This is a genomic window from Curtobacterium flaccumfaciens, from assembly GCF_013359815.1.
GTDB lineage: Bacteria > Actinomycetota > Actinomycetes > Actinomycetales > Microbacteriaceae > Curtobacterium > Curtobacterium flaccumfaciens.
Genome location: NZ_JABMCF010000040.1, coordinates 169,935 through 227,605 on the forward strand (window position 1 = coordinate 169,935; position 57,671 = coordinate 227,605).

Genomic DNA, 57,671 nt, shown 5'->3' on the forward strand with positions numbered 1-57,671 from the left:
ATCGGTGACGACGCGTGGGTGTCCGCCCCGGAGTACCTCGCGCGCACTGCGGCGGCCTTCGTGACCCGCGACGAGCACAACGCCGAGCGGGTCATCGACGCGATGCTCGCGCTCGACGGGGCTCCACGCATCACGGAGCCCCAGCAGGCCGTGGAACGCGTGACCAGTAGCTGAGCCCCGTCAGCCCAGCGCGGGGACGCGGACCTTCGCCTCGATCATGTTGTGGTCGGAGGGAATCACCGACGTCCCGGGGTTCCAGTTGTTGACGAACTCGTCGCTGCCCTGGAGGCCCTGGGTCAGGATGTAGTCGATCCGTTGACCGTCCTTGTTCGGATCGTCGGCCTGGTTCGACGGCGCTTGGTAGTTGTTGTACGTCGTCTTCGCCATGCCGTAACGGCGCTGGGAGGCCGACGCGTCATAGAAGCCCCCTCGGATCAACGTGGGCTGCGCGCCGTCGATCGCGTCTTCCGGGTACCGGCTGTCGTTGAGGTCGCCGCCCAGCAGGACGGGAAGCCGCTTGCCCGCGGCGTTCGGTGTGTTGACCCGGTTGAGCGCCGTCAGGAGTTGCGCGGAGTTCTGACCGAGGAGCGTCTTCCGCGGTGTGCTGTACGCGCTCGACGGGATGCCGTAGTGGGCGGCGACGACGTAGAAGGAGGTCCCGCTGCCGTCATTGGCCTGCAACTTCGCCCACGGGGTGTTCGTGTCCGGCGCCGCCGACGCAGGGGAGACCTCGTAGTCCTTGACGCCAGCGAGGACACCGTGGTCGAGGACCGTGTACTTCGCCGGGTCGTAGTAGATCCGGTTGCCCTGGTGGGACTTGCTGACGGTCATCGGGGCCGTGTCGACGAGCTGCAGGTTCGGGAGGCGTCGATCGAGATCCCGGTAGGCCTGCTCGGATCCGGCACCGTTCGAGAGACCACTGGCCTCGAGGACGGTGAGCACATCCGGGGCCTTGTCGTTGATCACCTTGGCGATCGCCGGCGCTCGCTTCGCCCAGCCGGGCGTGCCGCTCGTCTCGCAGCCGGAGCACAGGACGTTGTAGCTGGCGAGGTGCACGGGCGTGCCGGAAGCATTCGGCTTCGTGGGCGTGGGCCAGGCGCTCACCTGCGCCGACTTCCGGACGAAGGTCGAGTTGAAGTAGGTGTTGCGCGCCATCGCGCGGACGTAGATGGGGTTCCCGTACGCGACCGAGGTCAGGTCGCTGTCGGACCCCGGCAGGGTCCACGTGCGGGTGGCCGGGTCGAACGCCGACGACCACGGCGTGAAGTGCGGCGTCCACCGGTCAGGGGTCCGGTTCTCGTTGGGACCCGCTGACCATCGGACTTGGTAGTCGCTCGCGTTGGCGACCTCGGGAATCGACACCGTGACGCCGTTCGTCGCGGGCTTCGCCGTGATCGTCCCGAAGGTCGCCACGGCGTTCGGCTGGAGCTTCGTCGTCACCGTCTTCGCCCAGGCACCGGCCGTCGTGGCGGTCTTCGCGGCGACCGTCACGTAATAGGTCTTGTCGGGCTGGAGCTTCGTCATCCATGCTCCGACGGCGGTCGAGTCCTTGTAGACGGGGCTGCCGAGATCCGACCGTGTCGACCACTTGAGGACGTAGCTGGTCGCCTTCGGCACGGCTTTCCAGGTCATCTTGACGCTCTTGCCGGCCCAGTCCTGTGTGGCCTTCGCGACTCCGGTGACCTGCGCGGGCTTCGTCGCGGCTTGTGCTGGTGCCACGACGAGCACCGACGACACCGCGATCGCGCCGACGACGGCGAAACGAGTGATCCAACGAGAAGACATCTCGACCCCCTGATCTGATCTCCGCTCGACGGTAGACTGTCTCGGCTGCGGACGGTATCCACCGAACGGGGGACCACAGACGAGGGGTGTCGAGAACGTGTCAGATCCACTCCTCTCGGTCGTCATACCGGTGCACGACGCCGCGCCGTGGATCGGTGAGCTGCTCGACAGCGTGCTGGACCAGGACGTCGAGGCGATGGAGGTCCTGGTGGTCGACGATCGCTCGTCCGACGAGACGGCGGGGATCATCGCTTCGTTCCGTGCTCGTGATCCGCGCGTCCAGCACCTCCGATCAGACGCCCCCGGCGGGGCTGCGGCACGGAACACCGGAGCCGCAGCCGCCCGGGGGGAGTACCTCGTCTTCGCCGATTCGGACGATCTCGTGCCGCCCGGCGCGTACCGAGCGATGGTCGGGTCGCTCGAGGCGTCCGGGTCAGATCTGGTGATCGGCGACCACCTCAAGTTCTCACCGACGCGCACCTGGAGTCCCACCGCGCGGTGGCGCACCTTTGACCACGCGCTGCAGGGGACCACCCTTGCCGAGACCCCGGCACTCCTGACCGGTAGAGCGTGCTGGAACCGACTCTTCCGGCGGTCGTTCTGGGAGCAGGCTGCGCTGGGGTTCCCGGACGTCGGCCACGCCGATGACATCGAGCCCATGACACGGTCGGTCGTGGAGGCGCGTGCGATCGACGTCATCACGACGTGCGTGTACCTCTACCGCGAGCGCGCCGGGGGAGCTGGCGGATCGATGTCGAACCAGGTGGACGAGGCTGCCCTGCTCGACTACCTGTGTGAGGAGACGGCGTGCGCGATACTCGTGCGTGCGGCATCCCCGGCGGTCGTCCACCAGCAGTCACTGCTGGTCCTCGACGCGGACGGCTGGGTGCACCTCGACCGGTACTTCGCATCGGTCCCGTCCGGCTCGCCGATGCCGGGCGGTGTCGAGCAGTCCCTCGACCGCCTGCTCGACGAGTTGGACGCAGCGGTCCTCGACGACGTCGCCGCCGAGCGCCGGTGCTTCTTCGCCCTGCTCTGGGCCGGGCAGCCTGATGCCGCGTCCGACTTCGCCGCTGCGATGCGTGCTCGGGAGTCAGAGCCCGAACGGTTCCTCCGGGAATGGGTGTCGGCCACCGCGGTCCTGCTCGATTCCGTGGGACCCGCTGGCCTCGACCGGTCGGCGCTGGTTGACGACGGTCTCCTGACCGCCCTGCTGCACGCGGCGGACCGGATCGATGCCCCGGGCCTCGCACCGCTCGTCGCCGCTGCTGAGCGTGTCGTTCGGCGCGCTCCGACGGGCCCCGGCGGGTCCGAACTCCTCGGGGCGACCCGTCGAGCTGTGCTGTCTGCTGATCCCGAGGCTGTCCGCCTCATCTCGCTGTTGCGGCACCACGCTCCGGTGGTCGTCGACCAGGTCACGCCCAGCGTCGACGCTCTCCGTGTCGAGGGGCCGGCGCCGTCACCGTCCCTGTCATCGTCCATGCGGCTGGTGCTGCGTTCGGGCGATCAGGTCCGCACGGTCGACCTCGATGGGGCAGGTCCCCGATGGCTGGGGCGGATCCCCGCCGACGGGGGTCCCGACGCAGCGGGGCGTTGGACGGTCACCGCCGGGTTCCGGCTGTCCACCATCGACGTCGAGGTCCCGGTCGTGACCGCGCGGATGCCGTTGCCTCCGCTCGACGCGCGCCACGTGCTGCAACCACTGAGCGATCGGCGCGACGGCTGGCGTTTCCTGGTCGATCACCGGGCGCCCCGATCGGTGCTCAGCCGGGTCCGGTCGGCCGCGGAGCGACTGCGCCGTTCACGGACCTGAGCGCGGCTCCGGTAGCATCGCCGGGTGCGTCGTGCGAAGGACGGGTCCGATGGGCCCCAGCGAGGATTCCGAGCCGACATCCAGGGGATCCGAGCGGTCGCCATCGCCCTGGTCATCCTGTACCACCTCTGGCCGAACCGGATCACCGGCGGGTACGTGGGCGTCGACGTCTTCTTCGTCATCTCCGGCTTCCTGATCACCGGTCACATCCTGAAGGCTGCCGAGCGCGAACAACCGGTCCCGATGCTCATCGGGTTCTACGCACGCCGGATCCGACGGCTGGCGCCCGCCGCGGTCGTCGTGCTGGTCGCGGTCCTGGTGTTCACGGTGCTCCTGCTGCCGGCATCGACCTGGTCGGCGACGGGCTCGAACGTGCTCGCCGCGTCGTTGTTCTCCGAGAACTGGTTCCTCGCCGCCCAGTCGGTCAGCTACCTCGACGCCGATGCCGTCCCCTCCGCGGTGCAGCACTTCTGGTCGCTCTCGGTCGAGGAGCAGTTCTACATCGTCTGGCCGCTCGTCCTGCTGGCCGCGATCGCCCTCCTCGCACGTCGTCGTGCAACCTGGATCGTCGTCGTGATCGGCGCGGTCGGCATCGTGAGCTTCTGCTGGGGGCTCCTCCACACCGCGACCAACCATGATGCGGCGTTCTTCGACACCACCGCTCGGGCCTGGCAGTTCGCGGTCGGGGCGCTCGTCGCGTTCGTGCCCCTGCCCGGTCCGCGCACACGGCTCTGGGTGCCGTGGGTGGGGCTGGCCGCCATCGCGGCCGCCGCACTGCTCTACTCCGAGGCCACGCCGTTCCCCGGCATCGCTGCGGTGCTGCCGACGGTCGGCGCTGCGGTCGTGATCGCCGGACGCGCACCCTCAGCGGAACCGTGGTCGTTCGGGTTCCTCGCGTCGTTCGGACCGGTGCGCTGGCTCGGCGACGTCTCGTACTCCGCGTACCTCTGGCACTGGCCCCTCATCATCCTCGTTCCGCAGTGGCTCGGAGTGGACCTCGGCCTGCGGTTGAAGCTCGCCATCCTGTGCGCCACGGTCGTCCTGGCGTGGGCTTCCCACCGGTACGTCGAGAACCCGGTCCGTCGGAGTGCGGTCCTCACGAAGCGACGTCGACGCAGCTTCGTCGCCGGCGGTGCGACCCTCCTCGTGTTGGTCGCCGGGTGCTTCGGCACGGTGGGGGTGGCGAACGCCCAGATGGACGCTGCGGACGACCGACTCCTCGCGCAGGTCACCGGAGGGCAGACGTGCCTCGGCGCAGGTGCGATCGGCGACCGGTCGTGCGCTGACCCGTGGGGCGACATCGACGTGGCCGACGTTCCAGCGCCACTGTCGGACAAGCCGCTCGTCTGGAAGGACGACTGCATCGACGACGTCACGGAGAACACCGAGAAGTACTGCACCTACGGTGACCCCGACGCATCCGAGACCCTCTTGCTCTGGGGAGATTCGCACGCTGGTGCCTGGTCGAGTGCCTTCGACATCGCGGGGAAACTCGACCACGTGAAGGTGATCGTCGCGGCGCGGAACCGGTGCCCGTCGAGCATGGAAGCCCCGACCGGCACGACCTACGGGGACGTGATCCCGGCCGACCAACGCGGGTGGTGCGCGGCGCGGAACGACTGGGTGATGAAGACCCTGGTCCCACGTGCCGATCGCGTCGTGCTCGCTGACCTCTGGGCGAACTACCGTTTCGCGGGGACGGACTCGGCCCAAGCGGACGGCTACTCCGAGCTCATCGACGGCGTTCGGGATGCTGGGCTGCCGGTGACGATGCTGCAGCACGTGCCGCTCACAGGACAGACCCTCGAGGACAAGGTGATCGGCCCGTCGTGCCTTGCATCGGGTGGGTCGTGCACGAACGACGTCGCACACGCTCTGCCGCCGTCGACCTCGCTGCCACAGCGTCTGCTCGTGGACGAAGGCTACGGGGACGTCGTGCGCTGGGTCCCGGTCGAGTCGCAGTTCTGTCACGACGGTCGCTGTTACTCGGCGATCGGCGGCGTCTCCGTCTACTTCGACGGGTCCCACCTGTCCAACACCTACAGCGCTTCGCTCGGTCCGTGGCTCGCGACCGCTCTGGACCGCACCCAGCCGCTCAGCGTCGTCGGCTGATCTGCGGGTACCCGCACGTGCCGTCGGGGACCCCTGGTGCGAGAGAATGTCGTTCGTGCGTCGCTCTCGATACCTGATGGCTGCCGTTGCGCTGGCAGTCGCCGTCGCGGTCCCCGTGGTGACCGTCGAACCGAACGCCCTCCGAGCAGCCGAGGTCGCGCCCGAGCACGACCTGCGTGTCGCCGTGGTCGGGGACTCCTTGAGCGCGGGACGATCGGGTTTCCTCGGGAACGGCCTGGACGACGAGAGCTGGATGACGTACGCACAGGGCGACGGCATCGAGTACGCCGGTGGATGGGCACGGGCCGGCGCGACCCCGGACGCCATGGCAGCAGCCGTAAGACCGGTCGGCGACGTCGACGTGCTGGTGATCCTGGCGGGCACGAACGCCGTGCGCCTCGGGAAATCGCTCGACGAGGAGCGCTCGGCGTACGAGCGGATCGTCGAGACGGTCGGCGCCCGCAAGGTCATCGTGGCGGACCTGCCACCGTACCGGTGGCGGCCGGGAGCCGCGGCCACCTACCGGACGGCGCTGCAGCAGTTCGTCGCCGACGAAGGGTGGACGTGGGCGGATCCGTGGACGTTCGCCCGGTCCGGGTCCTCGTGGGCGGCCGGAGTGAGCACCGACGGCACACACCCAGCGGGCGCCGCCGAGTACCAGCAGCTCGGCGGGGCGTTCCGGAGCATCATCCTGGCCGTGGGGACGTCCGCCGGACTGGACGATCGCGGCTGACGCTGACGCTGACGCTGACGCTGACGCTGACGCTGACGCTGAGGCCGGCCCGTCTTCTGTCGATCGGTACGATGAAGCATGCTCTCGACGCCGGCCGTCCCGGAACACCTCGCGACGCGCCGGAGCCGATCGGACCGTTCGGTCGCGGTCGACCTCGTCCGGGTGGTGGGCGTCGTCGCGATCGTCGCCGGGCACACCTGGGACCAGCGGCACTTCGCCCAGGCGGGTCTCTACACGTGGCACGTCCCGGTTTTCTTTGTCCTGACCGGTTACCTCTGGAAGCCCGGTCGTTCAGCCTCCGACGAACTCGGGCGGCGTGCGCGCACCCTCTTGGTCCCGTACCTCAGTTGGCTCGTCCTCGTGACCCTGATCTGGTTCGGGTTCCGTGCTGCGCTGGGCGATCCGTTGGACAGCAGGACGCTCACCCTGCTGCCCCTCGGCGGCGACTGGATCTCGCGGCCGTACTCGGCGTTCTGGTTCGTCACCTGCCTCTTCGTCGCTGCAGTGCTGATGCGGTGGCTCGAACGCGTCCACCCGGTCCTGCCCTGGTTCGTTGCAGGCGTCGGGATCGCCTGGTGCATCGGTGACCGCTTCGCCATCGCGCACATCCCGGAGTCGGCGGGCATGGCGATGCCCGCGCTCGCGTTCATGCTCGTCGGGATGCTCCTCCGACGTTTCCGTGCCACGATCGACCGCCCGATCGTCACGGGGCTGGTCCTGCTCGTCCCGTCGTGGTGGCTCGGTTGGTCGGGAGCCCTCGACACGCTCAACATGAAGGCCGGCAACCTCGGGACGCCGTTGCTCAGCGTGCTGATGGCGTCGGCGATCTCGTGTGGCATGCTCCTGGTCGCTGAGGGGACGGAACGCTGGATCCCGCGCTGGGGCCGGACCGTGGTCTTCGCCGTCGCCGCCTGCGCGATCCCGATGATCCTGACGCACACGCTGTCACTGGCGATCACGGAGCGTCTCGGCCTGCCATCGTCGAAGTGGACGTTCCTCATCGCGTACTTCGTGCCGCTCCTCGTCGCGCTCGTCCTGCGGGCGACCCCGGCGAAGCGCTTCCTGTTCTGAGCCGACGGCCCCGGGGCATTCGACACCTGGGCCCCGACGAGGGGCCGCGCCGCTACCCCTGAACGGCGTCGAGCAACTCCGCGTACCGCCGCGACAATGCGAACGGCGCCAGCCGCCTGCTGAACTCCGCGGCCTCGGCAGCACCCGCGGCGGGCGCCGCCAGTGCCACGCTCAAGGACTCCTCGGCATCGCCGGCGTCGAACCACCGGACCCACGCCTCGTCGCCGAACTCGACACGCAGGTGCGGCTCGTCCGGCAGGATCGACGGCACGCCGAACGATGCGGCGAGGTGCAGGACCCCCGAGTTGAGCACCCGCCGGTAGGGGAACACCGCGGTGTCCGCCGCCCGGAACCACAGCTGGACGTCGATGTCCTCGACCTGGTCGTGCTCGCGAACCGCACGCACGTCGTCGCCGAGCAGCCGGTCGATCTCCTCGCGGTCGACGGCCGTGGTCCGGCCGGCCAGCAGGAGCACCGGGCGCTCGGACGGCTTCGTCCGACGCACGGCCTCGACCAGGACGTCGATGCCCTTGTAGGGGCGCATCTGGCCGAAGGCGAGGACGGCGTGGTCGCGGTCCGTGAGTCCGAGCGAGGCGCGCGCTTCCTCCCGCGAAACCGAGTCCGGGTACACGCCCTGGTAGCTCGGGTGCGGGAGGTGTACGACCTTTGCAGGGTCGAGCTCGTAGTACGAGGACACGGCCGTGGGTGTGTCCCTGTTCATCACGTGGACGACGTCTGCGGCGTCGGCCAGGTAGCGGTTCAGTTCGAGTTCGAGCTCGAGGTGCCGCGCATCGTGGGGGAGGACGTTGTGGATCGTCCAGACGAGCCGAGCTCCGCGTGTGCGCGCCGCGTCGACGGCGGTGCGGAAACGATCGAGACGAGCCTGGGCTTCTTCGAGGTCGTCGTCGTTTCGTTGCACGATCGGGGATGTCCAGTGCATGTGGAAGACGTCACCGGTACCGAGGCGACCGAGGTGCTGCTCGAGCTGCTCCAGACGCAGGCTCTCGAGGACGTTCCAGCCGCGTGCCCGTGGGGCCAGCAGCATGAGGTTCAGGAACGGGTTGTCGCGGTAGGCAGGGAACACCGCGAGGAGGTGATCGGGCACTGACCGATCCTACGGGGGCTCGACCGGAGGCGGGGTGGTGTCAGTCGAGCGTGGCGACGATGTACTCGGCCTCGTGCAGGACCGAGCAGAACGCCAGTCCCTCGTGGTCGAGCGCATCGCGTTTCCGGATGACCGCACCGCACACCGAGCACTTGGTCGTGAAGGTCGACCGCATTGCATCCGAGAGGAGCGACATGCGAGCAGCCTGCTCCGGCAAGGTGAACAGCAGGCCTCGTTTGTCTCGGAACCTGGTGAACGTGCCCGAAGAATCCGCCTCAGAGTCGAAAGGCGCTCAGCTCCGCGGGCTCGTGGTGTCCGCTCGCCACGCGCGCCGAGAAGCGCTCACAGCGACCGGACGACCTGCCCCGCCTCCGCCGCAGCCCCGACCACGACGGCGAAGTCCCCGTCCGCGACGGACTGCCCCTCCGCCAGCCACACGACGTTCCGCGTCCCCGGCTGCGGCACGAACGACGAAGCACCTACCCCCGAAGACGGTGCCTCCACGACCAGCACGGTCACCTCGTCCAACCCGCTGGATCCCCGGTACCAGGACGTCGGCATGTCGACCTGCACCACGTGTCCCGCGGCTTCGAGCGCGATGACCAGTGCGGACACGTCCGCGACGCGCGTGCCGTCGTGCTTGACGGCGACACGGAAGCCAGCAGCCCCCTCCTCCCGGACGACGACCGGTCGCGAGGACCGCACCATCACGCCGTGGCCCTTGGGGAGCCCGGGGTCCACTCCGAGGTAGCGCAGTCCGGCTGCGTCGTACCGGGCGTCGGCGTCGGCGTCGGGGTACCGCCCGCGCCACCGCTCGTCGAAGATGCGGCGGTTGTCGACGCGGGCGTCGTCCCGGCCCGGCGTGCGGCTCTCGTGGTGGACGACGACCGACGACGGGACGACGACGAAAGCGGAGCCCGCCGGTGACGTCGACAGTGCGCGGAGGCACAGGTCCACGTCCTCCAGCCCGTTGGCGTACACGGGGTCGAACCCGTGCCAGCGGATCAGGTCGGCGGCACGGAACGCCGCGGCGGCTGCGGTGATCGCCGAGAACCGCACTGCGCCGGCGGAGCCCGACCCGAACACGCGGTCGGCGTCGTGTCGCGGGTGGTCGCCGAGGAAGTGCCAGGGGAGCACCTTGTCCCCGCCGAAGACCGTGCCGGCGGCCTGCACGACGCCGTCCGGGTACACGAGCAGGGGCTGCGCGCCGAGGACCGACGGGTCGTCCAACGCGCCGACGAGCGGCCGCAGCCAGCCGGTGGTGACCTCGGTGTCGTTGTTGAGCATGACGACGGTGCCGCCCGAGGACCGGGCGAGTCCGAGGTCGCTGCCCAGGGCGAAGTTCCGGTTCCGGTCCTCGCGCTGCAGGACCACCCGGGGTTCGTCACGGAACCAGGCACCGAGGATCGCGGAGACCGATCGCGGAGAGCCGTTGTCGACCAGGACGACCTCGACGCGGTCGCCGTCGTGGTCGGCCGCGCCGAGGACGGCATCGACGGCGCGCCGGGTCATCGTCCAGTCGCGGAACACCGGCACGACGACCGAGACGAGTCCGGTGTCCCGTGTCGGTGCTGCGGACGCCAGGGCGTCCCAGTCGATGCGGTGGCGGGCGAGCGCGACCTCCTGCCACGACGCGGGCTGGGCGGAGGAGACCCGTCGCTGGTCCCGCACGTTGTCGTAGTCGACGCCGATGACGGGGACGTACGCGGGCACCCCGAACCGCTGCCCGATGCGGAGCAGCCACTCCCAGTCGATCCAGCGTCGGAGCGTCTCGTCGAACGGGCCGACCCCTGCGGCGACGTCACGGCGGACCACGAGCGCGTTGAGGTCGATGAAGTTGCCGGCGAGCAGGTCGTCGAGCGTGCCGTCCTCGCCGCGGTACGTCTCGACGGGCGCGGTCCGGTCGTCCGCGTTGTTCGCGCCGACCATCCGCAGACCCGTGTGCACGGCGGGCCCGTCGGTCTCGAGCAGAGCCGCGAGGGCCGCGGTCAGGTGTTCGGGACGCCAGGTGTTGTCGGCGTCGAGGAACGCGACGAAGTCGCCACGCACGGCCGCGAGTCCGGTGTTCCGTGCGGCGCCGGCACCGCCGTTCTCCCGCTCGAGGAGCCGGATGCGCCCGTCTTCGGCAGCGAGCCCGCGCACGACGTCGACGGTGTTGTCGCCGGACCCGTCGTCGACCACGAGGAGTTCCCAGTTCGTGTGCTGCTGCGCTCGCACCGAAGCGATCGCCGCACCGACCACGTCGGCGCGCCGGTACACCGGCATCACGATCGACACGAGCGGTTGCTCCGCGTCGCGCCGCGCGACACCGCGCGGGTACCGGCCGAGGGCCTCGGCGACCTCGGGCCCGTCCCACGTGGACCGGTAGCGTCGCCGGGTGCGGTGCTGCGCACCGGCGAAGGCGCGCGCATCGGCGACGGCTGCGTCGCGTGCGGCGCCCCAGGTGGGAGCGTCGCCACGGCGGCCTGGAGGCACGGGGAGCGTGGTCGCGTCGGTCGCGTTCCGCAGGAAGTGCCGGAGCGCATCGAGCGTGGTCGCCGGGCGGTCGGCTCCCGGCACCGAGGCGGCGTACACGCCTGCGTCGAAGAGCGGCCCGGTCTGGAAGAGCTCGGGGCCCTCCTGGTGCAGGGCGTCGTACCAGGACATCGCGGGGACGGGCTGGTGCTCGCGCATCCACTCGTGCTCGATGAGCGGGTGCAGCGAGAGCCCACGCTGCCCGTCGTTGTGCACGTAGAACGCGACGGCGTCGGCGTCGGTGTCGAACGTCCGTCCGGTCTGTGCCTCGAAGTACGCGCGGTCGAGCACCTCGAACTCGGCGATCCGCCGGGCCCAGCGGTCGAGCCGGTCGGTCACGGTCAGCGGTCGGTCCGGGCCCCGGAAGGGTCGGGCGAGGCGCCGTGCGACGCGGCCGATGCCCTTCGCCTCGGCCATCAGCGGCGCCCCGGCAGTCGTGCGGCGACCTTCGCGATCGCCTGGCCGGTGCGGAAGGACCTGCTCGCGCGCAGGTCGGTGAGCTCCCGGCGCAGGCGCACGACCTCGTCCGCTGCGCTGGCCGCGGCGACGTCGGCGGCCGTGAGGTCGAGGGGGAGCAGCGCCGCCCACCGACGTTCGAGCGCGTCGGCCGTGCCCGCGAGCGGGGCCGTCAGCGCATCCTCGATGCGTGCACGGGCGTCGGTGACCGCGCCCGGTGCGACGACCACGGCGAAGTGGTCCACGACGGCCGCGAGGGTGTCGGCGCCCGTCCGGTGCGCTCGCGACGACCACGGCACCGCGTTCTGCGCGGCCCGCACGACCACCAGGTGGAGCGCCCGCCGGTTGGCCGCGACGACGTCCGCGGGCGCCGGGTCCACGAGCACGGCGACCGTGACGAGGTCGTCCGGGCTGGGGTCTCCGGTGGTGACGGTCCACGCGGCCGGTGCCGACGTACCGGCGGGGAGCCGGGCCTCCAGGTCGAAGCCGTCCCCGAAGGCCGCGTCGACCTGGCGGACGAGCGTGTCGGCGTCCTCGACGTGCCGCAGGTCCACGGCGAGCCGCGGGCGCTGCCCCGAGGGGACGAGGACGTCGGCGAACCGCTCGGTCGCCGTCATGCCGTGCCGCTGGTACGCGGCCACTGCGTCCGGCAGGAACGGGTAGCGACCCTCGAGCACGCGCTGGTGCGCGGCGCGCAGCGCGCTGCGGTTGCCGGAGAAGCTCTTGCCGCCGGCGTGCAGGACCAGCGCGCGGTTGGCGATCTTGGCGAGCCAGCCGTGGGCGGCGATCCGGAGGCAGTAGTCGTTCTCCTCGCCGTAGCCGGGCGCGAAGGCCTCGTCGAACAGACCGTGCTCGGCGATCAGCTCGCGGCGGGTGAGGAAGCAGAAGCCCATCGCGACGGGCAGGACCTGGGACACCGGGAGCAGCGGTGCGAGCTCGCCCCAGACCCGTCGCGTGCGGTCCTCGGTGCGGGCCGTACCCCGGTTGGTCAGGCGGTAGGGGATGCTCGCGATCGTCGCGTTGTCACTGCGCGCGGTCACGACGCCGGTGCGGTCCTCGTCGAGGACCGCGAGCATCGCGTCGAGGAACCCCGCCGTCGGCACGGCGTCGCTGTTGAGGAGCAGGACGGCCTCGGTGCCGGCGTCGTCGGCGCCGCGGTCGAGTTCGTCCACGGCACGGTTGCACGTGCCGACGAACCCGAGGTTGTGGTCGTTCCGCTCGTACCGGAACCCGGGGCGGTCGCCAATCCGGTCGAGCAGCGCCCGCTCGATGGTGTCCGCCTCGGGCCCGCAGTCGTTGACGAACAGCGCGCGGTGCCGTTGGGTGTCCAGGTGCTCGAGGAGCCCGTCGACGCACCGCAGCAGGGAGTCGAGGTCGCCGTACACGGGCACGACGACGAGGGTGGAGCGGGTCATCGGTCGGACTCCTCTGCTTCGAGTGCACGTGCGAGGGCGTCCACGGCGGTCTCCAGCGGGCCACCGAGCACCCCCGCAGCCAGGGGCACGTGCCCGGTCGGGCCGTCCGCAGCTGCCTGCCGGACGGCGTCGGCGACGGCCAGGCCGAGGGAACGGGCATCGGCGGGGACCGCCTCGAGGTTCGGGTGCAGGTGCGCCCGGGTGCCGCGGAACTCGTTCGTCACGACACGTGCGCCGGACACCGCGCCGTCGAACGGTGGGTGGCTCGGGTGCGGGCTGTGCTGGAGCGACAGCACCACGTTCGTCGATGCGATGAACCGGAAGTAGTCGTCCCAGGGCATGGTGCCGTGCGAGACGAGCTTCACGTCGCCTGGGCCCCCGTCGAGCTCGACGTCGCCGTGCTGTTCACCGGCCGAGTGGAACTCGATCCGGATGCCGTCGGCGGCCAGCTCCTGCACCGCGACCCGCAGTGCGGCGACGCCGAGGCGGAACAGGTTCCGGTGCTTGCTCGGACGGCCGTAGAAGAGGACCCGGACCACGTCCTCGTGCGCCCGGGCAGCGGCCACGCGTTCGAGCAGCTCGAGGTCGAGGTGCGGTGTGAAGGTGTGCTCGGAGGGGACGTCGAGGCCCTCGACGTCGGCCAGGTACCGGCGCAGCGGCTCGGAGTTCACGAGCATCCGGAAGCCGGCGCGGTAGGTCGAGGCGGCGACCGCGTACTCGGTCGACCACGGGCTGAAGCCGGGTTCGTAGTCCTGCACCAGGTACACGACGCGGTGTCGGGGGACCACCCCGGCGGTGACGGCGACGTCGATCGGGTGCGCGGTCTTCCAGTGCGTGGCGACCCAGACGTCGTCGCGGCCGAACTCGGTGTCCAAGATGTCCTCGCGCCGGACCACGCGGACCCCGGGACGTCCGTCGACGCGCGACTCCGGGAACCGGTCGGCGACGAGCGCCTCGGCTGCGGCGGCACTGTTGCCGGGTGTCGTCCACCGGACCATGACGACCCGGACCCGCCGGCCGAGGCGGTCGCCGAGCGCCAGGGCGACGGCCAGGGCGGTCTGCACCCCGGCGAAGGCGGCACCCTCCCGGAGTTCGTCGACCACGAGCACCACCTCGGGATCGCGGTCCACGGTGCGGATGCCGGCGAGCGACAGGCTCGTCTCCACCAGGCCGTCGAACGGGCGCGCGGCCAGCGGCGCACGATCGCGTTCCCGCCGAGCCACACCGACGTCGACCCGGGACACCGTCCGGCCGAGTCGCTCACGGACGTCGTTGCGGTAGTGGCCGTCGCGGGCGTACCGCTCGTTCACCCGGACGAGGTCGCTCACGAGGCGCCGTGCCTTCTCGAAGTTCATCAGCCCTCACGTTACTGGGCGTCGGCGTTCGGCTCGGTAGGATCGGATCCCTCATGATGCAGCGAATCGACCTCCGCGGTGGCCTCCCCGCCCGTGCCGAACTCCTCCGACTCATGCCCCGCGCCGCGGGTGACGTGTCGCACGCGGTCGACGCCGCGCGCGAGTTGATCGAGGACGTCCGACACCGTGGGGCCGCGGCCCTGCACGACCAGGCCGAGCGCTTCGACGGCGGGGCTCCCCCGAACGTCCGCGTGCCCGCCGCCGAGATCACCGCAGCCGTGGCCGGGCTCACTCCGGAGGTCCGGGCAGCCCTCGACGAGGCCGTCCGCCGCGTCCGGGCCGCGAGTGCCGCGCAGATCCCCGCCCCGTCCGTGACCACCCTGGCCGACGGCGCCGAGGTCCACCAGCGCTGGCAGCCGATGCGCCGCGTGGGGCTCTACGTGCCCGGTGGCAAGGCTGTCTACCCGTCCAGCGTCGTGATGAACGTCGTCGCGGCCCAGGTCGCGGGCGTGCCCTCGATCGCCCTCGTGTCGCCGCCGCAGCGTGACCACGGCGGCGCGGTGCACCCGACGATCCTCGCCGCGGCGGGGCTGCTCGGCATCGACGAGGTCTACGCGATGGGCGGCGCCGGAGCCGTCGGCGCGCTGGCGTACGGCGTCGCCGAGATCGACCTCGAGCCGGTCGACCTGGTCACGGGGCCTGGGAACAACTACGTCGCCGCCGCCAAGCGTCTGGTGCGCGGGGTGGTGGGCATCGACTCCGAGGCCGGGGCGACCGAGATCCTCGTGATCGCGGACGACACCGCCGACGCCGGGTTCGTGGCCGCCGACCTCATCAGCCAGGCCGAGCACGACGAGCAGGCCGGCAGCGTGCTGGTGACGACGTCCGCGGCGTTCGCCGACGCGGTGGAAGCCGCCATCCCGGAACGCACCGCTGTGCTCGGGACGGCCTCGCGCCTCCAGACCGCCCTGGACGGACCGCAGTCCGCGATCGTCCTGGTGGACTCGCTGACGGACGCCGCGACCGTGAGCAACGCCTACGGTCCCGAGCACCTCGAGATCCAGACGGTCGACGACGACGCCGTGCTGGCCGACATCGACGCCGCCGGTGCGGTGTTCGTCGGGCCGAGCACGCCGGTGAGCCTGGGGGACTACCTGGCCGGGTCCAACCACGTGCTGCCGACCGGCGGCCAGGCCCGGTTCGGGTCCGGGCTGTCCGCGTCGACGTTCCTGCGACCCCAGCAGATCGTCCGGTACACGCCCGAGGCCCTGGCCGAGGTCGCGCCGCACATCGTCGCCCTGTCCACCGAGGAGCAGCTCCCCGCGCACGGGGCCGCCGTGACGGAGCGCACGAACCGATAGCCTGGGGAACGACATGTTCTGCCCCTTCTGCCGCCACCCGGACTCCCGCGTCGTCGACTCACGGACGAGCGACGACGGAACCTCCATCCGCCGCCGTCGACAGTGCCCCAACTGCGGTCGACGGTTCTCGACCACCGAGACCGCCTCGCTCAACGTCGTGAAGCGCAACGGCGTCACCGAGCCGTTCAGCCGCGACAAGATCGTCTCCGGCGTGCGCAAGGCGTGCCAGGGGCGCCCGGTCACCGACGGTGACCTGGCCGTGCTCGCGCAGCGCGTCGAGGAGACCGTGCGGTCCTCCGGGTCCAGTCAGATCGACGCGAACGACATCGGCCTGGCGATCCTCGCGCCCCTGCGGGAGCTCGACGAGGTCGCCTACCTGCGGTTCGCGAGCGTCTACCAGGCGTTCGACTCGCTCGAGGACTTCGAGGACGCGATCGGCCAGCTCCGCCGCGACCACCACGCGGCATCCGACACGGCCGCCGGGTCGTCCACACCGTCCGGCACGCGCGCGTGAGCGGCATCGCCGAACGCATCGTGCGCGGCGGCTACCGCGTCGTGTTCCGCTCCGTGTTCGCGAACATGGACCCGGAACGTGCCCACCACCTGGCCTTCGCCGTCATCGCGGGGCTGCCCCGCCTGCCGTTCCTGAGCGGCGTCGTCGAGCGGTACTGCCGTCCCGCTGCGGCCGACGGCATCACCACCATGGGCATCCACTTCCCGTCGCGCTTCGGTCTGGCGGCCGGGTTCGACAAGGACGCCCGCGGCATCGCCGGTCTCGGCCTGCTCGGCTTCGGCCACGTCGAGGTCGGCACCATCACCGCCAAGCCGCAGCCCGGCAACGAGCGCCCGCGCCTGTTCCGGCTGATCGGCGACCGCGCCCTGATCAACCGCATGGGCTTCAACAACCACGGCGCCGCAGCGGCCGCCCGGCGCCTCGAGCGCGCCCGCCGCAACCCCGGTCGCCCCGTCATCGGCGTGAACATCGGCAAGAGCCGGGTGGTCTCCGTCGAGGACGCCATCGACGACTACCTCGAGTCCACCCGTCGGCTCGCGACGTTCGCGGACTACCTGGCGGTCAACGTCAGCTCGCCGAACACGCCCGGTCTGCGCGGACTGCAGGAACTCGACCAGCTCCGACCGCTGCTGTCCGCGGTGCGTGACGCCGCCGGCCGGACGCCGGTGCTCGTCAAGATCGCGCCGGACCTGACCGACGAGCAGATCGACGCGATCGCGGGCCTCGCGGTCGAGCTCGGGCTGTCCGGGGTGATCGCCAACAACACGACGATCTCCCGCGAGGGCCTGACCGCCGATCCGTCCGACGTCGAGGCTATGGGTGCCGGGGGACTCTCCGGCGCGCCGGTCGCCGCCCGCTCGCTCGAGGTGCTGCGTCGCGTCCGCGCCGCGGTGCCCGCCGACTTCTGCGTCATCGCCGTCGGCGGCGTGACCACCGAGCAGGACGTGCAGGACCGCATCGACGCCGGGGCCACGCTCGTGCAGGGCTACACGGCGTTCCTCTACGAGGGACCCACCTGGGCGGCGCGCATCAACCGGCTGCGCCGTCGGCGGCTGCGTCGCGCCGCGCGGTAGACGCGACCACCTGACGGACTGGAGGCCCGTGGCGACACCGCCACGGGCCTCCAGTCCGTCATGGGGCGCGCCCACGGCCGCTTCGTGAGCAGAACACGCCGTGGCTCGCCAGTCGACCCGTCGTGTTCTGCTCACTCGATCGCCGATGCGGAGCGTGGGAGCGGGGAACAGGGGAGCGGGAACGACGAAGCGCCGCCCGGCAGGCCGGGCGGCGCTTCGTCGTGTGCGTGTGGCTAGAGCGTGGGGTACTGCCCACGCCGGACCTGGGGCTTCGGCAGCCGCAGGAAGCGCAGCTGCCACGCCCGCGTGAGGATGTAGAGGAACGTGCCGCGCTGGAACTCGCCGAACTTGTTGGTGAGCTTGCGGCGGAGCGACAGCCACAGCACCACGCAGTCGATGATGAACAGCGCCACGAACGCCCACACCAGCAGCAGCGAGTATGACGCGATCACGGTCTGCGCGGCGGCGAACCCGACGATCAGGAACAGCACGAGCACGGGCATCATGACCTCGCCGACGTTCCAGCGGGCGTCGATCCAGTCGCGGACGAAGCGTCGCTGCTCACCGCGGTCCTTCGCCGGCAGGTAGCGCTCCTCGCCGTTGGCCATGCCGACCCGGGCGCGCTCGCGCTCGGAGTTGAGGCGGGCACGGGCGGCCTTCTTGTCGACCGGCGTGTTGCCGACGAGGGGGCGGCGGTTCGCTGCCTCTCGCTCGCGGCGGGACGGCGTGGGGCGGCCCTTGCCCTGCTCGAGGAGCTCGGCCTCGGTCGGGTTGACGGTCGTGTTGGTCTTGGGGGCTGCCTTCGCCACGGTGCGTTCCTAACGGCGGTGTGCGTGCGGGATCTCCTCTAGATTACCGGGCATGACCGACAGCGAACAGCACAGCCCCGCGACCGACCCCGCGCTCCTCGACGCCCTGCGCGAACACGTGCAGGGTGCACTGCCCACGACGATCGCCGACCTGTCCGCGCTGGTGCGCCTGCCGTCGGTGTCCTGGTCGGCCTTCGACCCGGCGAACGTGCGCGCGAGTGCCGAGGCCGTCGCGGACCTCGCCCGGTCGACCGGGGTCTTCGGCGCGGACGACGTCCGGATCGTGCGGTCGGCGGTGTCCGGCTCGACGGCCGACGTCGCCGAGGCCGACGCGGAGACCGAGCTCGGCCAGCCCGCGGTGCTCGCGGTGCGCCCGGCTCGGAACGGCAAGCCGACGGTGATGCTCTACGCCCACCACGACGTGCAGCCGCAGGGCGACGAGGCCCTGTGGGAGACGCCGCCGTTCGAGCCGACCCTGCGCGGTGACCGCCTGTACGGCCGCGGCGCCTCGGACGACAAGGCCGGTGTGATGACGCACATCGCGTCGCTCCGCGCGGTGCACGCCCAGTTCGGTGACGACCTCGACCTCGGGATCGTGCTCTTCGTCGAGGGCGAGGAGGAGTTCGGTTCCCGCTCGTTCCGCACGTTCCTGCGCGAGCAGAAGGAGCACCTCGCCGCCGACGTCATCGTCGTGGCGGACAGCGACAACTGGTCCACCGAGGTCCCGTCGATCACGGTCTCGCTGCGCGGCAACGTCACCTTCAAGCTCACCCTGACCACGCTCGAGCACGCCAGCCACAGCGGCATGTTCGGGGGAGCGGCCCCGGACGCGATGATCCCCATGGTGCGGCTGCTCGCCTCGCTGCACGACGCCGACGGCTCGGTCGCCGTCGAGGGGCTGTCCTCGTACGAGGCCGACGTGCCGGAGCGCACCGAGGACGAACTCGCCGTCGACGCCGCGCTCGTGCCCGGTGTCCGCCCGATCGGCACCGGCGCCGTGCTGTCCCGCATGTGGTTCCAGCCGTCGATCACGGTGACCGGCATGGACGTGCCGAGCGTCGCGAACGCCTCGAACACCCTGCTGCCCACGGTCTCGGCACGGGTCTCGGTCCGCGTCGCCCCCGGTCAGGACGCCCGGCAGGCGTCCGCGGCCGTCGAGCGGCACCTGCGCGAGCACGTCCCGTTCGGTGCACGGATGGAGATCACCGAGCCGGACAGCGGCGACGGGTTCCTCGTCGACACCGCTGGCTGGGCCGTCCAGGAGGCCCGAACGGCCATGCGGGAAGGCTGGGGCGCCGAGGCGGTCGAGCAGGGCATCGGCGGGTCGATCCCGTTCGTGTCCGACCTCGCCGAGGAGTTCCCGGACGCGCAGATCCTGGTCACCGGTGTCGAGGACCCGGACACCCGCGCGCACAGCCCGAACGAGTCGCAGCACCTCGGCGTCCTGCACCGTGCCATCGCGTCGGAGACGATCCTGCTCGCCAGGCTCGCGACGCGCAGCTGAGGGTGCTTACAATCGACGCCAGGCGCGGTGACCGACACCGCCCGGAGGGAGACGCGCGATGAGCGACACCATCACCGAAGCACCGGCGACCGAAACGCAGTCGCACGGCGTCCTCCTGAGCGACGCCGCTGCCGGCAAGGTGGCGAGCCTGCTCGAGCAGGAGGGCCGCGACGACCTGCGCCTGCGCCTCGCCGTCCAGCCCGGTGGCTGCTCGGGCCTGATCTACCAGCTCTACTTCGACGAGCGCCTGCTCGACGGTGACGTCACCGCCGAGTTCGACGGGGTCGAGGTCGTCGTCGACAAGATGAGCGTCCCGTACCTCGACGGCGCGACGATCGACTTCGAGGACACGATCCAGAAGCAGGGCTTCACGATCGACAACCCGAACGCGCAGGGCAGCTGCGCCTGCGGTGACAGCTTCCACTGATCGCCAGCGATCCGACACGCGAGCGGGGAGCGACCGGAAGGGTCGCTCCCCGCTCGCGTTCGTGTGACCGGACGTGGCCCGCCGGGGCGCGGTGTGACCGGGCGAAATCGTGCCCGCAGACGTGCGGATCGAGGCCAGAACCGTGTCGTGTGTGCGCGAGCGGTACCGAGCTGCGAGTAAGCTAGGAGTGTTCCAATCAAGCTGGGAGCCAGCCATGCGCCGCCTTCGTGCGGCACGCCGTCGGACTCGACGGGCTGACCTCCGAAGCTCACGTCTTTTGCGAGAGGTAACAGTGCGTTCGAATCGCCGTATACGTTGGGCGGCCGTCCCGGTGGCCGTCGGTCTGGTCATCGCACTGGCTGGCTGCACGCAGCAGCAGATGAACGGATGGCTCCCCGGCACGGAGGAGACGAAGAACGTCACCAACCACACGAGCCGCATCGTCGGCCTGTGGACCACCAGCTGGGTCGTTCTCCTCGCCGTCGGTCTCATCGTGTGGGGCCTGATCATCTGGGCCGCGATCGTCTACCGCCGCCGGAAGGGCCAGACCGGCCTGCCCGTGCAGATGCGGTACAACATGCCGCTCGAGATCTTCTACACGATCGTGCCGCTGATCCTCGTGCTCGGCTTCTTCGCCTTCACCGCGAAGGACCAGGCCGCGATCGAGAAGCCCTTCGCCGACCCGGACGCCACCGTGCACGTGTACGGGAAGCGCTGGGCGTGGGACTTCAACTACATCAACAAGGACAACCCCGAAGAGAGCGTCTACTACCAGGGCATCCAGGCCCAGGAAGAAGAGAACGCCAACGGGGCGATCGACGAGTCGCAGCTGCCGACCCTCTACCTGCCGAAGGGCAAGAAGGTCGCGATCGAGCTCTCCTCGCGTGACGTCGACCACTCCTTCTGGGTCATCGACTTCCTGTACAAGAAGGACATGCTCCCGGGCAAGACCAACTGGGAGTACTTCATCCCGGAGAAGCTCGGCACGTACCAGGGCAAGTGCGCGGAGCTCTGCGGTGAGTACCACTCGCTGATGCTCTTCCAGGTGAAGGTCGTCACGCCGGCGCAGTACCAGGACTACCTCGACACCCTGAAGGACCAGGGCAAGGTCGGTCTGCTCGGTGACGAGTACAACACCAACACCAACGAACCGAACAACAAGGCGCCGGTCGAGGCGTCCAGCGAGAACAAGTAGGGGCTCGTCAGATGACAACGTCACTCGTCGGCCAACCGACCCAGACCTCGTCGCCGGACTTCCAGGCGTCGAAGGTGGGTCGGAAGGGCAACATCGTCGTCCGGTGGATCACCTCCACCGACCACAAGACCATCGGGTACATGTACCTGATCGCGTCGTTCATCTTCTTCCTGCTCGCAGGTGTGATGGCCCTCGTGATCCGTGCCCAGCTCTTCGAACCCGGCCTGCACGTGGTCGCGACGAAGGAGCAGTACAACCAGCTGTTCACGATGCACGGCACGATCATGCTGCTGATGTTCGCGACGCCGCTGTTCTCGGGCTTCGCGAACGCGATCATGCCACTCCAGATCGGTGCGCCCGACGTCGCCTTCCCGCGACTCAACGGCTTCGCCTTCTGGCTCTACCTGTTCGGCTCGCTCATCGCGGTCGGCGGCTTCCTCACCCCGCAGGGCGCTGCCTCGTTTGGGTGGTTCGCCTACGCGCCACTGAGTGACACGACGTTCACACCAGGGCTCGGCGGCACACTCTGGGTTTTCGGGCTCGGCATGACCGGCTTCTCGACGATCCTCGGCGCGGTGAACTTCATCACCACGATCATCACGATGCGTGCCCCGGGTCTGACCATGTTCCGCATGTCGATCTTCACGTGGAACACCCTCGTGACGGCGCTCCTCGTCCTGATGGCCTTCCCGGTCCTCGCGACGGCGCTCTTCGGCCTCGGGCTCGACCGCGTGTTCGACGCGCAGATCTTCAACCCGGCCAACGGCGGGGCCCTGCTCTGGCAGCACCTGTTCTGGTTCTTCGGGCACCCCGAGGTCTACATCATCGCGCTGCCGTTCTTCGGCATCGTCTCCGAGGTCTTCCCGGTGTTCAGCCGCAAGCCGATCTTCGGGTACAAGACCCTCGTCTACGCGACCATCTCCATCGCGGCCCTGTCGGTCACGGTGTGGGCGCACCACATGTACGTCACCGGTGGCGTCCTGCTCCCGTGGTTCTCGCTCATGACGATGCTCATCGCGGTCCCGACCGGCGTGAAGATCTTCAACTGGGTCGGCACGATGTGGCGCGGTTCGGTCACGTTCGAGACGCCGCTGCTCTGGGCCCTCGGCTTCCTGATCACCTTCACCTTCGGTGGTCTGACCGGTGTCATCCTGGCGTCGCCGCCGCTCGACTTCCACGTGTCCGACTCGTACTTCGTCGTCGCGCACTTCCACTACGTGGTCTTCGGAACCGTCGTCTTCGCGATGTTCTCCGGCTTCTACTTCTGGTGGCCGAAGTGGACCGGCAAGATGCTCAACGAGCGTCTCGGCAAGATCCACTTCTGGCTCCTGTTCATCGGGTTCCACACCACGTTCCTCATCCAGCACTGGCTGGGCGTCATCGGCATGCCGCGTCGCTACGCGACCTACCTGCCGAACGACGGCTTCACCTGGATGAACCAGCTGTCGACGATCGGCTCGATGATCCTCGCGATCTCGTTCCTGCCGTTCATCTTCAACGTCTACGTGACCGCCCGGAACGCACCGAAGGTCGCCGTGAACGACCCGTGGGGCTACGGCCGCTCGCTCGAGTGGGCGACCTCCTGCCCGCCGCCGCGCCACAACTTCACGTCGATCCCGCGTATCCGTTCGGAGTCCCCGGCCTTCGACCTGAACCACCCCGAGGCCGGTGTGCCGATCGGTGTGGGTCCCGCGAAGGACGCCCCCGATGCCCCGACCTACGACGCCGCGAAGGGCGAGGTGAAGTAACGCCATGCGCGCGAACACCAACCTGTTCTGGATCCTCTTCGGGTTCTTCATCCTGGCGGACGCCGCCTACACGATCTGGGCGCTGATCTACTACGGCGAGCCCGAGTGGGTGGGCACCGTCGCGATCGGCCTGACCGGCCTGATGTCGGCGTTCATCGCCTTCTACCTCGGCAAGGTGATGGCGTCCCAGGGCGGCGTCCTGCCCGAGGACCGCCCGGACGCCAACATCGAGGACGGCGACGCCGAGCTCGGGCACTTCAGCCCCTGGTCGTGGTGGCCGATCCTGCTGGCCGCCGCGGTCGCCGTGTGCTTCCTCGGCGTGGCCGCCGGCCTGTGGATCGTCCCGATCGGACTCGTCCTCGTGGCGATCACCCTGGTCGGCTGGGTCTACGAGTACTACCGCGGCAACTTCGGGCACTGACCCGGCCCTGCAGCGCACCTGACACTTCGGGCGGCACCAGAACGGTGCCGCCCGAAGTGCGTCCAGGCGACGATCTCCGGTCCCGATCCGGAACAAACGGGCCCGCCCGCGACTTGACTGGAGCGGACCTCCCACCACAGCGAAAGGAGTCACCTCAGGTGACCGACAAGCGCACCCTCATCATCTTCGGCGCGACGGGCGACCTCGCCTCCCGCCTGCTCCTGCCGGGCCTCGGCACGTTCCTGCAGAGCGGCCGTGCCGTCCCCGTGCAGCTGATCGGCACGGGCCGCAGCGAGCGCAGTCCCGAGAAGTGGAAGGACATCGTCACGCAGTCCTTCGCGTCGCAGGACGTCAAGGGGCCGGAGGTCGACGCGACCATCGAGTCGACGCAGTTCATCCAGGGCGACCCCACCGACCCGAAGCACCTCGAGGCGCTCCTGGCCGCGGCCGACTCCGAGCCGATCCTGTACTTCGCCCTCCCGCCGCAGATCGCCTCCGACATCTGCGAGGCGCTCGAGCACGTCGAGCTCCCCGAGGGCACGACCCTGGCCTTCGAGAAGCCGTTCGGCACCGACGTCGCCAGCGCCCAGGCCCTCAACGAGACGGTGCTGAAGCTGGTCCCGGAAGAGCGCGTGCACCGCACCGACCACTTCCTCGGACGCACCACGGTCCTGAACATCATCGGTCTGCGCTTCGCGAACCGCCTGTTCGAGCCGATCTGGAACGCCGACAACATCGAGAAGGTCGACGTCTTCTACGACGAGACCCTCGGGCTCGAGAACCGCGCTCAGTACTACGACGAGGCCGGCGCGATGGTGGACATGATCCAGTCGCACCTGCTGCAGATCCTCGGCATCGTGACGATGGACGCCCCGGCGGACATCGACGCGGTCGAGTTCCGCTCGTCCCTTGCCCGGGTGCTCCGTTCGACCCAGCTCAAGGGCGGCGACCCGAAGATCGCGTCGCGTCGCGCCGTCTACACGGCCGGCACGATCGACGGCAAGGAGCTGCCGTCGTACCAGGACGAGGACGGCGTCGACAAGTCGCGGAGCACCGAGACGCTCGCCGAGATCTCGGTCGAGGTCGACACGGCCCGCTGGAAGGGCGTTCCGTTCACGCTGCGGTCCGGCAAGGCACTCGGCAACAGCCGGAAAGAGGTGCTGATCACCTTCAAGCCGGTCACGCGTCTGCCCTCCGGTCTGAGCGGTCGCCCGAAGGCGGACACGCTCCGCATCGTCCTGAACCCGGACGAGATCGAGCTGACCGTGTCGGCAAACGGCGGTGGCAACCCGTTCGAGATGGGCCAGGTCACCCTGTCGTCGTCGTTCAGCGACGGCGAGCTCACCCCGTACGGCGAGGTCCTGAACGGCATCTTCCACGACGACCCGCTGCTCTCCATCCGCGGCGACGTGGCCGAGCGCTGCTGGGAGATCGTGGAGCCGGTCGTCGCCGCGTGGAAGGCCGACGAGGTCCCGCTCGAGGAGTACCGCGCCGGTTCGCGCGGCCCGGCGGACTGGGAGTCGTCGTCCTGACGGACGCGCTGCTGACGTCCTGAACGGACGCCCTGACGGACGGGAGGCCCGGTGCCAGCTGGCACCGGGCCTCCCGTCCGTCGTGGGGCCGCCATCAGGGCATCGCAAGACGCATCAGGCGGGGGAGCCGGCGCGCTCACCCTCGCCGGTCCACGACCGGGTGCCGCCGTCGTGGACGGGCAACCGCGTGCGGTGCCCGACGGTCGCGCCACGGGCGCGCTCGATGGCGTCCGCTGCCGACACGAGCGTCAGGTGCGACAGCACCTGCGGGGTGTTGCCGATGTGGTGCTCGGTGGCGACGTCGATCTCCTCGGAGAGCATGCCGACGTCGTTGGCGTACCCGACGAGCACGTCCATCAGGCGCTCGGCGTCCTCGACCCGGCCCGAGGCAGCGTACTGCTCCACCAGCCAGAACGAGCACGCCAGGAACGGGTGCTCGGCGCCGGACAGCCCGTCGAAGCCGGCCGTCGTACGGTAGCGGAGCACGAGTCCGTCGTCGCCGACGCGCAGGTCCTCCTCGATCGCGCGCACGGTGCCCGTCATCCGGGGGTCGTCGGCGCGGCAGAACCCGACCTGCGGCAGGACGAGCAGGCTCGCGTCGACCTCGTCGGTGTCGTAGTGCTGGCGGAACGAACCGCGCTCGGCGTTCCAGCCGTGCTCCTCGATCTCGGCGCGGACGGTGTCGCGCAGGGAGCGCCAGCGGTCGACGGGGCCCTCGAGGCCGAACTCCTCGACCGCGGCGACCCCGCGGTCGAACGCGGCCCAGATCATCACCCGCGAGTGCGTGAAGCTCCGCCGCGGACCGCGCATCTCCCAGATGCCGTTGTCCGGCTCCTGCCAGTGCTCCTCGACGTAGCCGAGCAGTGCCCGCTGCAGCGCCCAGGAGTCGGCGTTCTCCTCGACCCCGAGCTCGCGGGCGTCGTGCAGTGCCGCGAGCACCTCGCCGAAGACGTCGCCCTGGTACTGCGTCGAGGCGCCGTTGCCGACGCGCACGGGTGTCGACCCGAGGTACCCGGGCAGCTCGGGCAGCTCCCGTTCGGGCAGCTCGCGTTCGCCGGCGATGCCGTACATGATCTGCACGTCGGCGGGGTCACCGGCGATCGCGCGCAGCAGCCAGCCGCGCCAGTGCGTGGCCTCGTCGCGGTACCCGTGGGCGATGAGCGACGCGAGCGCGAGTGAGGCGTCGCGCAGCCAGACGTAGCGGTAGTCCCAGTTGCGTTCGCCACCGGGGTCCTCCGGCAGGCCCGTGGTCGCCGCGGCGACGACGCCACCGGTCTCGCCGTGGGTCATCGCGCGGAGGAACACCAGCGACCGTCGAGCAGCGTCGGCGTACCGGCCGGTGGTCTGCGCCGGGGCGGTCCACGCCGTCCACCACGAGATGGTGTGGGCGAGGGCCGCGTCGACGTCGAGCGGTTCCGGCGGTTCGCGGTGCGAGGGGTACCAGGTGAGCACCGTGTCGAGCACGTCGCCGTCGTGGATCGTCGTGAGGGCGGTGTGCCGGTGGTCGTCGGCGCGGAACTGCGGCCCCCGGACGATCACCGAGCCAGGGCCCGCCGTCGCGAGCAGCGCCGGTTCGTCGTCGTCCCCGATCTGCCGGATCCACGGCAGGGCCCGTGCGTAGTCGAACCGGATCCGGAGCGTCTGCCGGAGCTCGACAGTGCCGCGGAGCCCGCGCACCCGGCGGACGATCGAGGGGCGGTGCGCGCCGACGGGCATGAACTCGGTGACCTCGACCACGCCGTCACGGGTGGTCCACACGGTCGAGAGCACCAGGGTGTCACCGTGGTACCGCCACTGGGCCGTGGCCTCGTCGTCGACGGGTCGCAGGGTCCAGTGGCCGTGGTCCTCGGTGCCGAGCAGCGAGGCGAAGGTGGACGAGCTGTCGAAGCGCGGCAGGCACGCCCAGTCGATGGTCCCGTCGCGGCCGACCAGGGCAGCGGTGCCGGTGTCGCCGATCAGGGCGTGGTCCTCGATGCGGTTCGGCGGTGTGGTCGGTGCAGCTGGGTGCGGTGCGGCTGGGTGTGGTGCGGCTTCGGGTGATGCGGCTTCGGGCGGTGCGGCCGGCTCGGTGCTCATGGACCGATCGAACACCCGGTGCCCGAGCGCCGCGGTCGGCCACGGGTGCTCCGGGCCGAGAACGTGATGAAGGGTCGCTCAGGCCGGGTCGGAGGCGTCGGACTCGATGATGCCGACCCGCGCGAGCTCGCTCCACAGACCGGCGCCGTCCGGTGCGTACACCCACGGCGCCGACGAGTCACGGGAGCGTTCCTGCGCCCGCGAGCGTCCACCGGCCAGGACCGCTTCGCTCGTGGACAGCTGCCGGATGGCGACGCCCGCGACGTTGTCCGGGTGCTCCCGCGAGAAGTCGCCGTAGAGGCTCTCGTCGTGCTGTCCGTCGTCGCCGACCAGGAGCCAGCGGATGTCCGGGAAGTCCTTCGCGAGCCGTCGCAGGTTCTCCTGCTTGTGCAGCTGCCCGCTGCGGAAGAACCGGTCGTGGGTGGGACCCCAGTCGGTGAGCAGGAGCGTGCCGGACGGGTACATGTTGCGCGACAGGAAGCGCTGCAGCGTCGGGGCGACGTTCCACGCTCCGGTCGACAGGTAGACCGTCGGGGAACCGGGGTGCTGCGCGAGGATCCGCTCGTACAGCACGGACATGCCGGGCACGGGGCGGCGGGCGTGCTCGGTCAGCACGAACGAGTTCCAGGCGGCGAGCATGGGGCGGGGGAGCGAGGTCACCATGACGGTGTCGTCGATGTCGGACAGCAGCCCGAAGCGGGTGTCCGGGTGCACGACGAACACGTCGGCCTCGACGTCGCGCCCGCCGCCCGCCGACAGCCGCACGGTGCGCCAGCCGGGCTCGAGGTCGATCGGGACGATGGTGTCGACGACGCCGCCACGGTCGGTCTGGACCACGTGGGAGACCCCGCCGGCGGTGACGGTGACCTCGGCGTGGTCGACAGCGACGCTCGTGAAGCTCTTCCAGCCGCGGACGCCCGCGTAGGAGACGTCGGAGGCGAGACCGCGGCGCGTCAGCAGCACACGGCAGAGGATGCGCACCCAACCGGGCGCGCCGTAGCCGGTGTACGGGACCACCGTCGGGACGAGTCCGCGACGGCGCGCACGGTGCTCGCGGAACTCCTGGACGGCGTCCTCGATGCGGGCCGCGCGGTGCAGGAGCGGCTCGGCCAACGACGGCTCGTGGGGCGTCGGGTCGGGCATGGCGTCATCCTCCCACGGGCGGCTGACGAAACCCGCGCGCTGTACAGAACTGGTGCGTCGCAAGTGGTGAGTCGCAGCCACGTTCCAGGTGCGTTCTGCGAAAGTTGTCCCCGTCACACCAACCAACCGCGCTGGAGCGCAAGAGGAGAACACGTGCTCGTCACCGAGGTAACGAACGCTCTGCCGGGGGGATCATCACTGCTCAGGAACGAGCCGGTCCAAGCCCGCAGTTCGGCGCGCCTCGCCGGCCTCCTCGACGCCGCAGCCGCGGTGATCGACGAGATCGGGTTCGAACGGCTCACGACCGCCATGGTCGCCGAGCGCGCGGGGGCGTCGATCGGCACCGTCTACCGGTACTTCCCGGACCGCATCGCCGTGGTCGAGGCACTCGCGATCCGCTGCACCCAGCGGCTCGCCTCCCGCTTCGTCGAGGCGCTCGACGCCAGTGGCGCCGAGACCTGGCAGGACGCCAACGACGCGCTCATCGACATGACCGCAGAGATGTACCGCACCGAGCCCGGCTTCCGGGCCATCCGCTTCGGCGACCCGGCGGACACCGGAACGGGCGACGCGGAGGACCGCATGGGTGCGCTCGGCGCGGCCGTCGGCCAGATCATGCGCGATCGTTTCGGCTTGCCGGACGACGAGCGCATCACCCGCGCGTGGGTCGTCCTCGCCGAGTCCGGCCACGCGGTGCTGGCGCGGGCGCACCGCGACCGCGAGCACCCCGACACGGAGCTGATCGAGGAGTACCGCCGGATGAACCGCGCGCACCTGGAATCGGTGATCGCCGCGTCCTGACGATCCCGTCGGACCGGCGCGACACGCCGGAGACCGAACCGACCCGCCCGCGCCTCCGAACACCGAGGCGCGGGCGTCGTCGTCCCCCGTCGGATCGCGCAGTACCGGTGGTGTCCGCGGAACGAACCGTGGTCCGGAACCCGTCACGCGGCGTCGCGACCGAACCGATGTCGGCACCCCCGGGTACTCTCATCCGGAGTCGGGCTACCTCCGAACAGAAGGGCACCCCATGATCGAGTTCCGCTCGGTGCGCAAGACCTACCCGGACGGCACGACTGCGGTCGAGCACTTCGATCTGGTCATCCCGTCCCGGACCACCACCGTCTTCGTCGGATCCAGTGGCTGTGGCAAGACCACGCTGCTCCGCATGATCAACCGCATGGTCGATCCCACCTCCGGGACCGTCGAGATCGACGGCTCGGACGTCGCCGGGATCAACCCCGTCGAGCTCCGTCGCCACATCGGGTACGTCATGCAGAACTCCGGACTGCTGCCGCACCGCAAGGTCGTCGACAACATCGCGACCGTCCCGCTGCTGACCGGCGTCTCCAAGGCCGACGCGCGCAAGCGCGCCCTCGAGCTCATGGACACCGTCGGACTCGACCGTGCCTTCGCCGACCGCTACCCGTCGCAGCTCTCCGGCGGCCAGCAGCAGCGCGTCGGTGTGGCCCGCGGGCTGGCCGTCGACCCGAACATCCTGCTCATGGACGAGCCGTTCGGTGCCGTCGACCCGCTGGTGCGGAACGACCTGCAGGACGAGCTCATCCGCCTGCAGCGCGAACTCGGCAAGACCGTCGTGTTCGTGACGCACGACATCGACGAGGCGTTCAAGCTCGGCGACCAGGTCGTCATCCTCAAGAAGGGCGGCGAGATCGCCCAGCAGGGGACGCCGGCCGAGATCCTCGCCGCACCCGCCGACGACTTCGTCGCCACGTTCATCGGCGCCGGCCGCGGGCGCCGCGCGCTCCGCGTCGAGCAGACCCCGACCGGTCCGATCGTCGTCGACGGTGAAGGCCGCGCAGCCGGCGTGCTGACGGGCCCGGTCGGTGTCGTCGACGCCGCCGAGGCCGTTCCGCAGTCCGACTCCCGAGCAGCAGAGGCCGGAGCGTCCCACGACGCACCGGGTGCCCCGGCGCAGGGTGGGGGCACCCGGTGAAGTGGGTGCTGGCGAACCTCGACACGATCTGGGACAACACGGTCTCCCACCTCGCGATCGCGATCCCGCCGATCATCGTCGCGTTCCTACTGTCGATCCCGATCGGGTGGCTGGTGGTCCGGCTGCAGCGCCCCGGTGGGTCGCGCTTCGCATCGGGTGTGGGCAGCAGCATCGTGACCCTCGCCGGTCTGCTCTACGCCATCCCGTCGCTCGCCCTGTTCGTGGCGCTGCCGAGCATCATCGGCACCGGCCTGCAGAGCCCGATCAACGTCGTCATCGGGCTGACCCTGTACGGCCTCGCCCTGATGGTCCGTTCCACGGTCGACGGGCTGACCTCGGTCGACTCCGAGACCAAGTCCGCCTCGACCGCCATGGGCTACTCGCCGGCGCAGCGGTTCTTCCGTGTGGAGCTCCCGCTCGCCGGTCCGGTCCTACTGGCCGGGCTCCGGGTGGTCTCGGTCTCCACGATCTCGCTGACCACCGTCGGGGCGGTCCTCGGCATCCCGAGTCTCGGCCTGCTGTTCACCGACGGCCTGGGGCGCGGGATCTACGAGGAGATCCTCTCCGGCATCGTGATGGTGCTCGTGCTCGCCTTCGCCCTCGACGGCCTCCTCGTGCTGCTCGGGCGCCTGGGAATGCCGTGGACCCGGACGAACTCGGTGTCACGCCGACAGGCTCGCCGAGTCCTGCAAGCAGCGGAGGTCTCCTCGTGATCATCGGTCAGGCCTTCGCGTGGGTGTTCGACCCCACGAACTACGGCGGGTACAACGGCATCCCCACGCGCGTCTGGGAGCACGTCTGGATCACCCTGCTCGCGGTGCTCATCGCCGCGGTCATCGCCGTGCCGGTCGGGTACGCGATCGGCCACACCCGCCGTGCTCGTGGCTTCTCGATCGCGGTGTCCGGCGGAGTGCGGGCGCTCCCGACGCTCGGCGTGCTCTCGCTGTTCGGGCTGCTGCTCGGCATCGGGCTGCAGGCTCCCTTGCTCGCCCTCGTCATCCTGGCGATCCCGTCGGTGCTCGCCGGTGCGTACTCCGGCATCGAGTCCGTCGACCCGGGGGTCGTCGACGCCGCGAAGGCCCAGGGCATGACCGGCTGGCAGATCCTGTGGAAGGTCGAGATCCCGCTCGGGCTCCCGCTCCTGATCGGTGGCGTCCGCGCCGCGGTGCTGCAGGTCGTCGCGACGGCCACGCTCGCCGCGTACGTCGGGGCCGGTGGCCTCGGCGGCTACTTCTTCCTCGGCCTGAAGACCCAGGACTACGCCGAGATGCTCGGCGCCTCCATCCTCGTGATCGCCCTCGCGATCGCGTTCGAGATCGTGTTCGCCGTGCTGCAGCGGGCGGCGGTGCCGAAGGGCACCGCGGACCCGTCGGCCCGACAGCGTCAGGGGTCGCGTGAGCGAGCCCGCAATCCACTCCCGGAAGGAAATCCCTCGTGATCACAGCACCCAAGATCCGCGCCGGTGTCGCCGCCGCGATGGCGGTCGGCGTCGTCGCCGCCCTCGCCGGCTGCGCGTCGAGCGACCCGCTCGACAGCGGTTCCAGCGACTCGTCCGACTCGAAGACCATCGTCGTCGGCTCGCAGCAGTACTACTCGAACGAGATCATCGCCGAGCTGTACGCCCAGGTCCTCGAGAAGGACGGCTTCGACGTGAAGCGCAACTTCAACATCGGGCAGCGTGAGGTCTACATCCCGCAGCTCGAGAAGGGCGCCATCGACGTCATGCCCGAGTACAGCGGCAACCTGCTGCAGTACTTCGACAAGGACTCGGACGCGAAGACCGCCGACCAGATCGACGACGGGCTCGACAAGGCCTTGCCGAAGGGCCTCCGGGTCCTCGACGAGGCCGACGCGACCGACCAGGACAGCTACACCGTCACGAAGAAGTTCTCCGAGGACAACGACGTCACGAGCCTGGCCGACCTGAAGAACGTCGACGAGAAGCTCACCGTGGGGGCCAACTCCGAGAACCAGACGCGGCCGTACGGCCCGAAGGGGCTCAAGTCGGTCTACGGCGTCGACGTCGACTTCAAGGCGATCGAGGACGGCGGCGGTGCCCTGACCGTCAAGGCACTCAAGGACGACACCGTCCAGCTGGCCGACATCTACACCGCTGACCCGAGCATCAAGGCGAACGGCTTCGTCACGCTGAAGGACCCGGAGAACCTGATCCTGCCGCAGAACGTCGTGCCGGTCGTCTCGAAGAAGGTCAACGAGAAGGCTGCGGACGCGATCGACTCGGTCAACGAGAAGCTCACGACCGACGCCCTGATCGAGCTCAACACCAAGAGCACGGCCGACAAGGAGAAGGCGTCCACCATCGCCGAGGACTGGCTCAAGGCCGAGGGTCTGCTGTAGCCAGAGGTTCACGAACAAAACGACAGGCGTCGGGTATCCACCCGGCGCCTGTCGTCGTTCGTGGAGCCGACCACGCGAACATCCGTGCCGCACGGTTGTGCCGTGCAGGGGCTGTGCACGTTTGTGCACTGAGTCGTTCTACAACTTGTCGAAGTGTGATGCAGCGCGATAGCGTTGGGATGTCCCAAGGGCTGTGACACCTGATGTATCCGTTCCACAGGAAGCAACTGACGTGCACGAACAGCGCGCGGCCACCCGTCTCGGAATCGCCGCATGAACGACCTCCTCGATCCGCTCCTCCTGTCGCGGTGGCAGTTCGGTCTGACGACCATCTACCACTTCCTCTTCGTCCCGCTGACGATCGGCATGGCAGCCGTGGTGGCCGTGTTCCAGACCGCCTGGTACCGGACCGGCCGCGCGCACTACCTGCAGCTGACGCGGTTCTTCGGGCGGATCTTCCTGATCAACTTCGCGATGGGTGTCGTGACGGGCATCGTGCAGGAGTTCCAGTTCGGCATGAACTGGTCGAACTACTCGCGCTTCGTCGGTGACGTCTTCGGCGCACCGCTCGCGCTCGAGGGGATCCTGGCGTTCTTCTTCGAAGCGGCCTTCATCGGCATCTGGATCTTCGGCTGGGACCGCCTGCCGAAGGGGTTGCACCTGGCGAGCATCTGGTGCGTGAGCGCCGGCACGATCATGTCGGCGTACTTCATCATCGCCGCGAACGCGTTCATGCAGCACCCGGTCGGCTTCGCGATGAACGAGGCCAAGGGCCGTGCGGAGCTCACCGACATCTGGGCGGTGCTCGGCAACAAGGTCGCCCTGGCCGCGTTCCCGCACACGCTCTTCGCCTGCTTCATGGTCGCCGCGGCGGTCATCATCTCGGTCGCGGCCTACCACCTGGCCCGCAACCAGAACCTCGAGACGATGCTGCCGGCGCTGAAGTTCGGCATGTGGACCATGCTCGCGGCCGGCGCGCTGACCGTCCTGACCGGCGACCAGCTCGGGCTGACGATGGTCGACACGCAGCCGATGAAGATGGCGGCGGCGGAGGCGCTGTACAACACCGCGACCGGCAAGGACGCCTCGTTCTCGATCTTCACGCTCGGCACCCCCGACGGTGTGCACGAGCTGTTCTCGATCCGGGTGCCGTACCTGCTGTCGTTCCTGTCGACGCACACGTTCAACGGCACGGTCGAGGGCATCAACGACCTGCAGGCGCAGTACACGCAGGTGTACGGCCCCGGCGACTACAAGCCGATCATCTGGGTCACCTACTGGTCGTTCCGCTGGATGATCGCCCTCGGCGTCGGCGCGGTCATGGTCTCGCTGGTCGGGCTGTGGCTGACCCGCAAGGGCCGGTTCCCGACCCAGCGCTGGGTGTGGCGCATCGCCACCTGGACGGTGCCGCTGCCGATGGCCGCGATGATCGTCGGCTGGGTCTTCACCGAGATGGGCCGGCAGCCGTGGCTCGTGTTCGGGCTGCTCCAGACGAAGGACGGTGTGTCGCCGAACGTGACCGGGGTCGAGGTCCTCATCTCGCTGCTGGTCTTCACCCTGATCTACGGCTCGCTGGCCGTCGTCGAGTTCAAGCTCATCAAGAAGGTCGCGCAAGAGGGGCCCGCCGACCCGGACGAGGTCGACGAGGAAACCGGCGAGGTCAAGCACGAAGTGACGGTCTACTAGAAATGGACGCTGCCTGATGGATCTCCCCGTTCTCTGGTTCGCGATCGTCGGCGTCTTCTTCGTCGGCTACTTCGTCCTCGACGGATTCGACTTCGGTGTCGGTATGTCCCTGCCGTTCCTCGGCAAGGACGACACCGACCGTCGGGTCCTGATCAACACCATCGGCCCGGTCTGGGACCTCAACGAGACCTGGGTCATCGTCGCCGGGGCGTGCCTGTTCGCGGCGTTCCCGGAGTGGTACGCCACGATGTTCTCCGGCTTCTACCTGGCGCTGCTGCTCATCCTCGCTGCACTCATCCTGCGAGGGGTGTCGTTCGAGTACCGGCACCAGAACAAGCACCTCGAGTGGAAGCGCCGCTTCGACCTGATGATCATCGTCGGCAGTGCCGTGCCGTCGTTCCTGTGGGGCGTCGCGTTCGGCAACATCGTCCGTGGCATCCCGATGGACGCCGGGCACAACTACACCGGCACGATCTTCGACCTGCTCAACCCGTTCGCGCTGCTGACCGGTGCCGCGACGCTGCTCGTGTTCTTCACCCACGGGGTCGTCTTCGTCGCGCTGAAGACCGAGGGCGACATCCGCGTCCGCGCCAAGCGTCTGGCGACCCGGGCCGGCATCGTCACGATCGTCGTCGGTGCCGCGTTCCTGGTGTCGATGGCCTTCGTCCGGGCCACCCCGGCCTCGCTGGTGCTCTCCGTGGTCGCCGCGCTCACCCTGGTGCTCGCGGTGCTCTGCAACGCCTGGGGCAAGGAGGGGCGTGCCTTCACCCTGATGGCGGTCACCATCGCCGCGATCGTGCTCGCGATGTTCACGGCGATCTTCCCCGACGTGATGCCGGCCTCGAACGACGTCGCGAACAGCCTGAACGTGTACAACGCCTCGTCCGGGTCGTACACGCTGACCGTGATGAGCTGGGTCGCGCTGATCTTCGTGCCCCTGGTCTTCGCGTACCAGGCCTGGACCTACTGGGTGTTCCGCAAGCGCGTCTCCCGCGCCCAGGTCACCGCGGCCGCGCACTAGGCGGACGACGATGAAGCCCCTCGACCCCCGACTCCTGCGGTTGTCCCGGACGGCGCGCGGCTTCATCGTCGCTGCCGCCGGCACCGGTGTCCTCCGCACGCTCGCGACCATCGCGATCGCGTGGGGGATCGCCGCGGCCGTCACCCTCGGGGTCGACGCCGTCGGCGACGGCAGGGTGCCGGCGGCGTTCGGGCAGGCGCTCGCGTTGCTCGGCGGGGCGTTCGCCCTGCGTGCGGTGGCCGCGTGGGCGACCGACGACCTGGCGGCACGCGCTGCGGCGAAGGTGAAGAGCGAGATGCGCACGTCGGTGCTCGCCCGCGCCGCTGAGCGCGGCCCGTCGTGGCTCGCGGGCCGGTCGAGCGCCGGCTTCGCCACCACGCTCGGCCCCGGGCTCGACGCACTCGACGCCTACTTCGGCCGGTACCTTCCGCAGCTCGCGCTCACCGCGATCGCGACGCCGATGCTCCTCGTCGCGATCGGCCTGGGCGACCTGACCAGCGGGCTGATCATCCTGTTCGCCCTGCCGGTGATCCCGGTCTTCATGATCCTGATCGGCCTGGCCACGCAGTCGCTGCAGCGGAAGCAGTCGGACGCCCTCGCGAAGCTGGGTGGCGCCTTCACCGAGGCCGTCGAGGGGCTCGCCACGCTCAAGGTCTTCGGCCGTGCGCGCCGCCAGGTCGGTCGCATCGGGGCGGTCACCGACGAGTACCGTCGCGGCACGATCGGCGTCCTCCGGCTGTCGTTCGTGAGCGGCTTCGCGCTCGAGCTCGCCGCGAGCCTGTCCGTCGCACTGGTCGCCGTCTCGATCGGCATCCGCCTGGTGGACGGCTCGCTCGGCCTCGGTGCCGCGATGTTCGTGCTCGTGCTGGCACCGGAGGCCTTCGCCCCCATCCGCCAGGTCGGCGCCGACTTCCACGCCGCCCAGGACGGCGTCGAGGCGTCGGCCGCGGTGCTCGACGTGCTGGCCGACGACGAGACCGCATCGCTGTCCGCGACCGGCAGCAGCGGGACCGACACGGACACCGCAGCACCCGCCACCGCCGTGGACGTCCGGGGGCTCACCGTCCGCGGGCTCACCGTCCGCCGACCCGACGTCGTGATCGGGCCGTTCGACCTGCACGCCGAGCCCGGCACCGTCGTCGTGCTGGCCGGCCCGAGCGGTTCCGGCAAGTCGAGCATCATCGCCGCCCTCCGCGGTGTCCTGCCGCACGACGGTGCCGTCACCGTGCCCGGCCCGGCCGGCGCGTCCGTCGCCGAGCGCACCACGTGGGCCGACCAGCGCCCGCGTCTCGTCCGCGGGACGATCGCCGAGAACGTCGCGCTCAGCGCGACCCCCGACGACGCCGACGTGCGCACCGCCCTGAGCGACGCAGGGCTGGGACTCGACCCGGGCCTCCCGGTCGGCGCCGGTGGCAGCGGACTGTCCGGCGGCCAGGCACAGCGCGTCGCCGTCGCCCGCGCGCTGTACCGCGCGCGCCGCGCCGGCACGCCCCTCGTGCTGCTCGACGAGCCGACGTCCGCGCTGGACGTCGAGGCCGAGGAACGCGTCATCGCGGCAGCCCGTGGCCTGGCGACCGACGGCGCCGTCGTCATGGTCGCCAGCCACCGGCCGGCGGTCGTCGCAGCGGCGGACGTCCGCGTGGACGTCCGCGCCGGCGGGTCCGTGACGGTCCGCAGGGGGGTGCGCGCATGAGCCGGGAGGCCCGTGGCGGCTCCGTCCTGCGGCTCGCGATGCCGCACGGGTCGGGTTGGGCGAAGGCGGTCGCCGCCGGGTCGCTCAGCGCGGTCTGCGCCGTCGCGCTCCTCGCCGCGAGCGGCTACCTGATCACCCGTGCCGCCGAGCACCCGCCGATCCTGTACCTGACGCTCGTGATGGTCGGGGTGCGTGCGTTCGCGCTGGGGCGTGCCGTGCTGCGGTACGTCGACCGGCTCGCCGGGCACGACGCGTCCTTCCGGCAACTGGCCGTGGTGCGGACGGAGATGTACCGGCGGCTCGCGACGATCGCGCCCGCGGGGCTCGGGCGGACCGGACGCGGTGACCTCATGACGCGCCTGGTGACCGACACCGACCGGCTGCAGGACCTGCCGATCCGCGTCGTCGGGCCGCTCGTCTCCGCGGGGGTCGTCGCGGTGCTGTCGGTCGTCGCCGTGGCGCTCGTGTCGGTGCCGGCGGCGCTGGTGCTCGTCCTCGCGCTGGCGGTCGCGGCCCTGGTCGGCACGATCGTCACCCGGTCGATCGCCGAGCGCTCGGACCGCGAGACCGCCGCCGACCGGGGTCGCGTCGCGGACCTCGTGCTCGACACCGTCCGGACGCTCGACGTCTTCGCCGCGTACGGCACCCTCGACGAGCGGCTCGCGCACATCGCCCGGCTCGATGCGCGCGTCACCCGGGCTGTCCGGCGCCGTGGCACGGTCGAGTCGCTCGTCGGTGCCCTGGTCGGCCTGGTCGGTGGCGGTGCGGTGATCGGGGTCCTCGCCGTCGGTGCCCCCGCGGTGGTGTCCGGTGCGCTCGACGGTCCGCTCTGGGCCCTGGCGGTCTTCGTGCCGCTGGCGCTCTTCGAGGTCGTCGGGACCGTCCCGCTCGCCGTCCTGACGCTCCGCCGGGTGCGTGCTGCGGCCGAACGCGTCGAGCAGGTCGTGCCCGCCGAGGTGCCCGTCGGCATCGTCCCCGAGCCCGACGAGGACGCCGACCCGGTGTCGCTCGTGGTCGAGGGGCCGGTCACGCTCGCGGTGCAGGACCTGACCGTCCGCTGGCCCGGTGCTGCCGAGCCCGCGGTCGACGGGGTCTCGTTCACGCTCACCCCCGGCGAGGTCGTCGTGCTCCAGGGGCCGAGCGGTGCCGGCAAGTCGACCCTGGTCGACGCGCTCGTCCGGTTCGTGGAGCACGAGGGCTCCTACACGCTCGACGGCGTCGAGGCGAAGGCGATGCACCCCGACGCGGTGCGGGCCCGGGTCGGCCTGATCGAACAGGACCCGTTCGTGTTCGACCAGTCGGTGCGGCAGAACCTGCTCTTCGCCCGCGAGACCGCGACCGACGAGGAACTGCTCGCCGTGCTCGACCGGGTCGGCCTGGGGGAGTGGGTCGTCCGGCGGGGCGGGCTGGACGCCTCGGTCGGGGAACGCGGCGTGCTCGTGTCCGGCGGCCAGGCGCACCGGCTCGCGCTCGCCCGCGCACTGCTGCACGCGTTCCCGGTGCTGGTGCTCGACGAACCGACCGCAGACGTCGACCCGGACCTCGGTGACACCGTGCTGCGTGACCTCGTCACCATGGCCCGCGCAGCGGGCCGGACAGTCGTCATCGTCTCGCACGTCCCGGTGGCGCCGGACCTGGTCGACCGCACCCTGCGGATGCGGGACGGACGCCTGCTCGCCGGGTGAGCCGACAGGCGGACGCGGGACGGGCCTCCCGGCTTGTATCGTTGACGACCGTGACCACCGAGCAGCACGCCGAGGACCCGAACGCCTACGACTTCCGTCGTATCCAGGAGAAGTGGCAGCCCCGCTGGGAAGAGCTCGGGCTCTTCACCACCGACCTCGACGACACCCGTCCGCGCAAGTACATCCTCGAGATGTTCCCGTACCCGTCCGGCGACCTGCACATGGGGCACGCCGAGAACTGGGCGCTCGGGGACTTCGTCGCGCGCTACTGGCGTCAGCAGGGCTTCAACGTGCTGCACCCGATCGGTTGGGACTCCTTCGGGCTGCCCGCCGAGAACGCGGCGATCAAGCGCGGGGTGGACCCGAAGGACTGGACCTACGCGAACATCGAGCAGCAGAAGGCGTCCTTCAAGCGCTACGCGCCGTCGTTCGACTGGACCACCGAGATCCACACCTCGGACCCCGAGTACTACAAGTGGAACCAGTGGCTGTTCCTGAAGATGTACGAGAAGGGCCTGGCGTACCGCAAGGACAGCTGGGTCAACTGGGACCCGGTGGACCAGACCGTGCTCGCGAACGAGCAGGTCCTGCCCGACGGCACCTCGGACCGCTCCGGCGCCGTCGTCGTGAAGAAGAAGCTCACGCAGTGGTACTTCAAGATCACCGAGTACGCCGACCGGCTGCTCGACGACCTGAACCAGCTCGAGGGGCGGTGGCCGGCGAAGGTCATCGCGCAGCAGCGCAACTGGATCGGCCGCTCGGTCGGTGCCGACGTCGACTTCGTGATCGAGGGCCGCGACGAGCCCGTCACGGTCTTCACCACCCGCCCGGACACGATCCACGGGGCGACGTTCCTGGTCGTCGCGCCGGACTCCGACCTGGCTGCCTCGCTGGTCGCCGACCCGTCGGTGCCGGCCTCCGTCCGTGACGACTTCGACGCCTACCTGACGGCGACGCAGAAGACGTCCGAGATCGACCGGCAGAACGCCGACCGCCCGAAGACCGGCGTGCCGCTCGGCCGGTCCGCGATCCACCCGCTCACGGGGGAGCGCCTGCCGATCTGGGCCGCCGACTACGTACTCGCCGACTACGGCCACGGCGCCGTGATGGCCGTGCCCGCGCACGACCAGCGCGACCTCGACTTCGCGCGGGCGTTCGACCTGCCCGTCAAGGTGGTCGTCGACACGAACGCCGCCGTCACCGGGGCGATCCCGGTCATCCCCGAGGGCGCGACGCTCGACGACTTCGACGTGCCGACCCTCGACCCGGTCGCCACCGGCGAAGCATTGACCGGTCAGGGCCGGATGATCAACTCCGGGCCGCTCGACGGCATGTCGAAGCAGCACGCCATCACCGCCGCCATCGCGCTGCTCGAGGAGCGCGGCACCGGCCGTGCCGCCAAGACCTACCGCCTGCGCGACTGGCTCATCTCGCGCCAGCGCTTCTGGGGCACCCCGATCCCGATCATCCACGGCGCCGACGGCACCGAGCACCCGGTGCCCGAGGACCAGCTGCCGATCGTGCTGCCCGACACCGAGGGGCTCGACCTCAAGCCGAAGGGCACGTCCCCGCTCGGTGGCGCGACCGACTGGGTGAACGTCCCGAACCCCGTCGACGGCACGCCCGCGCTCCGCGACACCGACACGATGGACACCTTCGTCGACTCGTCGTGGTACTTCCTGCGGTTCCTGTCGGCGAACGACGACACCCAGGCGTTCGACCCGGCAGCCGCGCGCCGCTGGGCTCCCGTCGACCAGTACATCGGCGGCATCGAGCACGCGATCCTGCACCTGCTCTACGCCCGCTTCGTCACGAAGGTCCTGTTCGACCTGGGGTACCTCGACTTCACCGAGCCGTTCTCGGCGCTGCTCAACCAGGGCATGGTGCTGTCCGGTGGCTCGAAGATGTCGAAGTCGAAGGGCGGCGTCTCGCTCGGCGACGAGCTCGACGCGAACGGCGTCGACGCCATCCGCCTGGTGATGGGCTTCGCCGGCCCACCGGAGGACGACATCAACTGGGAGGACGTCTCCCCGTCCGCCTCGGCTCGCTTCCTGGCGCGGGCGTACCGCCTGGCGCTCGACGTCACGTCCGCACGCGACGTCGTGTGGGCCGACGGCGACCGGGCTCTCCGCCAGGTCACGCACCGGTTCCTCACCGACGCCCCCGGGATGATGGAGTCGTTCAAGTTCAACGTCGTGATCGCGCGACTGATGGACCTGGTCAACGTCACCCGCAAGGCGATCGACAGCGGCCCCGGTGCCGGTGACCCCGCCGTGCGCGAGGCCGTCGAGACCATCGCGCTCGGGCTGAGCGTCTTCGCGCCGTACACCGGCGAGGAGATGTGGGAGCGGCTGGGCTACGAGGCCACCGTCGCCACGTACGGCTGGCGGAAGGCCGACCCGACGCTGCTCGTGCAGGAGACCCTGACGGCCGTCGTGCAGGTCAACGGCAAGGTGCGTGACTCGTTCGAGGTGTCGAAGTCGATCGAGGCGGACGAGCTCGAGCAGCTCGCACGGTCGTCGGCGAACGTGCAGCGGTACATCGGTGACCGCGAGATCGTGAAGGTGATCGTCCGGGCGCCGAAGCTCGTGAACATCGCCATCAAGGGGTAGCGACCGTCCCTGGCATCGTCCCTCCACAGTGGGGGCGTGCATGGCACCCGTGCACGGGTGTGACCTCCGGAGCCCGGCCGATCGGCCGGGCTCCGTAGCGTTCGGGGCATGTCGTCCCCGTCGTCGCCCGGACCCTGGTGGTCCCGTCTCGCGTTGTCACCGCGGGCCGCCGTGGTGCTGGCGGCTGTCGTGGTGGTGGTCGCCGTCCTCGTGGTGCTCGTCGGGGCGCTGGTGTCGGGTGGTGGCGAGGGTGCCGGAGGAACGGGCGGGGTCGTCGTGCGTGGGGCGCCGACGGCCGGTGCGGCGTCGGGCGGCCCGTCGCCGTCGGCTGGTGCGTCTGCCGGTGCTGCTCCGTCCGCTCCTGGCGCCGGGCGCGTCGTGGTGCACGTGCTCGGGGCGGTGCGGCGGGGCGGTGTCGTCGAGCTGCCGGCATCGAGCCGTGTCGGTGACGCGCTCGAACGTGCCGGTGGGGCCACCGACGACGCCGACCTCGACCGGCTGAACCTGGCCCGGGTGCTGACGGACGGCGAGCGGTTGTACGTGCCGCGGGTCGGGCAACAGGAGGTACCGGAGGCGCTCGGACCGGTGGCAGACGGTGCTGCCGCCGGGCCGACTGCCGGGGCCGGGGGCGGCGGTGGCACTGCGGGTACCGGGGTCGAGGGGTCGGCCGTCGTCGACCTGAACACCGCCGATCAGACCGCGCTCGAGACCCTGCCCGGCATCGGACCGGGGCTGGCCGGGCGGATCATCGCCTGGCGTGACGAGCACGGCCGGTTCACTGCGGTCGAGGACCTGCTCGACGTCAGCGGCATCGGCGACGTGCGCTTCGCCGAGCTCCGCGATCGCGTGCGGGTCTGAGGGGCGACGGTGCAGCTCGCGCCGAGTGCGATCGACCTGCGGGTCGCGGTGCCCGTCGCCGCCGCCTGGATCGCGACCGCCCTGCTCATCGGCGTGCCCGACCTGGCACCCGTGGTCGCCGGGGCTGCGGCGCTCCTGACGGGCGTCAGCGGCATGGTGCTCCGGTGGCGACGGGGCACCGGGGTCGTGGTGGCCGTCGCCGGGCTGCTGCTCGTCGCGGGGGCCCTGACGACGCTGCTCGCAGTGTCGGTCACCGTGGGGGAGTCCCGGCGGGCTCCGGAACCGCTGCGTGCGCTCGTCGCCGGTCCGGGGGCGGGGCACGTGGACGTCGAGGCAGTGCTGACCCGCGACCTCGTGCCGGGCGACCGCTCCGTCACCGCGTCGCTCGTGCGCGCCGACGAGCTCGACGGGCTCCGCGTGCCGATCCGGCTCGTCCCCGACCAGCACAGCGGTGCACCGGGTGCCGTGCTGGCAGCCGGTGCCCGGGTCACCGTGACCGCCGCCGTGCAGCCGGACGAACCCGGATCGGCGACCGCGTTCGTGGTGTTCCTCCGTGGCACGCCGTCGGCGGTGCCGCCCGACGGACTGCTCGGCGCCACCGACACCGCGCGACAGGCCTTCGTGCTGGCCACTGCCGACCTGCCGCAGCCCGGAGCGGCACTGCTGCGCGGACTCGCGATCGGGGACCGCTCCGGCCTCGACCCGACGACCGAGGCGGCGATGGAGACCTCAGCGCTGACACACCTGACGGCGGTTTCCGGGGCGAACTGCGCGGTGGTGGTCGGGCTCGTCGTGGTCCTCGGCCGCGCCTGTGGTCTGCCGAGAGGCCCCCGGGCCGCGGCGGCCGTCGGCGTGCTCCTGGTGTTCGTCGTGCTCGTGCGGCCCGACCCCTCGATCGTCCGGGCGACGGTGATGGCGATCGTGGTGCTCGTCGTGCACCTGGCCGGTCGACCGGTGCGGGGCGTTCCCCTCATCGCCCTCGCCGCGGTCGGCATGCTCGTCGTCGACCCCTGGTTCGCACGGTCGTTCGCGTTCGCCCTGTCCGTGCTCGCCACGAGCGGGATCGTGGTGTTCGGTCCGCCGCTCACCGAGCTCCTGGCTCGTCGTGTCTGGCCTCCGGTCGCCGCAGCGCTCGCGATCCCCGTCGCGGCGCAGGTGGCGTGCTGGCCGGTGACGATCCCGCTGTCGGCGGCGCTCCCGACCTACGCGGTGCCGGCGAACCTGCTGGCGGAGCCGTTCGCGCCGGTCGTCACGGTGGTCGGGCTCGTCGCGTGTGGCCTCGCTCCGGTGTGGCCGGTGGGGGCGCAGGGGCTCGCGGCCGTCGCGTGGGTCCCGGCCGCCGCCGTCGGGGGCATCGCACACGGGGCGGCGGCCCTGCCCTACGCCTCGGCACCTTGGCCGGCCGGGGTGCTCGGTGTGGCCGCCGCCGTGCTCGTGTGCGGCTGCATCGCGGTCGCCGTGCTGGTCCGGGGGCAGCTCGGCTCCCGGCTGCTGCTCGCCGCGGGGGTCGTGGTCGTGGTCGGTGTCGCAGCGGTCACCGTTCCGGTGCTCGTCGTCCGGGGCTCGGTACCGGGCGACTGGTCGGTCGCCGCGTGCGACGTCGGGCAGGGGGACGCCGTGCTGCTCCGCGGCGATGACGCCGTCGCGCTCGTGGACACCGGCGACGACGAGGAACGGCTCCGGGCGTGCCTGGACCTGCTCGGGGTCACGCGGATCGACCTGCTCGTCCTGACGCACTTCGACCGCGACCACGTCGGTGCGGTGGGCGCGGTGACCGGCACCGTCGAGACCGCCCTGGTCGGACCCGTCGGCCGTGCGTCGGACGAACGGGTGGTCGACGACCTCCGACGTGCCGGTGTCGACGTCCGAACGGCCGATGATCGCGTCTCCGGAACCCTCGGGCCGCTCGCCTGGCGCGTGGTGTGGCCGCTGGTCGGCGATCGTGCCGCCGGCAACGACGCGAGCATCGTGCTGGCCACGGGACCGGCGGACGGAGACTCCTGTCCGGCGTGCCTGACCGGGGTGTTCCTCGGCGACCTGGGGGAGTCGTCGCAGCGTCGGCTCCGGATCGCCGGGGCGCTGCCGGTGGGGCCGATCGACGTCGTGAAGGTGGCGCACCACGGCTCGGCGGACCAGGATCCGCAGCTCTACCGGGAGCTCACGGCGCGGGTCGGGCTCGTCGGGGTCGGCGCGGACAACACCTACGGACACCCGACGGCATCGGCCCTCGGCATGCTCGAGGCCGCGGGGACGCTGCCGCTCCGCACCGACGAGCTCGGCACCCTGGTGCTCGCCCGGTCCGGCAGCGACGAGGTGCGGGTGTGGACGGAGCGCTCGTCGTCGGCGGCCGCCCGTAGGATCGACGGTGCACCACTCGACCCGGCACCGTCCGGGCCGGCACCACCGGAAGGACCACATGGCCGCCAAGAAGCCCGCGCGCGCCGCAGCGAAGATCGACCAGGTGCCCTGGTCGGGGATCCGTCCGGCGCCCGTCGTGCTCATCACGGGGCCCGAAGCGTTCCTCGCCGACCGCGCGCGCGGTGTGCTGAAGGACCTGCTGCAGGGCGAGGACCCCGCGCTCGAGGTGCACGACCTCGAAGCCGACCAGTACGCCCCCGGGCTCCTCGCCACCCTCGCCAGCCCGTCGCTGTTCGGCGAGCCGCGACTCGTGCAGGTCACGAACGTCGAGAAGTGCACCGACGCCTTCATCACCGAGACGATCTCGTACCTGCAGGCCCCCGCCGACGACGTCACCCTGGTGCTCCGGCACGGGGGAGGCGTGCGCGGCAAGAAGCTCCTCGACACGATCCGCAGCGGTGTCGGCGGCGGGGTCGAGGTGCTGTGCGACGAACTCAAGCGCGAGACCGACCGCATCGACTTCGTGAACGCCGAGTTCCGTGCCGCACGACGCCGGATCGCGCCCTCCGCCGTCCGCACCCTGGTGACCGCGTTCGCCGACGACCTCGCCGAACTCGCCGCCGCGTGCCGACAGCTCCTGGCGGACGAGGCTGAGGAGATCACCGACAAGGTCGTCGACAAGTACTACGGCGGCCGTGTCGAGACGAACGCGTTCAAGGTCGCCGACATCGCGCTCGCGGGCCGGTCGGCACCGGCGATCGTCGAGCTGCGGCACGCCCTGGCCACCGGCGAGGCACCCGTGCCGATCGTCGCCGCGTTCGCGAGCAAGATCCGCACGATGGCGAAGGTCAGCGCCTTCCGGGGTCCGAGCGGGCAGGCGGCCTCGGCGCTCGGCATGGCGCCGTGGCAGGTGCAGCGCGCGCAGCGTGACGTCGCCGGCTGGAGCGAGTCCGGGCTGGCCAACGCGATCATCAGCATCGCCGAGGCCGACACCGCGGTGAAGGGTGGCTCGCGCGACGCGCACTACGCGCTCGAGGTCATGGTCCGCACCATCGCCCGACGCGGCGAGCCCCGCTGAGGCGAGTCGGGCCTCCCGGCTGTCCCGCGCCGGTCGGCCGGCACTTCGTGAGCAGAAACGGTCGGGTGCGCCCTCGCGACCCGACCGTTTCTGCTCACGAAGCGAACCAAAAGCCCCACACACGACGAAGGCCCCGCACCAACGGTGCGGGGCCTTCGGACCAGAAGGGTCAGGACGTCAGAGCGACGAGACCTTCTTCGCGATGGCCGACTTGCGGTTCGCGGCCTGGTTCTTGTGGATGACACCCTTGCTCACGGCCTTGTCGAGCTTCTTCGACGCGAGGGCCAGGGCGGCAACGGCCTTGTCCTTGTCACCGGCGGCGACGGCGTCGTTGGCACGACGGATGTGCGTCTTGAGCTCCGACTTGTACGCCTTGTTGCGCTCGGTGGCCTTGAGGTTGGTCTTGATGCGCTTGATCTGCGACTTGATGTTCGCCATGAATTGCTCCTGCTCGTCTCGTACGGGTGGGCGCGACCGCAGGGTAGAGGGGCCCTTGGTCGCATCGCGTTCCACCCGTGGGCGGGGAACGCGGAAGCCAGCCACCAACACTACCAGGCAAGCGGGCTGCCACCAAAGCACGAAACACCGCCGGATCGGCGGAAGCCCGCGGCCGACCGCGCCGAAACCCCACGGCAACACGCACCGGATACCGTGACGGACATGCCCTCCCTCGCACCGCGCATCGACACCGTGCCCGCCTCCGGCATCCGGAGGGTCTTCGAACAGGCAGCCCTGCTGCAGTCGAGCGGCACGGACGTCACGATGCTCGTGATCGGCGAGCCGGACGTCCCGGTGGCGCCGCACATCGGCGAGGCGGCCCGTCGTGCCTGGACCGAGGACCGCACCGGCTACACCCCGAACGGCGGGATCGCGCCCCTCCGCGAGGCCGTCCGCGACAAGCTCCGCCGTGAGAACCGGATCGAGGCCGACCTCGAGCAGATCTGGATGACGATCGGTGCGACGCAGGCGCTGTTCCAGGCGATGACGCTGACGCTGAGCCCGGGCGACGAGGTGCTCGTGCCGGACCCCGGCTACACGACCTTCACGATGAACGCCCACATCATCGGGGCGACCCCGGTGCCGTACCGGCTGGAGCCGCAGCACGGGTTCGAACCCGACCTGCAGGCCCTCGAGGCGAGCGTCACCGAGCGCACCCGGGTCCTGATCGTCAACTCGCCGTCGAACCCGCTCGGCTCGGTCTTCGGCGAGGAGACCCTGCGCGCGCTGCTGGCCTTCGCGAAGCGGCACGACCTCTGGGTCATCAGCGACGAGGTCTACGAGTACTTCACCTACGGCACCCGGCACGTCAGCCTGGCGGCGCTCGACGAGGACGACCGCGTGTTCTCGGCGTTCTCGCTCAGCAAGACGTACGCGATGACCGGCGTCCGCGTCGGCTACCTCGTCACGCCGAAGGGGCTCGGCGCGACGATGCGGACCACGCAGGAGGCCATGATCAGCTGCGTCGCCGAACCCGACCAGTACGCGGCCCTCGCGGCGATCGTGGGGGACCACTCCGCGGTGCGCGACGCCCGGGAGCACTACCGCGCGAACCTCGAGGTCGCGAAGGAGACGCTCGACGCCGCCGGCATCCGGTACCTCGACCCGCGCGGGGCGTTCTACCTGTGGATCGACATGTCGCACGCGTCCGACGGGGACATCGCGGAGTGGGCGCTCGGGTTCCTGCAGCGTGAGCGGGTCGCCGTCGCACCGGGCAGCGCTTTCGGACGCACCGGCGAGGGGTGGATCCGTGTCTGCCTCGCAGCCACCGCCGACGATCTCCGGCGTGGCCTCGGCGCCCTGCCGGCTCCGGCGCACGCGACCGTCTGACGCGCGGTCCACACGGCCAGGAGGCCCGGTGCCGGTCGGCAGGACGGCGCACGGTGCGCGGTCCTCCACCTGGTGCGAGGATGCTCGCCCCGTGCCGCGCAGCATCCGGTCACCGGGCGGTCAACGGCGCACGGACCCGCCGACCTCGCACCGTGCGGGGTCCAGCACGCCGACGCGAGAGCGCACCGGGAGCGGATCAACCGCGCACCGTGCGCGGCTGACGCGCGCCGTGCCTCCAGGGCGGGTGAAGCGTGGGAGACTGTTGCGACCGTCCGACCCACCTGAGGAACCGTGAGCCCACAAGCATCCGCTCCGCTGGAGCCCGCAGCGACCCCGGCCGACGCGATCCGCAACTTCTGCATCATCGCGCACATCGACCACGGCAAGTCGACGCTGGCCGACCGCATGCTGTCGATCACCGGCATCGTCGAGGACCGCGCGATGCGTGCGCAGTACCTCGACCGCATGGACATCGAGCGCGAGCGCGGCATCACGATCAAGTCGCAGGCCGTACGCATGCCGTGGGAACTCGACGGTGAGACCTTCGCGCTGAACATGATCGACACCCCCGGGCACGTCGACTTCTCGTACGAGGTCTCGCGCTCCCTGGCCGCGTGCGAGGGCGCGATCCTGCTCGTCGACGCCGCCCAGGGCATCGAGGCGCAGACGCTCGCGAACTTGTACCTGGCGCTCGAGAACGACCTCGAGATCATCCCGGTCCTCAACAAGATCGACCTGCCGGCGGCCGAACCGGACAAGTACGCCGCCGAGCTCGCACAGCTCATCGGTGGCAAGCCCGAGGACGTCCTCCGGGTGTCCGGCAAGACCGGCGTCGGCGTGCCGGAGCTCCTCGACCTGGTCGTCCGTCGTGTTCCGGCCCCCGTCGGCGACGCCGAAGCGGCGCCCCGCGCGATGATCTTCGACTCGGTCTACGACAGCTACCGCGGCGTCGTCACCTACGTCCGCATGATCGACGGCACCATCTCGCCCCGCGAGAAGGTCCAGATGATGTCGACCAAGTCGACGCACGAGATCCTGGAGATCGGGGTCTCGAGCCCGGAGCCGAAGCCCACGAAGGGGCTGTCCGTCGGCGAGGTCGGCTACCTGATCACCGGTGTGAAGGACGTCCGCCAGTCCAAGGTCGGCGACACCGTCACGAGTGCGCAGAAGCCCGCGACCCAGGCACTGCCCGGCTACACGGACCCGAAGCCGATGGTGTTCTCGGGTCTCTACCCGATCGACGGCAGCGACTACCCCGTGCTCCGCGAGGCGCTCGACAAGCTCAAGCTCTCCGACGCCGCACTGGTCTACGAGCCGGAGACCTCGGTCGCGCTCGGCTTCGGGTTCCGCTGCGGGTTCCTCGGGCTGCTGCACCTCGAGATCATCACCGAGCGGCTGTCGCGCGAGTTCGGCCTCGACCTCATCACCACGGCCCCGAGCGTCATCTACGAGGTCACGACCGAGGACAACGCCGTGACCGAGGTCACGAACCCCTCGGAGTTCCCGACCGGGCGCATCGTCGAGGTCCGCGAACCGATGGTCCGCGCCGCGATCCTGGCACCGAAGGACTACGTCGGCGCGATCATGGAGCTCTGCCAGCAGCGCCGCGGCTCCCTGCTCGGCATGGAGTACCTCGGCGAGGACCGCGTCGAGATCCGCTACGAGATGCCCCTCGGCGAGATCGTCTTCGACTTCTTCGACCAGCTGAAGAGCAAGACCCAGGGCTACGCGTCGCTCGACTACGAGCCCACCGGCGACCAGGCCGCCGACCTCGTCAAGGTCGACATCCTGCTGCAGGGCGACCAGGTCGACGCCTTCAGTGCGATCGTGCACCGCGACAAGGCGTACGCCTACGGCACGCTCATGACGGAGCGGCTGCGCAAGCTCATCCCGCGCCAGCAGTTCGAGGTGCCGATCCAGGCTGCGATCGGCGCCCGCATCATCGCCCGCGAGAGCATCCGCGCGATGCGCAAGGACGTCCTGGCGAAGTGCTACGGCGGTGACATCACCCGCAAGCGCAAGCTCCTCGAGAAGCAGAAGGAGGGCAAGAAGCGCATGAAGACCATCGGTCGGGTCGAGGTCCCGCAGGAGGCCTTCATCGCGGCGCTCTCCGGCGACGTCGAAGAGAAGAAGAAGTAGCGCCGGTTCAGCCGGTTTCGCGCTGAGCGACACCTCACGCACCGTGACCGCCGTGATCTGTCGGTGCGCGCGAAAGTCCGGTGCGCGGTCAGCCGGTCCGGCGGGCGCGGGCCCGCAGGGCGGCCAGGCAGAGGGCCGGGAGGCTCGCTGCGGCCAGGCCCGCCAGTGCGGTCCGCAGGATGGCCCAGTGGGCAGCCGCGTCGAAGTCGGTCTGTTCGCCGGAGGCCACCCCGGCGACCACGGCGCCGACCACCATCGCGAGCGTCACGACCGCGAGGACCAGCGCCAGCCGGCGGCCGCGATCACGCCGCACCGCCGACACCAGTGCGGCGCCGAACAGCAGCACCCCGGCGCCGGCGCAGCTCGCCCCGACGGCGGCGATGACGTTCGCGGTGTCGAAGCCGTTCCACGACTCGGGGGCGATCGCAGCGGTGGCGTACCGGGCGGGCGACGCCGCAGCCGAGGTCGTCACGTCCACCAGCACCCGGGCGGACGCCGCCACGCCGAACGCGACGAGCGTGAGCGCGGCGAGGACGGCGGTCCGGCGGTCGACGGACCGCGGGCGGGCGGGGGTGGGACGGGGCACCTGCTGACGATAGCCGCGGGGCGGACGGTTGTCGGGCCTCCAGTTCGGGGTGCACGGCGGGTGGGCCGACCAGGCGGAGGTGAGCACGGATCGGTTCGATCCGGGGCGGCCCGCCCAAGTACCATGGCAGCATGAGCATCCGCGGGAGCTACCGGACCGCCCTGACGTACGGCGCGGTGGGGGCGACCCAGGCGTCGGACCTCATGACCTACCCGCCGGACGGCTTCACGCCGGCCGAGTCGCGCGCGCGGATCGGACACGGCGACCAGCGGTTCGAGACCGCCGTCGTGCAGGCGCTCACGTGGCAGATCCAGGAGCGCAGCGGTGTCCGTGTGCGCGTCGAGGAGCAGCCCGACGACGACGAGGTCCGGTACAACCCGGTGACCTTCGACGACGACGGTGTGCCGATCGCGCCGGCGTCCATCGGGACGCCCCGTGTCGAGAAGTTCGCGCCCGACGGCACCCCGCTGCTGACGGCGGGCACGAGCGCGACGCTGACGATCCACGCGTTCGGGCAGACCGTGCTGGCACCGGTGCGCGTCGTGTCGATCATCGACGAGCACGACCGCAAGGGCTTCGCCTACGGCACGCTCGAGGGGCATCCGCTCTCCGGCGAGGAGTCGTTCGTCGTCGAGCGCACCCCGGACGGCTCGGTGTGGCTGCAGGTCCGACAGTTCTCGCAGCCGGCGAGCCGGAAGTGGCGCTTCGTGGCGCCGTTCGTGCGGCGGCAGCAGAAGGTCATGGCGGAGAAGTACCTGGCGGCGTTGCGGGGCGACTAGGCGTCGCGGTCGCTGGCGGTCGCTGGCGGCTGCTCGCTCCCGCTCCTCAGCGGAGCGGTGGGAGTGCGGCGATCGCGTCCTCGATGAGGGCGGCGTCCTGCTGGCAGTCGCGTGCGACGGTCACGGCGTTCGTGTGCCGCAGCGCATCGACGTCGTAGACACCCGTCGCCACGGCCAGGAAGGGGATGCCCGCGGCGTCCGCGGCCTCGCCGTCGCGCGGGGTGTCGCCGACGATGACCGCCCGGGTGCCGACCAGTTCGGCGGCGGCGCGCAGGGTGACCCCGGCCCGCTCGACCTCGGTGTCGCCGAAGTACGAGTGCTCCCAGTCGAAGACGTCGGGGTCGAACCCGGCGCCGGTGAGCTTCACCCGGGCGCGGTACTCGGAGTTGCCGGTGAGCAGGCCGTTGCGCCAGCCGAGTTCGGCGAACCGGGCCAGGAGCGCCTTCGCACCGGGGACCGGGCTGCGGTGGTCGCCGGACGCGTGCCGTTCGGCGGTGAGGTCGTGCAGGTGCCGGCTGACCGAGGGGATCAGGGTGTCCTTGAAGGCGTGGGCGCGCACGTGCTCGGCGATGAGCCCGGCGTCGGTCCGGCCGTGCTGGTGTCCGACCCGGAGGGTGAGGTCGCGGCCCACCGCCCGCTCGAGGGCGAGGTGGTAGAGGTTGCCCGGGGACGAGGCGTTCATCACGAGGGTGCCGTCGATGTCCCACAGGACCGTGGTGGGGACGGGATGGTGCTCCATGGCTCCATCATGACGGAGAATGGAGCCCATGCCGAGTGCTCTCCCGATCGCCGATCCAGCACCAGCGGACGGCCTGATCACCCCGTGGGCGGCAGCGGGCTCCGCTGCCGGGCCGGGGGCTGCTCCCGCCGCCGGTGACGTCCCCTTCGGCGTGTACGTGCACGTGCCGTTCTGCCGAGTGCGCTGCGGCTACTGCGACTTCAACACCTACACGGCGTCGGAGCTCCGCGGCGTCCGTCGCGACGACTACGCCGGGCACGCCGTGCGCGAGATCGAGTGGGCCGCGACCGTCCTCGATCGTTCCGGTGTGCCGCGGCGGCCGGTGTCGACCGTCTTCTTCGGCGGCGGCACCCCGACCATGCTGCCGGCGTCCGACCTGGCGATGATCCTCCGTGCGATCGACGACACCTGGGGCATCCTGCCCGGGGCAGAGGTCACCACCGAGGCGAACCCGGACTCGGTCGACGCGGCGTCGCTCGAGACCCTGCGGGCCGGCGGCTTCAACCGGATCAGCTACGGCATGCAGTCCGCCGTGCCGCACGTGCTCGCCACGCTCGACCGCACGCACGACCCGCTCCGGGTCCCCGTCGTCGTCGACCTCGCGAAGCAGCAGGGACTCGACGTCTCGCTCGACCTCATCTACTCGACGCCGGGGGAGTCCCTCGCCGACTGGCGGACCTCGCTCGACGCCGCGATCGCCTGCGAGCCCGACCACGTGTCGGCGTACTCGCTCATCGTCGAGGACGGCACCGCGATGGGCCGCATGGTCGCCCGCGGCGAGCTCCCCGCCCCCGACGACGACCTGGCCGCCGACATGTACGAGCTCGCTGACGAGGTGCTCGGCGACGCGGGCTACTCCTGGTACGAGGTGTCGAACTGGGCGCGCGGCGACGCGCACGCGAGTCGACACAACCTGTCCTACTGGAAGGGCCACGACTGGTGGGGTGTCGGCCCCGGCGCGCACTCCGCCGTCGCCGGCACGCGCTGGTGGAACGTCAAGCACCCGGCCGCGTACGCGAACCGGGTGCTGTCGGGGGAGTCGCCGGCCGCCGGCCGCGAGACCATCGACGACGAGACGCGGTACGTCGAGCGCCTGCTGCTGGCGGCGCGGGTCCGCGGGGAGCTCGCGACGAGCGAGATCCGCCAGGAGGCCCGTGGCCGGGTCGCCGGCCTCATCGCGCGCGGACTCGTGGACGGGTCGGCCGCGGTGCGGGGTCGGATCGACCTGACCCTGCAGGGTCGCCTGCTCGCCGACGCGGTGGTGCGGGAGCTGCTCGACTGAGGGGCGTGCGCACTGCTTGGTGCGCACTGCGTGCCGCTGCCGCTACTGCTTGATGAACTCGATCGAGAGCGGGTAGCGGTAGAACTGGCCTTGGTTCGCGGCGACCGCCGCCATGATGCTGAAGATCAGCGACACGATCGCAGCGGCGAGCACGATCAGGACCCCGATGCCGAACACCGAGGTGAGCGAACCGACGAAGTACGCGATCGCCATCGTGATGTGGAAGTTCAGGGCGACCCGGGTGTGCTCCCGGATGAAGCCGCCTCGATCGCGGAGGACCAGGTAGGCGACGAGCGGCGCGACGACGGTGAAGAAGATGCCACCGATGTGCGTCAGCGTGGCCCACAGGCGCTGGTCCTCCGGGCTCATCGGCTGGGGCGGGGTGTAGCCGGCCGGGTACTGCGGCCCGCCGGGGTACTGGGTCCCGCCGGGCTGCTGGGGGCCACCGGGGCCGTGGCCGTACGGGCCGCCGGGCTGCTCGGGTCCGGGGCCGTCGGGCTGCTGTCCGTAGGTCATGGCGGAAGCGTACCGGCCGACCGCCCGGAAGTCCCGGGCCGTCAGCGGTCGGGCGTAGGATCAGCAGTCGACACGTCCGAGTGCCAGGTCGATCGGGAAAGGAGGCGCTCGTGGTCAGTGAACGCAGCCTCGAGGTCCTCAAGGCCATCGTGCGCGACTACGTGGCGTCGCGTGAACCCGTCGGGTCGAAGACCATCGTCGAGCGGCACGCCTTCGGGGTCAGCGCCGCGACGATCCGCAACGACATGGCCCTGCTCGAGGACGAGCAGCTCATCGCCGCACCGCACACCTCGTCCGGCCGGGTGCCGACCGACAAGGGGTACCGCGTCTTCGTGGACCACCTGGCGGGTGCCCGTCCGCTCTCCAGCGCGCAGCGGCACGCCATCGAGACCTTCCTCGGCGCCCCGAACGACCTCGACGAGGTCCTCGGGCGCACCGTCCGGCTGCTCAGCCAGCTCACCAACCAGGTCGCCCTGGTGCAGTACCCCTCGATGGTGCGCGCCCGGGTGCAGCACGTCGAGCTCGTCCGGCTCGGTGACGCCCGGTTGATGGTGGTACTCATCACCGACACCGCCCGCGTCGAACAGCGCGTGGTCGAGACCGACGTCCCGCTCGACGAGGACTCGCTGGGTGAACTCCGCACCGTGGTGAACGGCGCGACGGTGGGGCTCCTGCTGCAGGACGTCCCGACCGCGCTCCGAGCCGTGCCGCAGCAGCTCCGCCCCGACGCCCAGACGCTCGGCGGGGTCGTCGTCGCCACGCTCATCGAGCAGGTCGCGGCGAACCGGCAGGACCGCCTGCTGATGGCCGGCGCGGCCAACCTGGCGAAGAGCGAGCAGGACTTCTCCGGCGGCCTCTTCCCGGTGCTCGAAGCGATCGAGGAACAAGTCACCCTGCTCCGGTTGTTCGGGGAGATGCAGGTGGACGACATCGCGGTGGCGGCCAGCATCGGCGTCGAGAACGCCGAGTACGGACTCGACGCCACGAGCATCGTCGCCGGCGGCTACCTGGCCGGTGGCGAGGTGGCCCGACTGGGCGTCCTCGGACCGACCCGCATGGACTACGGCACGAACATGGCCGCCGTCCGCGCCGTCGCCCGCTACCTGTCCAAGCTCCTGGGCGAACACTGACCAACCGACCGAACCCAACCGACTGAGGGATACGTGGCAGACCACTACGACGTCCTCGGCGTCCAGCGAGACGCCTCCGATGCCGACATCAAGAAGGCCTACCGCCGCCTGGCGCGTGAGCTCCACCCGGACGTGAACCCGGCACCCGACGCCGCCGAGCGCTTCAAGGACGTGACGCACGCGTACGACGTGCTGAGCGACCCCGAGCAGCGACGCCGGTACGACGCCGGCCCGCAGGCCGACAGCCCCTTCGGCGGTGGCGCCGGCGGCTTCAGCGACATCTTCGACGCCTTCTTCGGCGGCGGCGGTGGCGGCGGCCGTGGGTCGGGCCCGCGCAGCCGTGCCGAGCGCGGCCAGGACGCCCTGCTCCGCATCGAGGTCGACCTCGACGAGGTCGTCTTCGGCACCCACAAGGACGTCGAGGTGGACACGGCGGTGCTGTGCGAGACCTGCCACGGCTCCTGCTGCGCACCGGGCACCAGCCCGCGCACGTGCGACATCTGCGGCGGCTCCGGGCACATCCAGCGCCAGGTCCGTTCGCTCCTGGGCAACGTGGTGACGAGCGCCCCGTGCGGCACGTGCCGCGGGTACGGCACCGTCATCCCGAGCCCCTGCCCGACCTGCCAGGGTCAGGGCCGCGTCCGCGCACGTCGCACCGTGCCGGTGGACGTCCCCGCTGGCGTCGACTCCGGCCTGCGCCTGCAGATGCCCGGCCAGGGTGAGGTCGGCCCGGCCGGCGGCCCGTCCGGCGACCTGTACCTCGAGATCCGTGTGCGCCACGACGACGTCTTCAGCCGTGACGGCGACGACCTGCTGGCGACGCTCGAGGTCGGCATGACCGACGCCGTCCTCGGCACGACCACCACGATCGACGGCCTCGACGGTCCGGTCGAGCTCGAGATCCGTCCCGGCGTGCAGAGTGCCGACGTCCTCGTCATCAAGGACCGCGGCATCACGAAGCTGCGCGGGAACGGCCGCGGTGACCTGCGGGTCGGCGTGCAGGTCGTCACCCCGACCAAGCTGTCCCACAAGGAACGGCAGCTGGTCGAGCAGCTCGCGAAGTCGCACAAGACCACCGCCCCGCAGCTCGCCCGGTTCCAGCAGGGCATGTTCGGCAAGCTCCGCGACCGGTTCTTCAACCACTGATGGCGTCGCTGTACCTCGTCGACTCGTTGGACGGCGTCGCCGTCGGTGACCCGGTGTCGCTCGACGGTGCCGAGGGCCGGCACGCGGTCTCCGTCGCGCGCGTCCGGGTCGGCGAGGTCCTGCGGATCGCCGACGGTCGGGGCACCGTGGTGTCCGGTCCGGTCACCACGCTCGGCAAGGACACGCTGGAGCTCGCGGTCGAGACCGTCGAGCACCAGGATGCACCGCGCCCGTCGCTGACCCTCGTGCAGGCCCTGGCGAAGGGCGGCCGTGACGAGATGGCGGTGCAGGCGGCGACCGAGATCGGCGTCGACCGGGTCGTGCCGTGGTCGGCCGCGCGCAGCGTCTCCCGGTGGGACGGCGCGAAGGTCGAGAAGGGCCGTGCCCGGTGGGCAGCGATCGCGCACGAGGCCGCGAAGCAGGCGATCCGTCCGCGCGTGCCCGTCGTCGCGCCGCTGGTGACGACCGGACAGCTCGTGTCCGCGCTCGGAGCGGGGACCGCCGTCGTCCTGCTCGACCCGACCGCGACCGTGCGACTCGCCACCTGGGAACCCCCGACGGACGCCGAGGACATCGCACTCGTCGTCGGTCCCGAAGGCGGCATCGACGGCGCGGAGCTCGACCGGCTCGAGGCCGCGGGGGCCGTGCGGGTCCGACTCGGTGACAGCGTGCTCCGCACGTCCACCGCCGGACCGGCGGCACTTGCTGTCCTGCAGGCGCGACTGGGTCGCTGGTGAGCCGGACCACGCCGTCGGGCGCGTCCTACGATGGAACCATGAGCAGCAGCACGCCCAGCGTCTTCTCCAAGATCATCGCGCGCGAGATCCCGGCGACCATCGTCGCCGAGGACGACCGCGTGATCGCGATCGAGGACATCGCCCCGAAGGCTCCCGTCCACGTGCTCGTCGTCCCCAAGACCGAGCAGTACGCGAACGTCGGCGAGCTCGCAGCGGGCGACCCCGAGCTGCTGGCCCACGTCGTCGCCACCGCGCAGCGCATCGCCGACGAGCGCGCCGACGGCCAGTTCCGACTCGTCTTCAACACCGGCGAAGCCGCCGGTCAGACCGTGTTCCACGTGCACGCGCACGTACTCGCAGGTGAACTGCAGGAAGGCACCCTTGCCGGTTAACGAACCAGTACAGCCCACCGTCGCCGACGACGAGCCCGTCTCGGTCTCGCTCCAGGTCGACGGCATCGCCATGGTGCAGCTGCTCGGCCCCCAGGACCGTCTGCTCAAGACCGTCGAGCGCCAGTACCCGGGCGTCCGGGTGGTCGTCCGTGGCAACGAGGTCACGCTGACCGGGCCGGAGCGCGACGTCGCCCGCGCGAAGGCGCTCGTCGACGAGCTCGTCGGCATGGTCAGGCGTGGGCAGGAGATCGGCCCGGCCGACATCCCGATGTCGGCACGGATCCTCGACGACGACCGCAAGCCGTCCGACACCTTCGGCACCCCGATAGTGTCGAGCCGCGGCAAGTCCGTCCGGCCGAAGACCGACGGGCAGCGTGCCTACGTCGACGCGATCGACGAGCACACGATTACGTTCGGCATCGGTCCGGCCGGTACCGGCAAGACGTACCTGGCGATGGCCAAGGCCGTGCAGGCGCTGCAGCGGCGCGAGGTCAACCGGATCATCCTCACCCGTCCCGCGGTCGAGGCCGGCGAGCGGCTCGGCTTCCTGCCGGGCACGCTCACCGACAAGATCGACCCGTACCTGCGCCCGCTGTACGACGCCCTCAACGAGATGATGGACCCGGAGCTGGTCCCGAAGCTCCTGGCGGCCGGCACCGTCGAGGTCGCTCCGCTGGCGTACATGCGCGGCCGGACCCTCAACGACTCCTTCGTGGTGCTCGACGAGGCGCAGAACACCACGCCCGAGCAGATGAAGATGTTCCTGACCCGGCTCGGGTTCGGTTCGAAGATGGTCATCACGGGTGACATCACCCAGGTCGACCTGCCGGGCAACGTCTCCGGTCTGCGGCTCGTGACGCGCATCCTCGACGAGGTCGAGGACATCCACTTCGCCCGGCTCGGCAGCGAGGACGTGGTCCGCCACACCCT

At 70.7% G+C, this 57,671-nt stretch carries 48 protein-coding genes and 1 pseudogene (2 of these 49 cut by a window edge); 36 read left to right on the forward strand and 13 right to left on the reverse strand.

Annotation, left to right across the window (positions count from 1 at the left end; all coding sequences use genetic code 11):
- Positions 1-174: the final stretch of a bifunctional glycosyltransferase/CDP-glycerol:glycerophosphate glycerophosphotransferase gene (locus HP445_RS14545; RefSeq protein WP_128779682.1), read on the forward strand. 2,520 nt of this gene lie to the left of the window's left edge; only the last 174 of its 2,694 coding nucleotides appear in the window; its start codon lies off the left edge, out of view; it ends in the stop codon at positions 172-174.
- Positions 175-180: 6 nt separating this feature from the next.
- Here the strand turns inward: HP445_RS14545 and HP445_RS14550 are convergent, their stop codons facing one another.
- Positions 181-1,785, reverse strand: coding sequence for an exonuclease/endonuclease/phosphatase family protein (locus HP445_RS14550; protein WP_128779683.1), 1,605 nt, complete (start codon positions 1,783-1,785; stop codon positions 181-183).
- A gap of 97 nt (positions 1,786-1,882) precedes the next feature.
- Here HP445_RS14550 and HP445_RS14555 point away from each other — a divergent pair, with 97 nt between their 5' ends.
- From HP445_RS14555 to HP445_RS14570, 4 genes are all read left to right on the forward strand, one after another.
- On the forward strand, positions 1,883-3,598 hold the full coding sequence (locus HP445_RS14555) for a glycosyltransferase family 2 protein (protein ID WP_128779684.1): 1,716 nt from the start codon (positions 1,883-1,885) through the stop codon (positions 3,596-3,598).
- A gap of 24 nt (positions 3,599-3,622) precedes the next feature.
- Positions 3,623-5,710, forward strand: a complete 2,088-nt coding sequence (locus HP445_RS19200) for an acyltransferase family protein (protein WP_128779685.1) — start codon at positions 3,623-3,625, stop codon at positions 5,708-5,710.
- Between the two features lie 55 nt (positions 5,711-5,765).
- A complete protein-coding gene (locus tag HP445_RS14565) occupies positions 5,766-6,443 on the forward strand; it encodes an SGNH/GDSL hydrolase family protein (RefSeq protein ID WP_164941084.1) in 678 nt (225 codons plus the stop codon).
- Between the two features lie 78 nt (positions 6,444-6,521).
- Positions 6,522-7,514, forward strand: coding sequence for an acyltransferase family protein (locus HP445_RS14570; RefSeq protein ID WP_128779687.1), 993 nt, complete (start codon positions 6,522-6,524; stop codon positions 7,512-7,514).
- A 52-nt stretch (positions 7,515-7,566) separates the two neighbouring features.
- Here HP445_RS14570 and HP445_RS19205 read toward each other — a convergent pair whose 3' ends face one another.
- The 5 genes from HP445_RS19205 to HP445_RS14595 all read right to left on the reverse strand — a co-directional run bounded on the left by HP445_RS19205 (position 7,567) and on the right by HP445_RS14595 (position 14,359).
- Positions 7,567-8,619 carry a glycosyltransferase gene (locus HP445_RS19205; RefSeq protein ID WP_128779688.1) on the reverse strand — a complete coding sequence of 351 codons (1,053 nt, stop codon included), beginning with the start codon at positions 8,617-8,619 and terminating at the stop codon, positions 7,567-7,569.
- 40 nt (positions 8,620-8,659) lie between these two features.
- Positions 8,660-8,815 carry a hypothetical protein gene (locus HP445_RS14580; RefSeq protein ID WP_164941085.1) on the reverse strand — a complete coding sequence of 52 codons (156 nt, stop codon included), beginning with the start codon at positions 8,813-8,815 and terminating at the stop codon, positions 8,660-8,662.
- A gap of 146 nt (positions 8,816-8,961) precedes the next feature.
- The gene (locus HP445_RS14585; RefSeq protein ID WP_128779689.1) at positions 8,962-11,550 is read right to left on the reverse strand and encodes a glycosyltransferase; all 2,589 of its coding nucleotides are present in this window, start codon (positions 11,548-11,550) and stop codon (positions 8,962-8,964) included.
- Positions 11,550-13,004 (reverse strand): glycosyltransferase family 2 protein, encoded by a 1,455-nt coding sequence (locus tag HP445_RS14590; RefSeq protein ID WP_128779690.1) that lies wholly within the window; start codon positions 13,002-13,004, stop codon positions 11,550-11,552. Before HP445_RS14590 ends, HP445_RS14585 begins: the two co-directional genes overlap by 1 nt.
- On the reverse strand, positions 13,001-14,359 hold the full coding sequence (locus HP445_RS14595; RefSeq protein ID WP_128779691.1) for a rhamnosyltransferase WsaF family glycosyltransferase: 1,359 nt from the start codon (positions 14,357-14,359) through the stop codon (positions 13,001-13,003). Before HP445_RS14595 ends, HP445_RS14590 begins: the two co-directional genes overlap by 4 nt.
- A 53-nt stretch (positions 14,360-14,412) precedes the next feature.
- Here HP445_RS14595 and hisD point away from each other — a divergent pair, with 53 nt between their 5' ends.
- The 3 genes from hisD to HP445_RS14610 are packed head-to-tail and all read left to right on the forward strand — an operon-like array spanning position 14,413 to position 17,307.
- Positions 14,413-15,720 (forward strand): histidinol dehydrogenase, encoded by a 1,308-nt coding sequence (hisD, locus tag HP445_RS14600; RefSeq protein ID WP_128779692.1) that lies wholly within the window; start codon positions 14,413-14,415, stop codon positions 15,718-15,720.
- Positions 15,721-15,733: 13 nt separating this feature from the next.
- The gene (nrdR, locus tag HP445_RS14605) at positions 15,734-16,234 is read left to right on the forward strand and encodes a transcriptional regulator NrdR (protein WP_111023127.1); all 501 of its coding nucleotides are present in this window, start codon (positions 15,734-15,736) and stop codon (positions 16,232-16,234) included.
- Complete coding sequence (locus HP445_RS14610) at positions 16,231-17,307, forward strand: quinone-dependent dihydroorotate dehydrogenase (protein ID WP_128779693.1); 1,077 nt, start codon at positions 16,231-16,233, stop codon at positions 17,305-17,307. The genes nrdR and HP445_RS14610 overlap by 4 nt, the downstream gene beginning before the upstream one ends.
- Before the next feature lie 233 nt (positions 17,308-17,540).
- On the opposite strand, the gene HP445_RS14615 is transcribed toward HP445_RS14610, so the two are convergent.
- Positions 17,541-18,116, reverse strand: a complete 576-nt coding sequence (locus HP445_RS14615) for a DUF3043 domain-containing protein (protein ID WP_111023129.1) — start codon at positions 18,114-18,116, stop codon at positions 17,541-17,543.
- A gap of 52 nt (positions 18,117-18,168) precedes the next feature.
- On the opposite strand from HP445_RS14615, the gene HP445_RS14620 reads away from it, so the two are divergent.
- From HP445_RS14620 to HP445_RS14645, 6 genes are all read left to right on the forward strand, one after another.
- Positions 18,169-19,620: a dipeptidase gene (locus HP445_RS14620; protein ID WP_128779694.1), complete on the forward strand. Its 1,452-nt coding sequence runs from the start codon at positions 18,169-18,171 to the stop codon at positions 19,618-19,620.
- Positions 19,621-19,678: 58 nt separating this feature from the next.
- A complete protein-coding gene (locus tag HP445_RS14625; protein WP_035808216.1) occupies positions 19,679-20,047 on the forward strand; it encodes a HesB/IscA family protein in 369 nt (122 codons plus the stop codon).
- A 292-nt stretch (positions 20,048-20,339) separates the two neighbouring features.
- The gene (gene ctaC / locus HP445_RS14630; protein ID WP_027465265.1) at positions 20,340-21,242 is read left to right on the forward strand and encodes an aa3-type cytochrome oxidase subunit II; all 903 of its coding nucleotides are present in this window, start codon (positions 20,340-20,342) and stop codon (positions 21,240-21,242) included.
- Between the two features lie 11 nt (positions 21,243-21,253).
- Positions 21,254-22,990 carry an aa3-type cytochrome oxidase subunit I gene (ctaD, locus tag HP445_RS14635; RefSeq protein WP_027465266.1) on the forward strand — a complete coding sequence of 579 codons (1,737 nt, stop codon included), beginning with the start codon at positions 21,254-21,256 and terminating at the stop codon, positions 22,988-22,990.
- 4 nt (positions 22,991-22,994) lie between these two features.
- Entirely contained in the window at positions 22,995-23,411 is a 417-nt protein-coding gene (locus tag HP445_RS14640; RefSeq protein ID WP_111030352.1) for a cytochrome c oxidase subunit 4, read from the forward strand.
- Positions 23,412-23,569: 158 nt separating this feature from the next.
- Positions 23,570-24,943 (forward strand): glucose-6-phosphate dehydrogenase, encoded by a 1,374-nt coding sequence (locus tag HP445_RS14645; RefSeq protein WP_071405720.1) that lies wholly within the window; start codon positions 23,570-23,572, stop codon positions 24,941-24,943.
- Positions 24,944-25,057: 114 nt separating this feature from the next.
- Here the strand turns inward: HP445_RS14645 and HP445_RS14650 are convergent, their stop codons facing one another.
- Positions 25,058-27,019, reverse strand: coding sequence for a glycoside hydrolase family 15 protein (locus HP445_RS14650; protein WP_241660344.1), 1,962 nt, complete (start codon positions 27,017-27,019; stop codon positions 25,058-25,060).
- 78 nt (positions 27,020-27,097) lie between these two features.
- A complete protein-coding gene (locus tag HP445_RS14655; RefSeq protein WP_110864632.1) occupies positions 27,098-28,162 on the reverse strand; it encodes an App1 family protein phosphatidate phosphatase in 1,065 nt (354 codons plus the stop codon).
- A 153-nt stretch (positions 28,163-28,315) separates the two neighbouring features.
- On the opposite strand from HP445_RS14655, the gene HP445_RS14660 reads away from it, so the two are divergent.
- The 13 genes and pseudogenes from HP445_RS14660 to holA all read left to right on the forward strand — a co-directional run bounded on the left by HP445_RS14660 (position 28,316) and on the right by holA (position 45,468).
- Positions 28,316-28,963, forward strand: coding sequence for a TetR/AcrR family transcriptional regulator (locus tag HP445_RS14660; protein WP_111023133.1), 648 nt, complete (start codon positions 28,316-28,318; stop codon positions 28,961-28,963).
- 229 nt (positions 28,964-29,192) lie between these two features.
- Positions 29,193-30,119 (forward strand): ABC transporter ATP-binding protein, encoded by a 927-nt coding sequence (locus tag HP445_RS14665; protein ID WP_027465271.1) that lies wholly within the window; start codon positions 29,193-29,195, stop codon positions 30,117-30,119.
- Positions 30,116-30,832: an ABC transporter permease gene (locus HP445_RS14670; RefSeq protein ID WP_128779695.1), complete on the forward strand. Its 717-nt coding sequence runs from the start codon at positions 30,116-30,118 to the stop codon at positions 30,830-30,832. The genes HP445_RS14665 and HP445_RS14670 overlap by 4 nt, the downstream gene beginning before the upstream one ends.
- A complete protein-coding gene (locus tag HP445_RS14675) occupies positions 30,829-31,557 on the forward strand; it encodes an ABC transporter permease (protein ID WP_111033338.1) in 729 nt (242 codons plus the stop codon). Before HP445_RS14670 ends, HP445_RS14675 begins: the two co-directional genes overlap by 4 nt.
- A complete protein-coding gene (locus tag HP445_RS14680; protein ID WP_111023134.1) occupies positions 31,554-32,477 on the forward strand; it encodes an ABC transporter substrate-binding protein in 924 nt (307 codons plus the stop codon). Before HP445_RS14675 ends, HP445_RS14680 begins: the two co-directional genes overlap by 4 nt.
- A 273-nt stretch (positions 32,478-32,750) precedes the next feature.
- Positions 32,751-34,163, forward strand: coding sequence for a cytochrome ubiquinol oxidase subunit I (locus HP445_RS14685; RefSeq protein ID WP_128779696.1), 1,413 nt, complete (start codon positions 32,751-32,753; stop codon positions 34,161-34,163).
- A gap of 16 nt (positions 34,164-34,179) precedes the next feature.
- Positions 34,180-35,184 (forward strand): cytochrome d ubiquinol oxidase subunit II, encoded by a 1,005-nt coding sequence (gene cydB, locus HP445_RS14690; RefSeq protein WP_128779697.1) that lies wholly within the window; start codon positions 34,180-34,182, stop codon positions 35,182-35,184.
- A gap of 10 nt (positions 35,185-35,194) precedes the next feature.
- On the forward strand, positions 35,195-36,877 hold the full coding sequence (gene cydD / locus HP445_RS14695; RefSeq protein WP_128779698.1) for a thiol reductant ABC exporter subunit CydD: 1,683 nt from the start codon (positions 35,195-35,197) through the stop codon (positions 36,875-36,877).
- Complete coding sequence (gene cydC, locus HP445_RS14700) at positions 36,874-38,562, forward strand: thiol reductant ABC exporter subunit CydC (RefSeq protein WP_128779699.1); 1,689 nt, start codon at positions 36,874-36,876, stop codon at positions 38,560-38,562. Before cydD ends, cydC begins: the two co-directional genes overlap by 4 nt.
- Before the next feature lie 50 nt (positions 38,563-38,612).
- Positions 38,613-41,174 carry a leucine--tRNA ligase gene (gene leuS / locus HP445_RS14705; RefSeq protein ID WP_128779700.1) on the forward strand — a complete coding sequence of 854 codons (2,562 nt, stop codon included), beginning with the start codon at positions 38,613-38,615 and terminating at the stop codon, positions 41,172-41,174.
- A 108-nt stretch (positions 41,175-41,282) separates the two neighbouring features.
- Positions 41,283-42,032, forward strand: a complete 750-nt coding sequence (locus HP445_RS14710) for a ComEA family DNA-binding protein (RefSeq protein ID WP_128779701.1) — start codon at positions 41,283-41,285, stop codon at positions 42,030-42,032.
- Between the two features lie 153 nt (positions 42,033-42,185).
- Positions 42,186-43,820 (forward strand): annotated as a pseudogene (locus HP445_RS19020) (ComEC/Rec2 family competence protein); the annotation flags it as partial.
- Positions 43,821-44,448: 628 nt separating this feature from the next.
- Entirely contained in the window at positions 44,449-45,468 is a 1,020-nt protein-coding gene (holA, locus tag HP445_RS18720; RefSeq protein WP_027465301.1) for a DNA polymerase III subunit delta, read from the forward strand.
- Positions 45,469-45,645: 177 nt separating this feature from the next.
- Here the strand turns inward: holA and rpsT are convergent, their stop codons facing one another.
- A complete protein-coding gene (rpsT, locus tag HP445_RS14725; RefSeq protein WP_017886662.1) occupies positions 45,646-45,906 on the reverse strand; it encodes a 30S ribosomal protein S20 in 261 nt (86 codons plus the stop codon).
- A 222-nt stretch (positions 45,907-46,128) separates the two neighbouring features.
- On the opposite strand from rpsT, the gene HP445_RS14730 reads away from it, so the two are divergent.
- Positions 46,129-47,295 carry a pyridoxal phosphate-dependent aminotransferase gene (locus tag HP445_RS14730; RefSeq protein WP_027465302.1) on the forward strand — a complete coding sequence of 389 codons (1,167 nt, stop codon included), beginning with the start codon at positions 46,129-46,131 and terminating at the stop codon, positions 47,293-47,295.
- 291 nt (positions 47,296-47,586) lie between these two features.
- On the forward strand, positions 47,587-49,434 hold the full coding sequence (lepA, locus tag HP445_RS14735; RefSeq protein ID WP_017886664.1) for a translation elongation factor 4: 1,848 nt from the start codon (positions 47,587-47,589) through the stop codon (positions 49,432-49,434).
- Between the two features lie 88 nt (positions 49,435-49,522).
- Here lepA and HP445_RS14740 read toward each other — a convergent pair whose 3' ends face one another.
- A complete protein-coding gene (locus HP445_RS14740) occupies positions 49,523-50,020 on the reverse strand; it encodes a hypothetical protein (RefSeq protein ID WP_128779703.1) in 498 nt (165 codons plus the stop codon).
- A 131-nt stretch (positions 50,021-50,151) separates the two neighbouring features.
- Here HP445_RS14740 and HP445_RS14745 point away from each other — a divergent pair, with 131 nt between their 5' ends.
- Positions 50,152-50,799 (forward strand): DUF1990 domain-containing protein, encoded by a 648-nt coding sequence (locus HP445_RS14745; RefSeq protein WP_035808235.1) that lies wholly within the window; start codon positions 50,152-50,154, stop codon positions 50,797-50,799.
- A 46-nt stretch (positions 50,800-50,845) separates the two neighbouring features.
- Here the strand turns inward: HP445_RS14745 and HP445_RS14750 are convergent, their stop codons facing one another.
- Positions 50,846-51,538 carry an HAD family hydrolase gene (locus HP445_RS14750; protein ID WP_164941086.1) on the reverse strand — a complete coding sequence of 231 codons (693 nt, stop codon included), beginning with the start codon at positions 51,536-51,538 and terminating at the stop codon, positions 50,846-50,848.
- A 28-nt stretch (positions 51,539-51,566) separates the two neighbouring features.
- Between HP445_RS14750 and hemW the strand changes: the two genes are divergently transcribed.
- Entirely contained in the window at positions 51,567-52,820 is a 1,254-nt protein-coding gene (gene hemW / locus HP445_RS14755) for a radical SAM family heme chaperone HemW (RefSeq protein ID WP_111093757.1), read from the forward strand.
- A gap of 42 nt (positions 52,821-52,862) precedes the next feature.
- Here the strand turns inward: hemW and HP445_RS14760 are convergent, their stop codons facing one another.
- Complete coding sequence (locus HP445_RS14760; protein ID WP_241660345.1) at positions 52,863-53,336, reverse strand: DUF4870 domain-containing protein; 474 nt, start codon at positions 53,334-53,336, stop codon at positions 52,863-52,865.
- A gap of 110 nt (positions 53,337-53,446) precedes the next feature.
- Here HP445_RS14760 and hrcA point away from each other — a divergent pair, with 110 nt between their 5' ends.
- The 5 genes in view from hrcA to HP445_RS14785 are tightly spaced (at most 38 nt apart) and all read left to right on the forward strand, a layout consistent with a single transcriptional unit that may run on beyond the window.
- Positions 53,447-54,466 (forward strand): heat-inducible transcriptional repressor HrcA, encoded by a 1,020-nt coding sequence (gene hrcA, locus HP445_RS14765; protein ID WP_027465308.1) that lies wholly within the window; start codon positions 53,447-53,449, stop codon positions 54,464-54,466.
- 33 nt (positions 54,467-54,499) lie between these two features.
- Positions 54,500-55,612 carry a molecular chaperone DnaJ gene (dnaJ, locus tag HP445_RS14770; protein ID WP_017886671.1) on the forward strand — a complete coding sequence of 371 codons (1,113 nt, stop codon included), beginning with the start codon at positions 54,500-54,502 and terminating at the stop codon, positions 55,610-55,612.
- A complete protein-coding gene (locus tag HP445_RS14775; RefSeq protein ID WP_128779705.1) occupies positions 55,612-56,349 on the forward strand; it encodes a 16S rRNA (uracil(1498)-N(3))-methyltransferase in 738 nt (245 codons plus the stop codon). The genes dnaJ and HP445_RS14775 overlap by 1 nt, the downstream gene beginning before the upstream one ends.
- A 38-nt stretch (positions 56,350-56,387) precedes the next feature.
- Complete coding sequence (locus tag HP445_RS14780; protein WP_128779706.1) at positions 56,388-56,741, forward strand: histidine triad nucleotide-binding protein; 354 nt, start codon at positions 56,388-56,390, stop codon at positions 56,739-56,741.
- On the forward strand, positions 56,731-57,671 hold the 5' portion of the coding sequence (locus tag HP445_RS14785; RefSeq protein ID WP_128779707.1) for a PhoH family protein. It continues 202 nt past the right edge of the window; only the first 941 of its 1,143 coding nucleotides appear in the window; it begins with the start codon at positions 56,731-56,733; its stop codon lies off the right edge, out of view. Before HP445_RS14780 ends, HP445_RS14785 begins: the two co-directional genes overlap by 11 nt.

Excerpts from the sequence above, each read along its gene's own strand:
- HP445_RS14710 (WP_128779701.1), top strand. The coding sequence starts at position 41,283 with ATGTCGTCCCCGTCGTCGCCCGGACCCTGGTGGTCCCGTCTCGCGTTG.
- HP445_RS14570 (WP_128779687.1), top strand. The coding sequence starts at position 6,522 with ATGCTCTCGACGCCGGCCGTCCCGGAACACCTCGCGACGCGCCGGAGC.
- HP445_RS14625 (WP_035808216.1), top strand. The coding sequence starts at position 19,679 with ATGAGCGACACCATCACCGAAGCACCGGCGACCGAAACGCAGTCGCAC.
- HP445_RS14650 (WP_241660344.1), bottom strand. The coding sequence starts at position 27,019 with ATGAGCACCGAGCCGGCCGCACCGCCCGAAGCCGCATCACCCGAAGCC.
- cydB (WP_128779697.1), top strand. The coding sequence starts at position 34,180 with ATGGATCTCCCCGTTCTCTGGTTCGCGATCGTCGGCGTCTTCTTCGTC.
- HP445_RS14685 (WP_128779696.1), top strand. The coding sequence starts at position 32,751 with ATGAACGACCTCCTCGATCCGCTCCTCCTGTCGCGGTGGCAGTTCGGT.
- cydD (WP_128779698.1), top strand. The coding sequence starts at position 35,195 with ATGAAGCCCCTCGACCCCCGACTCCTGCGGTTGTCCCGGACGGCGCGC.
- hemW (WP_111093757.1), top strand. The coding sequence starts at position 51,567 with ATGCCGAGTGCTCTCCCGATCGCCGATCCAGCACCAGCGGACGGCCTG.
- HP445_RS14730 (WP_027465302.1), top strand. The coding sequence starts at position 46,129 with ATGCCCTCCCTCGCACCGCGCATCGACACCGTGCCCGCCTCCGGCATC.
- HP445_RS14750 (WP_164941086.1), bottom strand. The coding sequence starts at position 51,538 with ATGGAGCACCATCCCGTCCCCACCACGGTCCTGTGGGACATCGACGGC.
- HP445_RS14640 (WP_111030352.1), top strand. The coding sequence starts at position 22,995 with ATGCGCGCGAACACCAACCTGTTCTGGATCCTCTTCGGGTTCTTCATC.
- ctaD (WP_027465266.1), top strand. The coding sequence starts at position 21,254 with ATGACAACGTCACTCGTCGGCCAACCGACCCAGACCTCGTCGCCGGAC.
- HP445_RS14760 (WP_241660345.1), bottom strand. The coding sequence starts at position 53,336 with ATGACCTACGGACAGCAGCCCGACGGCCCCGGACCCGAGCAGCCCGGC.
- rpsT (WP_017886662.1), bottom strand. The coding sequence starts at position 45,906 with ATGGCGAACATCAAGTCGCAGATCAAGCGCATCAAGACCAACCTCAAG.
- HP445_RS14595 (WP_128779691.1), bottom strand. The coding sequence starts at position 14,359 with ATGAACTTCGAGAAGGCACGGCGCCTCGTGAGCGACCTCGTCCGGGTG.
- HP445_RS14775 (WP_128779705.1), top strand. The coding sequence starts at position 55,612 with ATGGCGTCGCTGTACCTCGTCGACTCGTTGGACGGCGTCGCCGTCGGT.
- HP445_RS14580 (WP_164941085.1), bottom strand. The coding sequence starts at position 8,815 with ATGTCGCTCCTCTCGGATGCAATGCGGTCGACCTTCACGACCAAGTGC.
- hisD (WP_128779692.1), top strand. The coding sequence starts at position 14,413 with ATGATGCAGCGAATCGACCTCCGCGGTGGCCTCCCCGCCCGTGCCGAA.
- holA (WP_027465301.1), top strand. The coding sequence starts at position 44,449 with ATGGCCGCCAAGAAGCCCGCGCGCGCCGCAGCGAAGATCGACCAGGTG.
- HP445_RS14780 (WP_128779706.1), top strand. The coding sequence starts at position 56,388 with ATGAGCAGCAGCACGCCCAGCGTCTTCTCCAAGATCATCGCGCGCGAG.
- cydC (WP_128779699.1), top strand. The coding sequence starts at position 36,874 with ATGAGCCGGGAGGCCCGTGGCGGCTCCGTCCTGCGGCTCGCGATGCCG.
- HP445_RS14655 (WP_110864632.1), bottom strand. The coding sequence starts at position 28,162 with ATGCCCGACCCGACGCCCCACGAGCCGTCGTTGGCCGAGCCGCTCCTG.
- HP445_RS14665 (WP_027465271.1), top strand. The coding sequence starts at position 29,193 with ATGATCGAGTTCCGCTCGGTGCGCAAGACCTACCCGGACGGCACGACT.
- HP445_RS14550 (WP_128779683.1), bottom strand. The coding sequence starts at position 1,785 with ATGTCTTCTCGTTGGATCACTCGTTTCGCCGTCGTCGGCGCGATCGCG.
- nrdR (WP_111023127.1), top strand. The coding sequence starts at position 15,734 with ATGTTCTGCCCCTTCTGCCGCCACCCGGACTCCCGCGTCGTCGACTCA.
- HP445_RS14620 (WP_128779694.1), top strand. The coding sequence starts at position 18,169 with ATGACCGACAGCGAACAGCACAGCCCCGCGACCGACCCCGCGCTCCTC.
- HP445_RS14745 (WP_035808235.1), top strand. The coding sequence starts at position 50,152 with ATGAGCATCCGCGGGAGCTACCGGACCGCCCTGACGTACGGCGCGGTG.
- HP445_RS14590 (WP_128779690.1), bottom strand. The coding sequence starts at position 13,004 with ATGACCCGCTCCACCCTCGTCGTCGTGCCCGTGTACGGCGACCTCGAC.
- HP445_RS14585 (WP_128779689.1), bottom strand. The coding sequence starts at position 11,550 with ATGGCCGAGGCGAAGGGCATCGGCCGCGTCGCACGGCGCCTCGCCCGA.